The sequence below is a fragment of the Paenibacillus sp. CAU 1782 genome (genome assembly GCF_054551715.1).
The window spans coordinates 57672-115342 of sequence record NZ_JBTOLL010000016.1 but is presented as its reverse complement, the minus strand read 5'-3'; the positions used below and the strand labels follow the sequence as shown (position 1 = coordinate 115342).

Annotated in this window: 39 protein-coding genes (2 of these 39 cut by a window edge); 13 read left to right on the top strand and 26 right to left on the bottom strand. The window is 51.7% G+C overall.

Going from position 1 to position 57671, the window contains the following annotated elements; translation table 11 throughout:
• The 6 genes from ACX93W_RS22550 to ACX93W_RS22525 all read right to left on the bottom strand — a co-directional run.
• Positions 1-1747 carry the 5' portion of an ABC transporter permease gene (locus ACX93W_RS22550; RefSeq protein WP_459394630.1) on the bottom strand. Its footprint begins 1016 nt before the window's first position, so the window shows 1747 of its 2763 coding nt (coding positions 1-1747); its start codon is at positions 1745-1747; its stop codon lies off the left edge, out of view.
• Positions 1744-2430 (bottom strand): ABC transporter ATP-binding protein, encoded by a 687-nt coding sequence (locus ACX93W_RS22545; RefSeq protein WP_459394629.1) that lies wholly within the window; start codon positions 2428-2430, stop codon positions 1744-1746. Before ACX93W_RS22545 ends, ACX93W_RS22550 begins: the two co-directional genes overlap by 4 nt.
• 98 nt (positions 2431-2528) lie before the next feature.
• On the bottom strand, positions 2529-4043 hold the full coding sequence (locus ACX93W_RS22540) for a sensor histidine kinase (protein WP_459394628.1): 1515 nt from the start codon (positions 4041-4043) through the stop codon (positions 2529-2531).
• Positions 4040-4744, bottom strand: a complete 705-nt coding sequence (locus ACX93W_RS22535) for a response regulator transcription factor (protein ID WP_459394633.1) — start codon at positions 4742-4744, stop codon at positions 4040-4042. The genes ACX93W_RS22540 and ACX93W_RS22535 overlap by 4 nt, the downstream gene beginning before the upstream one ends.
• Positions 4745-4907: 163 nt before the next feature.
• A complete protein-coding gene (locus ACX93W_RS22530) occupies positions 4908-5546 on the bottom strand; it encodes a fumarylacetoacetate hydrolase family protein (protein WP_459394627.1) in 639 nt (212 codons plus the stop codon).
• An 89-nt stretch (positions 5547-5635) separates the two neighbouring features.
• Positions 5636-7639: an ABC-F family ATP-binding cassette domain-containing protein gene (locus tag ACX93W_RS22525; protein WP_459394626.1), complete on the bottom strand. Its 2004-nt coding sequence runs from the start codon at positions 7637-7639 to the stop codon at positions 5636-5638.
• A gap of 173 nt (positions 7640-7812) precedes the next feature.
• Between ACX93W_RS22525 and ACX93W_RS22520 the strand changes: the two genes are divergently transcribed.
• Positions 7813-8382 (top strand): guanylate kinase, encoded by a 570-nt coding sequence (locus ACX93W_RS22520; protein ID WP_459394625.1) that lies wholly within the window; start codon positions 7813-7815, stop codon positions 8380-8382.
• A gap of 38 nt (positions 8383-8420) precedes the next feature.
• Here ACX93W_RS22520 and ACX93W_RS22515 read toward each other — a convergent pair whose 3' ends face one another.
• From ACX93W_RS22515 to ACX93W_RS22485, 7 genes are all read right to left on the bottom strand, one after another.
• Complete coding sequence (locus ACX93W_RS22515; RefSeq protein WP_459394624.1) at positions 8421-8960, bottom strand: GNAT family N-acetyltransferase; 540 nt, start codon at positions 8958-8960, stop codon at positions 8421-8423.
• Positions 8961-9016: 56 nt separating this feature from the next.
• Positions 9017-10309, bottom strand: a complete 1293-nt coding sequence (locus ACX93W_RS22510) for an arsenic transporter (protein ID WP_459394623.1) — start codon at positions 10307-10309, stop codon at positions 9017-9019.
• Between the two features lie 97 nt (positions 10310-10406).
• Positions 10407-11453: an ABC transporter substrate-binding protein gene (locus ACX93W_RS22505; RefSeq protein WP_459394622.1), complete on the bottom strand. Its 1047-nt coding sequence runs from the start codon at positions 11451-11453 to the stop codon at positions 10407-10409.
• Positions 11454-11564: 111 nt separating this feature from the next.
• Positions 11565-13136, bottom strand: a complete 1572-nt coding sequence (locus ACX93W_RS22500; RefSeq protein ID WP_459394621.1) for a helix-turn-helix domain-containing protein — start codon at positions 13134-13136, stop codon at positions 11565-11567.
• A 103-nt stretch (positions 13137-13239) separates the two neighbouring features.
• Complete coding sequence (gene fumC, locus ACX93W_RS22495) at positions 13240-14625, bottom strand: class II fumarate hydratase (RefSeq protein ID WP_459394620.1); 1386 nt, start codon at positions 14623-14625, stop codon at positions 13240-13242.
• A gap of 209 nt (positions 14626-14834) precedes the next feature.
• A complete protein-coding gene (locus tag ACX93W_RS22490; RefSeq protein ID WP_459394619.1) occupies positions 14835-15503 on the bottom strand; it encodes a bifunctional 2-keto-4-hydroxyglutarate aldolase/2-keto-3-deoxy-6-phosphogluconate aldolase in 669 nt (222 codons plus the stop codon).
• 92 nt (positions 15504-15595) lie between these two features.
• Positions 15596-15913 (bottom strand): Dabb family protein, encoded by a 318-nt coding sequence (locus tag ACX93W_RS22485; RefSeq protein WP_459394618.1) that lies wholly within the window; start codon positions 15911-15913, stop codon positions 15596-15598.
• 160 nt (positions 15914-16073) lie between these two features.
• Between ACX93W_RS22485 and ACX93W_RS22480 the strand changes: the two genes are divergently transcribed.
• A complete protein-coding gene (locus ACX93W_RS22480) occupies positions 16074-16493 on the top strand; it encodes a DUF7832 domain-containing protein (protein WP_459394617.1) in 420 nt (139 codons plus the stop codon).
• 176 nt (positions 16494-16669) lie between these two features.
• Positions 16670-17359: a class I SAM-dependent methyltransferase gene (locus ACX93W_RS22475; RefSeq protein ID WP_459394616.1), complete on the top strand. Its 690-nt coding sequence runs from the start codon at positions 16670-16672 to the stop codon at positions 17357-17359.
• Positions 17360-17521: 162 nt separating this feature from the next.
• Here the strand turns inward: ACX93W_RS22475 and ACX93W_RS22470 are convergent, their stop codons facing one another.
• Entirely contained in the window at positions 17522-18742 is a 1221-nt protein-coding gene (locus ACX93W_RS22470) for a multidrug effflux MFS transporter (RefSeq protein WP_459394615.1), read from the bottom strand.
• Between the two features lie 201 nt (positions 18743-18943).
• On the opposite strand from ACX93W_RS22470, the gene ACX93W_RS22465 reads away from it, so the two are divergent.
• Entirely contained in the window at positions 18944-20683 is a 1740-nt protein-coding gene (locus ACX93W_RS22465) for a cellulase family glycosylhydrolase (RefSeq protein ID WP_459394614.1), read from the top strand.
• Positions 20684-20888: 205 nt separating this feature from the next.
• Here the strand turns inward: ACX93W_RS22465 and ACX93W_RS22460 are convergent, their stop codons facing one another.
• The gene (locus ACX93W_RS22460) at positions 20889-21701 is read right to left on the bottom strand and encodes an undecaprenyl-diphosphate phosphatase (RefSeq protein ID WP_459394613.1); all 813 of its coding nucleotides are present in this window, start codon (positions 21699-21701) and stop codon (positions 20889-20891) included.
• A gap of 295 nt (positions 21702-21996) precedes the next feature.
• On the opposite strand from ACX93W_RS22460, the gene ACX93W_RS22455 reads away from it, so the two are divergent.
• Positions 21997-22965 carry a 3'-5' exonuclease gene (locus ACX93W_RS22455; protein WP_459394612.1) on the top strand — a complete coding sequence of 323 codons (969 nt, stop codon included), beginning with the start codon at positions 21997-21999 and terminating at the stop codon, positions 22963-22965.
• Positions 22966-23025: 60 nt separating this feature from the next.
• On the opposite strand, the gene ACX93W_RS22450 is transcribed toward ACX93W_RS22455, so the two are convergent.
• Positions 23026-23985: a response regulator gene (locus ACX93W_RS22450; protein WP_459394611.1), complete on the bottom strand. Its 960-nt coding sequence runs from the start codon at positions 23983-23985 to the stop codon at positions 23026-23028.
• Positions 23957-27037 (bottom strand): ATP-binding protein, encoded by a 3081-nt coding sequence (locus ACX93W_RS22445; RefSeq protein WP_459394610.1) that lies wholly within the window; start codon positions 27035-27037, stop codon positions 23957-23959. Before ACX93W_RS22445 ends, ACX93W_RS22450 begins: the two co-directional genes overlap by 29 nt.
• Before the next feature lie 199 nt (positions 27038-27236).
• Between ACX93W_RS22445 and ACX93W_RS22440 the strand changes: the two genes are divergently transcribed.
• Positions 27237-33548 carry an S-layer homology domain-containing protein gene (locus ACX93W_RS22440; protein ID WP_459394609.1) on the top strand — a complete coding sequence of 2104 codons (6312 nt, stop codon included), beginning with the start codon at positions 27237-27239 and terminating at the stop codon, positions 33546-33548.
• Between the two features lie 263 nt (positions 33549-33811).
• Positions 33812-34690 carry a stalk domain-containing protein gene (locus tag ACX93W_RS22435; protein ID WP_459394608.1) on the top strand — a complete coding sequence of 293 codons (879 nt, stop codon included), beginning with the start codon at positions 33812-33814 and terminating at the stop codon, positions 34688-34690.
• A gap of 207 nt (positions 34691-34897) precedes the next feature.
• On the opposite strand, the gene ACX93W_RS22430 is transcribed toward ACX93W_RS22435, so the two are convergent.
• From ACX93W_RS22430 to ACX93W_RS22400, 7 genes are all read right to left on the bottom strand, one after another.
• On the bottom strand, positions 34898-39040 hold the full coding sequence (locus ACX93W_RS22430; protein WP_459394607.1) for a glycosyl hydrolase 53 family protein: 4143 nt from the start codon (positions 39038-39040) through the stop codon (positions 34898-34900).
• Positions 39041-39213: 173 nt separating this feature from the next.
• Positions 39214-40878 (bottom strand): extracellular solute-binding protein, encoded by a 1665-nt coding sequence (locus ACX93W_RS22425; RefSeq protein WP_459394606.1) that lies wholly within the window; start codon positions 40876-40878, stop codon positions 39214-39216.
• The gene (locus ACX93W_RS22420) at positions 40875-42494 is read right to left on the bottom strand and encodes a response regulator (protein ID WP_459394605.1); all 1620 of its coding nucleotides are present in this window, start codon (positions 42492-42494) and stop codon (positions 40875-40877) included. Before ACX93W_RS22420 ends, ACX93W_RS22425 begins: the two co-directional genes overlap by 4 nt.
• Positions 42491-44248 (bottom strand): sensor histidine kinase, encoded by a 1758-nt coding sequence (locus ACX93W_RS22415; protein ID WP_459394604.1) that lies wholly within the window; start codon positions 44246-44248, stop codon positions 42491-42493. The genes ACX93W_RS22420 and ACX93W_RS22415 overlap by 4 nt, the downstream gene beginning before the upstream one ends.
• A 262-nt stretch (positions 44249-44510) precedes the next feature.
• Positions 44511-45134, bottom strand: coding sequence for an acetylglutamate kinase (locus ACX93W_RS22410; RefSeq protein WP_459394603.1), 624 nt, complete (start codon positions 45132-45134; stop codon positions 44511-44513).
• 91 nt (positions 45135-45225) lie between these two features.
• Positions 45226-46593 carry an MATE family efflux transporter gene (locus ACX93W_RS22405; RefSeq protein ID WP_459394602.1) on the bottom strand — a complete coding sequence of 456 codons (1368 nt, stop codon included), beginning with the start codon at positions 46591-46593 and terminating at the stop codon, positions 45226-45228.
• 106 nt (positions 46594-46699) lie between these two features.
• Positions 46700-48601: an LTA synthase family protein gene (locus ACX93W_RS22400; RefSeq protein WP_459394601.1), complete on the bottom strand. Its 1902-nt coding sequence runs from the start codon at positions 48599-48601 to the stop codon at positions 46700-46702.
• Between the two features lie 515 nt (positions 48602-49116).
• Between ACX93W_RS22400 and ACX93W_RS22395 the strand changes: the two genes are divergently transcribed.
• Complete coding sequence (locus tag ACX93W_RS22395; protein ID WP_459394600.1) at positions 49117-49806, top strand: DUF4190 domain-containing protein; 690 nt, start codon at positions 49117-49119, stop codon at positions 49804-49806.
• Positions 49807-49815: 9 nt separating this feature from the next.
• Complete coding sequence (locus ACX93W_RS22390) at positions 49816-50583, top strand: exodeoxyribonuclease III (protein ID WP_459394599.1); 768 nt, start codon at positions 49816-49818, stop codon at positions 50581-50583.
• An 85-nt stretch (positions 50584-50668) separates the two neighbouring features.
• On the opposite strand, the gene ACX93W_RS22385 is transcribed toward ACX93W_RS22390, so the two are convergent.
• Together ACX93W_RS22385 and ACX93W_RS22380 are read right to left on the bottom strand one after the other, a co-directional pair.
• Positions 50669-51352, bottom strand: coding sequence for a TIGR00266 family protein (locus tag ACX93W_RS22385; protein ID WP_459394598.1), 684 nt, complete (start codon positions 51350-51352; stop codon positions 50669-50671).
• A gap of 78 nt (positions 51353-51430) precedes the next feature.
• The gene (locus ACX93W_RS22380) at positions 51431-52591 is read right to left on the bottom strand and encodes a saccharopine dehydrogenase family protein (RefSeq protein ID WP_459394597.1); all 1161 of its coding nucleotides are present in this window, start codon (positions 52589-52591) and stop codon (positions 51431-51433) included.
• A gap of 148 nt (positions 52592-52739) precedes the next feature.
• Between ACX93W_RS22380 and ACX93W_RS22375 the strand changes: the two genes are divergently transcribed.
• From ACX93W_RS22375 to ACX93W_RS22360, 4 genes are all read left to right on the top strand, one after another.
• The gene (locus tag ACX93W_RS22375) at positions 52740-53813 is read left to right on the top strand and encodes a helix-turn-helix domain-containing protein (protein ID WP_459394596.1); all 1074 of its coding nucleotides are present in this window, start codon (positions 52740-52742) and stop codon (positions 53811-53813) included.
• 316 nt (positions 53814-54129) lie between these two features.
• The gene (locus tag ACX93W_RS22370) at positions 54130-56121 is read left to right on the top strand and encodes a peptidase U32 family protein (RefSeq protein ID WP_459394595.1); all 1992 of its coding nucleotides are present in this window, start codon (positions 54130-54132) and stop codon (positions 56119-56121) included.
• Entirely contained in the window at positions 56078-57370 is a 1293-nt protein-coding gene (locus ACX93W_RS22365) for an aspartate aminotransferase family protein (protein ID WP_459394594.1), read from the top strand. Before ACX93W_RS22370 ends, ACX93W_RS22365 begins: the two co-directional genes overlap by 44 nt.
• Positions 57371-57375: 5 nt before the next feature.
• Positions 57376-57671, top strand: the 5' portion of a protein-coding gene (locus tag ACX93W_RS22360) for a UbiA-like polyprenyltransferase (RefSeq protein WP_459394593.1). It continues 574 nt past the right edge of the window; only the first 296 of its 870 coding nucleotides appear in the window; it begins with the start codon at positions 57376-57378; the stop codon falls past the right edge of the window.

Sequence of the window (57671 nt, the reverse complement as noted above, 5' to 3'; positions counted from 1 at the left end):
TGCTGGTGACATGGCCCGCAATGACGGAGTCTTGCCGGGCTGCAGTCATTATTTTATCCCGCTCCCCCGCGCTCTGATAGGCCGCATAACCTCCGCTGCCAAGAACGGTTTGCGGAATGCGGTTCACCGATTGCATGGCGGACACCAGACTCATAATGGTTACGGTCATCGTTACGATCATCATAATAAGACTGAACAAAAGCGACGTCGTATAAATGCGCCCTATCCCATTGCGAGGGTATTTGACGGCCAGCATCAGCGATAGAGACGGTATGCCGATCCTTTTCAACAGCGCGATCAGGGGACGTTCCAGCTTGCCGATGCCGTAAATAACGGATGCCAAAATCGCGCAGCAAGTCCCGAGCCAAGTAATCACAATCCAGAGCATATTCCCCTCATCGCTCAGGTCTGGAGGATAAAGGAACGTTAAGCCAAAATGGAAAATAACGGCGTAGCAGCCCAGACCAATAAGTAGCCAGCGGAGGAGCTTTGACTTTCTTTTGCGGGGACCGGAATTGCTCCCTTCGCCCCTAAGCGCTTCCACTGCGCTAAACTTTCCTGCTTTGCGGGCGGATAAAGCCGACACTACGCCAAGAAAAGCAAATACAAGCACAAATAACAGCAAAGCTCCCACCCATGAAATATGGGGCTCGATAACTATCGCCTGGCCCGCCATCCGAGCCAGCTCATCGCGATATGTGCCGTAAAACAGGGATACAAAAGCCATACCCGCGCCAATGCCTGCCGCACAGCCAACCAATGCGCTTAGGAAGGATAGCAGCATCGCCTCAATCGCAAACATGCCGGCTATCTGTCTTCCTGCCAGCCCGATCGCCTTCAGGACGCCATACATTTCGCGGCGCGAATCCGCAATCATAACCAGCACCTGCCTCATAAACAACATGCTGGATAGAATAGCTACCGCGCTAATAAACCCGATAATCAGGGTAAAATTCATTTTCCGGCCCGTGCTGCGCAAATCTACTTTCAAGTAATCGACACTATATTCCACGCCCTCCATCAGAAACATGGCGTTTTCGGAAATACCGGGATCATCCGTTCCTGACAAAACGGCGGGATAGATCCCCTCCGGCAAGCCGCTCTGCTCGCGAACCAGGCTTTCCGCAACGATGACCGTTCCTCCATAAGCTCCGCCTTCGACAAATCCGGTAAGTCCCTGCTCCAACACAACGTCCTTAACCCGGAGCAGCCTCGCAGTTTCTCCGGCCTCCAGGCTGATGACATCGCCTGGAGCGGCGCCAAGCTGCATCGCCGTTCCCTCGCCCAGAATTACTTCGCCGTCGGTGACGCCTTCTCTCCACAGGTCCGCCCTGTTTGGGTCAAATCCGGCCGCCGCTTCGCCCGGATAATTGATCGCTAACGCGGATTTTACAACGGACACCGTATCGCCTGCAGCATTTTCCATAACCAGCGTCACTTCGCTGGATACGTAAGGAAGCATTTTGTAGGTGCCCCCTGTACGCTTCCCTGCCTCGCTCAACCTATCGACCTGCTCCTGGGTGAAGCCGAGAAGGCTATTGTCCTTTGGCTTCAGCATCCAGGTTATCGGCCCCAGCTGCCGGTCCACAGTCTTCTGAATGCTGTGCTGCAGCGATTCATAGTTGACGAAGGTAACAGCAATCAGTATAGCGCCGATTGCGCCGGCTCCAATGGTGAGCAGAGTCTGCCGCCAATTTTTGAGCAGATTGCTCCACGCCATTCGCCATATGATGCCGGCCCCCATCATGATCTGTTTCCTCCGTCATGGAGAATGCGGCCGTTCCTCATGCTGATCGTTCGGGTGCTCCTCGCTGCCACTGCCGGATCATGGGTAACGATCACGATGGTTGTGCCATGATGCTTGTTCAGCATTTCCAGCAAACCGATAATCTGGTCGGCTGTATGAGTGTCCAGCGCTCCCGTAGGCTCGTCCGCCCATATCATCTCGGGTTTGCCTACGATAGCCCGGGCAATGGCAACCCGCTGATTCTGGCCGCCTGACAGCTGAGACGGATATTTGCCTGCCTTGTCTCCAAGACCAACCTCGGCCAGCGCCTCCAACGCGCGTTTCTTAGCCTTGCCGTTTGGCATGCCGGATGCGATAAGGGGAAGCGCCGCGTTTTCCCATGCCGTCAAAACGGGAATCAAATGATACGACTGAAACACAAACCCCATCTTCGCCAGACGAAGCTTGGCAATCTGCTCGTCATCCCATTCGTGCAGCGGCGCGATGCCGATCCACACTTGACCGGCATCGATTGATTCGATGCCGGCGAGCACATGCAGCAGCGTCGTTTTTCCGCAGCCTGACGGGCCGGTTATCGAAATCATCTCTCCCCTGTCAATTTCTAGGCTTACCTCTCTGAGCGCATGTGTTGCCGCTTCGCCCGCGCCGTATATCTTGGACAAACCCTCGACTCTAATTAACACTTGCATCACCCCTCGTTCTGCTTATTGACCAATGGCTTAACATTAGCAGAACTTTTTGCACTCCTAATGGATGGAATATGCAGAACTTGTGCAGAGGACTATTCTTCCATCACCGGTATTTTGACGGTAAAAACCGCGCCTTGCCCATATTGGCTTCGCACCTCCGCCTCGCCGCCATGCGCCCGCGAAAATTCGCGTACGATCGCCAAGCCGAGACCAAGCCCCGTGCTTCTCTCCTTCCGCTGCAGGGGATCCGTGGAGGGCGACCGGTAGAAACGTTCGAACACGGACTCCAGCTCCTCCTGCTCAATGCCAAGCCCGTCATCGCCAATCTCCAGCACAACGAAGCTCCCTTCCGTCAAAATACGGGCCTCAACCCTGCTTACGGAATGACGGAACGCATTTCCGGCCAAGTTGATAACGATTTGCCTGATTCTCGACTTATCCCCGTACAGCATAATGCCGCCGGCAGCCTCCAGGCTGTAGCGGATCCCCCGTTCTTCTCCCTCCACGGACAACGTCTCCAGCACTTCCTCCACGACCTCGGACAACACAAACCACGTTTTGTCCAGCGGCAAATGCCCGCTTTCCGCAAGAGACAGCTCCTGCAGCTCACGGACAAGCCTGGTCAATCGAAGCGTCTCATCATGCAGCGCGGCCGCCTTGGCGGTATCCAGACAATCCCCCGTTTGCAAGGCATGGTCAAGCGTTGTCCTCATAATGGAAATAGGCGTGCGCAGCTCGTGGGCTATATCGGCAACCATGCTTCTGCGCACCGTCTCCAATCGGTCAATCCGCAGCAAGATTTGATCCACTTCCATCAAAATGGCGGCCCATGCTTCCTCGGCATTCCCCTTCATATCTCTCCATGGAAAAACAAAATTCACTTCCCCGCTATTCCGATGAAGGCCGGCAGATGGCGTCTTTGGCGAAGCGTCAGCCCCATCCCCTGGCCAACTGGCCGGCGTTTCCGCTGTGCCAATGTTCCCGCCCCCGCTCCTTGCGTTGGAATGGGGCGATGGCGCGGACAACGGCTTGCCCCCTGTGTCGTAACTCCGCTTGCGGGATGCGCCATGAAGGTAGGCTCCAAGCTCCTTCGCTATAACAGCGCGTTCCTTTGACCTCGCCCTGTTTGCAATGACCCGCATCCATTCCCCCAGGCCATACAGCAGCAGCGCAACACCACCAGGTATGCCATATTGCACATAGTCAGCCCATGGTGACGCTGCAAGCGACGCCTGCGTGTACCCGATAATTTGGCGTTCCCTCATCACGGGAAGCTGCCGCCCCGCCGCAGATTCATCGGCTTCTCCCAGCAGAACCTCTCCTGTTCCATCCATGCCGATCCAGCGGAGCGAGAGGCCGCGATCCCAGGCATGCAAATAACCTTGGCCGGCAAGCCGCTGGGACAATCCGTCCAAGCTGCCGTTCAGGTCCATATACATCTGGACATAGCCATTCCAATACAGCTCCAGCTTCTGCCATTCGTTCTGCTGCCAATCGCCAAGCAAAGGCCGCAGCAGCAAGCCCGTTAGCAGCGCAGCCGCCAGGCATGCCGTTCCAAGCACGAGACGGTAACGGCCGCCCGTCCTTTGCGACGCGCCAGCCCTCATGCCTTATCCCGCTCCTCCGCAAAGCGGTAGCCAATGCCATAAACCGTCTCGATCACCTGATGCTCCGAGTCCCCGTCTCCAAGCTTTTTGCGAAGGTTGCGAATATGGGAATCCACTGTGCGCTCATAGCCCAAATAGTCGTCGCCTAACGCTTCGTCCATCAGATTGGCCCGGGTGAATACTCTGCCGGGATGGCAAGCCAGCTTCCAAAGCAGCAAAAACTCTGTTTTGGTCAGCTCCAGTCTCCTCCCGTCCATTTCGGCCGTAAATCGGCTATTATCCAGTGCAACAGGGCCCCTGTGCAGCACGTTTGATTCCTTTTTCACCCCATCATTCAGAAGGGCCTTGCCGGAACGCCGCAGAACCGCCTTGATTCGCGCGCTCAGCTCCCGCAGCCCAAAAGGCTTGGTCAAATAATCGTCCGCTCCAAGCTCCAGGGCCAGCACCTTGTCGAATTCATCGCCTTTAGCCGTTACCATAATGAGCGGCAGCCTCCAGCTCCGCTCGTTTCTCTTGCAAAAGTCCAGGCCGCTCTCCCCGCCGGGCAGCATCCAGTCGACCAGCAGAAGCTCCGGACGATGAGTCTCGATAAGCGACTCCGCCTCTCCGGAGTCCGCCGTTCCGTAAACCTCTATGCCCTCCTTGGCCAAATAGTGAGAGCATTCCTTCAGCAGCGCGCTTTCGTCCTCAATCCATACCACCTTCAATGATCGCCATCTCCCTTCCCTGCATTTCTCCAGAACGTTAATGGTAGCCAAAAAAGCCCGCAGGGAGCTCCTATCTCCTGCGGGCCGGTCATCCCCCGGTATGCAAAACAATATAGAGGGGGTTTGCTTTAGACAGGGGGGTTAAGCAAGGCTTAACCTAGCCAAGCTGAACCGAGCAGTGCCCCAGCCTGTCCTGTCCCCAAAATGCCTCAAGCCGGTCGCCGTCCTTCAGCGCGGCAACGCCCGCTGGCGTCCCTGTAAAAATGATATCGCCGGGACCAAGTCCATAATTGCCGTCAATGTACGATAATAGCTCCGGCACGCCAAATAACATGTCGGCCGGGCAGCCGCGCTGCGCCACCTCGTCATTTCGCAGCAGCGTAAAATGATGTCCTTGCAGCGACTCCAGCCCGGGATACGGAATCCACTGACCAAGCGGGGCGGAGCCTTTAAAGCCTTTGGCCGGAAGCCATGGATGCCCTTTGGCCTTCTGCTTGGATTGAACATCCCTCAGCGTCAGATCGAGTCCCAGCGTCATGCCGTTGATGCATTGTTCCAACGGAATGCCGCTCCCGCATGCCTCGCCCATTCGAAGCACAACTTCCAGCTCAAAATGAACCTCGCCGGATTGACCGGGAAGCTGAATGACTCCGCCATCCATCGTTGCGGCGGAATGAGTCGGCTTCGTGAATACCATCGGCTCATCCGGCACCTCGTTCCCCAATTCCAGCGCATGCAGCCTGTAATTGCGTCCTATGCAATAAATGTTGCCGATTCTCTCGTCGTTAAGCTTCATACTGTCGCTCCTCTCCCATCGCTACAGCGATAAAAACATCTGATAAACGCAGTTGCTTATCCTGCAAAGGCCTCAAAAATGCGATTTTCTTATCCCTTGCGCCTTGCCTCGATTTCTTCAGCCAGCATATTCAGTTCTGTCCAGCGCTCCATCAGCGACTCCAGCTTTTCCTCCAGCCGCTGCTGCTCTTCAGCAAGCTCCTGCAGCGCCGCGGAATCACTACCGTTTTCCTCCATCTTGCGCGCGACCGCGGCCAATTCCTCTTCGGTATTCTCAATCCATCCATCGATCGACTCAAAATCCTTTTGATCCTTGTACGACATCTTGAGCACGCGTTCCTTGCCGCCTCTGGAGCGTTCGCCATCCGGCGCAACGTCATCGCCCGAGGCTTTAGAGGCGCCGGAGGATGACGTCCCCGCAGATGCTCCGCCGGCCTTTGAAGGCTGGACCGACATCCCCGCTGCCGGGCGGCCTTCGCCGGAATCCGATGGACCGCGCTTGGCTGCCTGCTCCTGGTATTCGCTATAGTTGCCGGTATTCTGGGTAATCACGCCGCCGCTTTCAAACGCAATAATTTTATCCACCGTACGATCCAGAAAATAACGATCATGGGACACTACGAATACAACGCCCGGAAAATCGTCCAGATAATCCTCCAAAACGGTCAACGTTGCGATATCCAAGTCGTTGGTAGGCTCGTCCAGCATCAGAACATTGGGTGCATCCATCAAGACCCTCAGCAGCTGCAGGCGACGCTTCTCCCCGCCGGACAACTTGCCGATCGGCGTCCACTGCATAGAAGGCGAGAAGAGAAACCGCTCCAGCATCTGTCCAGCGGAAATGGTGGTGCCGTCACCGGTCTTCACCTGCTCCGCCCCTTCGCGGATGTATTCGATCACCCGCTGGCTTTCATCCATCTCCTCGCGCTCCTGAGAGAACCAGCCCAGCCTTACGGTTAACCCAAGTTCCACTGTCCCGCTATCCGGTTCAAGCCGCCCGGCCAGCAGCTTGAGCAGCGTGGACTTGCCCATTCCGTTTCGGCCAACAATGCCGACCCGATCCTCCGGCACGGCAATATAGCTGAAATCCTGGATCAGCTGACGACCGCCCATGCTTTTGCTTACCGCTTCGGCCTCCACAATTTTCCGGCCCAGACGCGAGGAGGCCACGGACAGCTCCAGCTTTCCGTTTGCTCCTTTGGGACCGGCTTCCTTCAGCGCCTCGAAGCGGTCGATTCTCGCTTTTTGCTTGGTCGTACGGGCTTTCGCTCCCCGTCTGATCCAGGCAAGCTCATTGCGGAGCAAATTTTGGCGTTTGGCCTCGGAGGCCGCCTCCCGCTCTTCCCGCTCCAGCTTCAGCTCCAGAAAGCGGCTATAGTTGGCCTGATAGAAATGGGCTTCTCCCCGATCAAGCTCGATGACCCGATTGCTGACGCGGTCCAAGAAATAACGATCATGCGTGATCATCAGAAGCGCGCCGCGGCGCTTCTGCAGCATGCCTTCCAGCCAGGCAACGGATTCATTGTCGATGTGGTTGGTAGGCTCGTCCAGAATCAGAACGTCGGACGGGAGCAGCAGCGCCGCAGCCATCGCAACCCGCTTGCGTTGTCCGCCGGACATCGTCTCGACCAGGTCATGATGACCATGAATGCCAAGCTTGCTTAAAGCGGTTTTGGCTTCGTTCTCAAGGCCCCACGCATCAAGCTCGTCCATCTTGACATTAGCGGAGATCAAGCTCCGCTGCAGCTCCTCGCTGCCCGGATTCAGCTCCAGCGCCTCAAGCGCCGCCGCATAAGCCTGAACCGCCTTCAGCTCCCGGGAATCTCCCCCCAGCACATGCTGAAGAGCTGTTTCCCCCGGCGCAAAAACGGGGTCCTGGGACAACATCCGGATAACGGCGCCCCCCGCGACAGAAATGTTGCCGGAGTCCGGCGGCTCCGCGCCAGCAATAACCTTCAGAAACGTCGATTTGCCGGTGCCGTTTACGCCGATGATGCCGATTTTGTCCCCTTCTTCAACGCCAAACGCGACGTCGCGGAACAATATTTTTTCGCCGTAGCTTTTTGATATATGCTCAATCGATAGTAGATGCATGCATGAAAACCCACTTTATAAATAATGTAATGTCACTGGTAATCATATCACAAAAAGGCCGCGCCAAGCACTCCTCCTCTATTTTCCCGTTACAGTGTTCCCTTTTGAACAACCTCTTTAACGGAATCGGGGCATTCGGACGATATAAATAATAAGGAAGGAGAGTGACTGGCATGACAACAAAACATCCCTATATCTTCATTTTCACCGGCACCGCAGGCTCCGGGCGCAAAACAACCGCCCACAGAGCGCTTAAGGGCAGAGACGGCATACTCCATGTTCCCTCCTGCACCGACAGGCCGCCGAGAAGCAGCGAACATCCCGACAGCGATTACCGCTACGTCAGCCCACAGCAATTCCAGCTTATGCTGATGAATGATTATCTTGCCGAACATGTCGTCATCGACCGCCATTATTACGGGATCGGAAGGCGCTATCTGGAAACCGCGCTGGACGCCGGCAATCACGTATACCTGATTTTGAACCGCGAGGGCAGCGATGCCATCGTGAAAAAATACGGGGATAGAGTCATACGGATTTTTCTGTATGTGGATAAAAAAACGGTGCAGGAGAGACTGGAGAGCAAAGGCATGTCCTATGGCGTAATCGACAGCTACCTGAGCCACTACGGCGATGAAGTCACCTACCGAAAAAGCTGCGAACATGTCATTGAAAACGTAGAAATAGAAGGCACGGTTGCGCAAATCAGACGAATTGTTGAAGGAGCTATTTCGGGAAAATAAAACTTCCTCCCCGGCAAAGAGGCCGGCGGCTTCCAGCCTTAATTGTCATCATTAGTGACGGCATAGAGGAAATGATCCTCCCATTTTCCGTTAATATGCAAATAGCGGCGGGCAAGTCCTTCTTGCCTGAAGCCGCATTTCTCCAAAACGGCGGAAGAAGCTTTGTTAACCGGCATAACCGCCGCCTGTATGCGGTGCAGCCCCAATTCCCGGAATGCAATTTCTATGCAGCGGTACACCGCTTCGGTCATTAATCCCTTCCCGCTGTGTTCATGGTTAATGAAGTAGCCCAGATATGCGTTCTGGAACGGTCCGCGGGCAATGCCGGATAATTCGATTCTGCCAATCAACGCCCCCGTCTCCGTATGCCTGATCCCCATTGGCAGACTCTGCCCCAGCCTCATCGACTCCAGACCGGCGGCAATATGCTCCATCTGGCCCTCCAGCGACAAAAACCGTTGATCCCTTACGGGTTCAAACGGTTTTAAGTACGCTTCATTTTCCAGCCTCAATTGGAGCAACGCCGAAGCATCGTCCATTTCCAGCGGCTTTAACTGTATACGTCCATGTTTCTTCATCACATTCACCTCATCCTTCAACTTTTGTAAAGCTATGGCACAATACCGGCAATCCTTTATGTTATAATCATCAGCCACACGTACAGCCCAATAAGAGTAACCAGCAAGGTAGGTACAGTCAGCAAGATGCCGATGCGGAAGTAGTAGCCCCAGCTGATCCTGACGCCTTTGCGCGACAGGACATGAAGCCACAGCAGCGTTGCCAGCGAGCCGATTGGCGTTATTTTGGGACCGAGGTCGCTGCCGATCACATTGGCGTAGATGAGCGCTTCCTTCATAACCCCTTCCGCCCCGATGCCGTCAATGGCAAGCGCGTTAATCATAACCGTAGGCAAATTGTTCATCAGAGAGGACAGCAGCGCCGCCAGAAAACCCATGCCGATTGTTGCGGCGAACAGTCCTTGCTCCGCCATTCTTCCGATCAGCGTCCCAAGCGCATCCGTCAACCCCGCATTTCTTAGACCATAAACCACAACGTACATCCCGATGGAAAAAACAACAATGGACCAGGGAGCGCCCTTCACCAGCTTCACGGTATCGACCTTCCCGCTGGAACGCGCCAGCAGCAGGAAAGCCAAAGCGATGGCGCCCGCGACCAGCGATACGGGAATATGAATAAAGCCGCTGACCAGATAAGCTGCCAGCAATACCCCAAGCACGACCCACGAAAGCTTGAACAACCTTTTGTCCTTGATGGCGTCAGCGGGGTTGCCCACCATGTTCAGCTCGTATCGGAGGGGGATTTCTTTTCGAAACAGCAGATACAGAAACAGCAGGCTCCCGCCCAAAGAAACAAAACCAACAACCAGCATTCTGCTGGCGTATTGAATAAAATTGATGCCAAAATAATCCGCCGAAACGATATTGACCAGATTGCTTACCACCAGCGGCAGCGAGGTGGAATCCGCGATAAATCCGGATGCCATAATAAACGGCAAAATCATGGCTTGAGGAAACCTCAGCGCCCTGACCATCGCCAGCACGATTGGCGTCAGAATCAACGCTCCCCCGTCATTGGTGAAAAAGGCGGAAACGGCAGCTCCCAGCACGATCATATACAGAAACATCAGCTTGCCGCTGCCTCCGGCCATTTTCGCCATGTGCAGGGCAGCCCATTCGAAAAATCCGATATCGTCCAATATGAGCGAGATCAAAACGACGGCGATAAAAACAAGCGTGGCGTTCCATACAATGCCGGTTACCGTCCAGACGTCCTGTAGGGAAACCACCTGAAACGCAAGCGCCAAAAGGCCGCCTCCGGCCGCTGTCCAGCCGATGCCGAGACCTTTGGGCTGCCAGATCACAAAAATAATGGTAATCAAAAATAAAAGGCTTGCGACGTAGATCATGATGCCCTCTCCCGGCTGCAGGTTATTATTCCATCCATCATTTTCGCAGCAGCCCGGAGTTTTGTAAATGTTTATTTTTTAGTGCAATGCATCAAGCTCAAGGAGCAAGCCAGTTCGCAAGCTCCTCTGTCTGGGCAAGCACGGCGATAGGGTCGTAATACCAGCTTCTCTCCTCCGGCCAGATATAGATTCGGTCCTGCTTAACGGCCTCAAGAGAGCCCCAAATCGGATCTTCTTTAAATTTCTGAAGGTTCCATTCGCTGGTTGAGCTAACCGTCACAACAAGGTAGTCGCCTGCATATTCCGGCAAAATCTCCATCGATAATTCCTTCCATTGCTTCTCCATGATTTCGTCGGCAACCTCTGCTTTTGGAGCGCGTCCCAATGCCTGATAGATCGGCTGGCCGCCGCGCCCAAAATTGTCCCCATATACCCAAGTCGCCTTGTCCGACCGCTCGAAGATTGTAAAGGAAGCATCGGCTGGAATTGCCGCATCTACTCTAGCTTTGGCTGCGGCAATCCGTTTATCATAATCGCTCAGCCATTCGTCGGCCTTCTCCTTCAGTCCCAGCAGCTCTCCAAAATAGGCAAGCTCCTCATGCGCATTTTTCAGCTCGCCGTATGGAATGGAAATCGTTGGAGCAATTTTGTTCATTTGTTCGAAACGGGCATCATCGCTGGTAGCCGTAATAATCAAATCGGGCTGCAAAGCGATCATTTTTTCAGATGAAGCATTGCCGTAATCGCCAGTATCCTCCACTCCCTTAAGCGCCTCTATGTAATAGGGGTTTTTGAGATGAAGGCCCGGCGTCCCAACCGGAATAGCATCCAGCGCAATAAGAGTGCCCAAATAATCGTCGGCTACGATTCGTTTTGCGGCTATTGGCACTTCAATATCGCCAAATGCGGTCGAAACGATTTTGGTGCCAGATGCCTCTGCCGCTTCTCCTTGCGCTGCCTCTTCTGTATTTCCTTTAACTTCTGCTGCTGATTGCTCCGTACCTGATGAAGCGGTTGTCTCTACTGCTGAACCCTCCGTGTCTTTATTCTGATCGGCTTTGCCGCAGGCTGCAACTAAAACGGCTACCAGCAGCAGCGCTAGCAGCAACGCCGTTATCCTCCATTTTGGTTGTTCCATTTTCATAATCCGTTTCCCCTCTCATGCCTATTGTAATGATAATCATTATCACCACATTACTTTACTGCTTAATTAGGCTCAGGGGAATGTCATTCTGTGACTAGCAGGAATGTCCATTTATGATATAAGGCAATCAAGCAAATGTTGCAGTTGAAGCTCTGTCGATCCAGGATCATACCCGTAAAATCGTTCAAAATCGTTAATGATGTACACCCTTCCCCGAAGAGCCGCCTGCAGTCGGCCCCAGGCAGGTGAACGGAACAGCTGTCTTGCATCCATGGAATCCTTCATAGCGACGATAAATAGATAATCGCAGTCGAAATCAGCCACAGCGGAAATCGGAAAGCCCAAAAAACCCTTTTTCTCTAAACCTTGTTGGATTAGCTCCGCCGGCTTTTGAAATCCCAAATCGCCATACAAAACCTGTGCGCCGCGTCCATAGCTTTCATCAAATACATAGGCAACGTCGGAATAAATTTCCCACACTGTCGCCGTCCCTCTGGCGATGCCTTGGTTGTCCAATTTATCGTTTGCTTCGGCTGCTTTCTGGTCGTAATGGTTTAGCCGCTCTTCCGCCCGCTCCCTGCAGTCCGCTATATCTGCAATGATGCGAAACTGCTCGCGCCAGGATAAAGTCAGCAATGGTATAGCCGCAACAGCTCCATAGCGGTATAGACGTTTATCCTCTGCCAACAGCTCATAGCCGAGTATGACATCAGGCTTGCATTGCTCAAGCTGCTCATAAGTACCGCGTCCCGCCGACCAATTCAGCTCCCATTCTTCATTTTCGCCTGCCGACTTCCGGTGACGCGACCACGATGCATATGCACCAAGCACTGGAGCGACACCAAGCTCCATCAGCATTTCCGTATAATTATAGTTGGAAGAAACAATACGACGAGGTTTGCGCATATAAAGTGACGGAGCCAAACCGATGATGCTTTTGAACTTTTTGCTGAAATAATAACTGTCCTTGTAGCCGACCTGGCGGGCAAGCTCATGCAGATTATGAGCTTGTCCCATCATCAGCCTCAGCTGTGCCTCCCTAATGCGGAGCAAGTTATGATAAAGCGTAAAGGTGCTGCCTGTTTCCTTCCGGAATACTCTTGAGAAATGCTCGGGGCTGACGCCGACATAGTCTGCCAAACTTTCGCGTGTCCATTCCTCGAAGCAGCGCCGATGCAATAGATCCAGCACGCGAGACAGCCAGGGCACGACATTCGGCGTGCCTCCAGCTTGGCACTCCTCATGCAGCCTGGTCAGCAGCTCCAATAACAGACGCTGTGGATTCAGAGGTTTGCCCATCCGCTCTTTCCATGCCGTCTCCAACTGCTGGCCAAGCATCATCATTTCCTGCGAACCCGCCAGCGGCAGAAACGGCATTGCCGCCGGAGAAGGCGGCCTCCCATCAAGCCTCATTGCCAGATATTCAATTGCAATAGCTCTAAACGATTTTGCCTCAAGCCAACGAAGATGCTGGTATCTGTCACAGCATAACACGCTGCTTCTGACAAGCTTCTGCTCTGTTCCACCCAACAAAATTCGGCTCCAGCCATCCGTTACGATTATGATGACCTGATTGCTGCCCCATTCGTATTCTGCCATCAATGACAGGTTGTCTCCTGTTAGTTGGTGAACCGCAACTGGCAAATAAAACGTATAGTCTGACACGGCTCTGTATCCCTCCATCAACCCGACAGCACCCCCTGTCCATAGTGACAGGGGGTGCTTTGCGTAAACTTGCCGCAATTGCGTACTTCAAATGCGGTTGCTATCTCTATTCTGCTGCTTTTTATCGTTTGCCGATCATATTTTCGGGCTTAACGTATTCGTCGAATTGCTCGGCGGTCAGGAGGCCGCTTGCAACGGCGGATTCCTTAAGCGTCAAACCTTGTTTATGGGCATTTTTGGCGATGGCTGCTGCATTTTCGTAGCCGATATGCGGATTCAAGGCCGTTACCAGCATGAGAGACTGGTCCAGATTGCGCTTGATCGCCGCTTCGTTCGGCTCAATGCCGACGGCGCAATTGTCGTTGAACGAAATCATGGCGTCCGCCATCAGCGCCAGCGATTGCAGGAAGTTGTACATAATAACCGGCTTAAATACGTTCAGCTCAAAATTGCCCTGGCTCGCCGCAATCCCGATTGCCGTGTCGTTGCCGATGACCTGACATACCGCCATGGTCAGCGCTTCGCTTTGCGTCGGATTAACCTTGCCCGGCATAATGGAGCTGCCCGGCTCGTTCTCCGGAATAACAATTTCGCCAATGCCGCAGCGCGGACCGCTCGCCAGCCAGCGAACATCGTTGGCGATTTTCATCAGATCCGCCGACAGAGCTTTGATTGCGCCATGCGTATAGACGATTTGATCATGGCTGGTCAAGGAATGGAATTTGTTAGCCGCCGTTACGAAGGTTTTGCCCGTAAGCGCCGTTACTTCCTCCGCTACCGCTACCGCATAATCGGGATGGGCGTTCAGGCCCGTGCCCACGGCTGTGCCGCCTAACGCCAGCTCGCGCATCGTATCCACGCTTTGAATCAGCATAGCGCGCGTTTTGTCCAGCATCGCGTACCAGCCGCTGATTTCCTGTCCCAGCGTAATGGGAGTGGCATCCTGCAGGTGTGTACGTCCGATTTTGACCAGGTCGTTGAATTTTTCCGCTTTTTCATGCAAGGTGCGGTTCAATACGTCCAGAGCCGGAATCAACCGGTCCTCGACGGCGATTACGCCCGCGATGTGCATGGCTGCAGGAAAGGTATCGTTGGAGCTTTGCGAGCGATTGACATCGTCATTGGGATGAATGCGCACGGCGCTGCCGCGTTCTGTAAGCAGCTGGTTGGCGCGGTTTGCCACCACTTCGTTTACGTTCATGTTGGTTTGCGTGCCGCTGCCTGTCTGCCAAACAACAAGCGGAAAATGCTCATCCCACTTGCCGCTCAAAATCTCGTCGACCGCTTCGGCAATAACAGCTGCTTTATCTCCGTCAAGCACGCCCAGCCTGCTGTTGGCAAGCGCGGAGGCCTTTTTGATAATGGCCATTCCGTAAACGACTTCGATAGGCATGCGTTCGCCGCCGATTTTGAAGTTTTGCAGGCTGCGCTGCGTTTGCGCGCCCCATAGCTTGTCCGCCGGAACCTTGATTTCACCCATCGTATCCTTCTCGATCCGATATTCCATTGCCGCAACGACTCCTTTTTTCAAATTTACGCTTTGTAAGCAACCTCTATTAGTCCAAGCCAAAAAACAACCCTTCTCCCTATCCTTTATAACGGAAAACGGATCAGGAATCAAGACTTTGCGCAACGCTTTCATCAAAGTGCAATTGGTCTTCTGCTTCAAGCAAAAGACGCCCTCCGCTTGGGGGCGCCGTTAGGATACAGACGTAATTACACGCCTTTGGCTTCTCGATATGCAGCCATGTACGCGGCCGCTTTTTTCTCAATTAGAGAGAAATCTCCAGTTTTGACTGCGTCTTTGGTCAGGTCGGAGCCAATGCCTACCGCTACCGCTCCGGCTTTGATCCAATCCTTCAAATTGTCCAGAGAAACTCCGCCCGTCGGCATAATGTTCGCTTGAGGAAGCGGACCTTTAATGGACGGAATAACGCTTGGCGAATACAGATTGCCCGGGAACAGCTTGACGATGTCTGCCCCAAGCTCCAGCGCGGTTTGAATTTCCTGAATTGTCATCGTGCCCGGCAGCACCGGAATCGCATAACGGTTGCACAGCTTGACCGTATCCGGATTCAAGGAAGGAGCAACGACATATTCCGCTCCGGCCAGAATGGCCGCGCGAGCGGTTTCAGGGTCAAGAACCGTTCCTACCCCGATAATCGCGTAGTTGTCGCTATCCGGCGAAGCATCGCTGGAATATTCCCTGGACAGCTGCTCAATCGCCTTCAAAGCAAACGGCACAGTCATTGTAATTTCGATGGCTTTAATGCCGCCCTTGATGGCTCGTCTAGCCATTTCCGCTACTTCTTCCGGCGAATCCGCCCGCAGGACCGCCACTACTCCGGCTTCGGTCATCCTTTGCAAAATCTTTAGTTTTTTCATGTGCGTCCATCTCCCCTTTTGGTGCGTTTAGGTTTGAAAATGTATGTTATTCTCTTGCCATTATAGTCGCTTTTGGGGATTCCGGCAATCACTTAGCGAAGCTGGTAATCGATTTCAAGAAACTTATCCACTTCAGTCAGCCAACGCTCGCTCACAAACTGCTCATGCAGCGGATGGGCGTTGTATGCATCATATTCGTCCTGATTGGCGAATTCCATCGAAAAGCCATAGTCGTAATCGTTTTTTGCGCTGACCTGCTTGTACACTTTAAACGCTTTCACCACCGGAATGGATGTCAGGATCGCTTCGCCGTCCGCCAGAAAACGCTGCTCCGCTTCCGATCCTTTCTCATGCTTCAAGCTGAAAATAACCGAATGAAGAATCCAATTTTCCTCGTTCACGCTGCTCATGGGTTCACTCCTCTATTGTTCTGTACTGCTTTCTTCAACATAACATAAGATGAAACGCAATGCGACCACAAAGGCATCTTTTACCATATTATTACTTCTTTTATCCAGCGACTGGAATTAAAATAAATAGGACCCTCAAAAGTTAAAAAAGGAGACATTTATGACTGTATACGATAAAGCCAAATATCATTATGACGGGGACTTCCCTCGGGAACTGGACGAATTTCAAGCCTATGTGCATACCGGATTTTTTCTAGGCTGGCTGGTAGACCGCGACATGTACAGCGAGTCCTTTGCTACAAACCTTGAAGAATCCATCGCGGAGTTCAAGGCCAGGGCGCTCACGGGGCCGCAGCTTTACAAGAAGGCAGCGGGCGTTTTGGCAGCCGACATGCTGAACGAAACCGGTATTGCTTTTGCCGATCGGCACTACGATAGTTATTTGCTGGATTATTCCTATTATGTGAATCACGAAGATGCCGAATCCCTCTATCACGTCGCCGATACCTGGGAGCATTACGAGATGATACGGGAACAATTGGACGACATCTATGAAGATTGGAAAAATGCGGACAACTAACAACGGCGCGAGAGCTTGTCTAAAGAGCTGCCCTGCTGACGTTCATTGGCGTCACGGGGAGAAGCTCTATTTTTCGATTATAGTTTATAACTATAAAATATATTGTTTTTATATATTTCAATCTAGACTCAATCTCCTCTATTCTTTAGTTAACTTAAACAAGGAGGCGGTTATGGATGTCCGACCATGGAGTAAAAACGCAATTCGATAAAGCCGCAGAAAATTATGATCGAGAACGTCGTGGGCTGATTCCCTGCTTTGACGAGTTTTACGGAGCAGCGGTTGGCTGGACGGAGATTAAAAAAGAGAAGCCGCGCATTCTGGACCTGGGAGCCGGCACAGGCCTGTTGTCCGCCATGCTGCTGAACAAATATCCCGGTGCTTCGCTGACGCTGATCGATTTCAGTCAAGAAATGCTGCAGAAAGCAAAAGCCCGCTTTCAGGATGACGACCGAATCACCTGCATCGCGGCAGACTATACGCAATACGAGTTTGCCGAGCCCTTCGATGCCGTCGTATCCGCTCTCTCCATCCATCATCTGACGCATGAGCAGAAGCAAGCGTTGTTTGCAAAAATCCGGGACTGGCTTGTTCCTGACGGCGTGTTTATCAATGCCGATCAATCGGCAGCGCCTTCGGATAACTGGGACCAAATCTTCCGACGGTCATGGATTGAGTCCGTACGCCAAAGCGGCTTGCCGGAATCAGCGCTGGAAGCATCCCTTCAGCGTCGCGCGCAAGACATAAACGCTGGTTTGAGAGATCAGCTTAGGTGGCTGGACGAAGCCGGATTCAGCGAATGCGATTGTGTGTTCAAAAGCAATGAATTTACCGTTTACGTCGCTTATGCCAACCCGGTTCAATAAAGCGGTCTAACCGGCAGCTGCTTTGGGGCTGCCGCCCCCATCACTCGTTCCACGCAAAAAGCAGGCGCCCTTCTGAGGGACCGCCTGCTTTTTTTGTATGGGCAATTGGCCGATTAAGAGCCATCTGCCTCTTCGCATATGCAGAAGTCGACTCTCAAACCGTCAGGCCGCTTTTTTGCGCTCGCCCGTCAGAACGACAAAGCTGACTACAGCCAATGCAACCATAACCAAAATAACGATCGCCAGCGGCATAGCCGTCGTTTCACCGCCCAATCCAACTAACGGAGCCGCCACCCCGCCAAAAATAAACGACAGCATGCCAAGCAATGCCGAAGCGCTTCCCGCCGACTTGCCTTGATCCTGCAGCGACAGCGATGTCGTCGTTGTGGAGATAACGCCAATACTGGAAACCACCAGGAAAAAGGCGGGAATGACAAAAACCAAACCAAGCTTCAGCCAAGCGGAAACCAACAACAGCAAAGCGCCTGCAACAGCCATCACAAGACCAAAGCCGAGCATGCGCCGGGCTTCAATTCGGCCGGCCAATCTTCCCGCTACCTGGGTCGCGATAATAAGGCCGAGGCCGTTCAGACCAAAAATCAGGCTAAACATGCGCGGCGACACGCCAAACAATTGCTGAAGAACAAACGTGGAGCCCGATATATACGCAAACATCGCCGCCATCATAAAGCCCTGCGTGAGCGCATAGCCGATAAATGTACGATTGCCCAGTAGCTTTTTGTAGCTCAATAACATATTGCCCATACCGCCCTTTGAACGGCGTTCAAGCGGCAATGTTTCCTTCAATCCCAGCAGCACCGCGGCAAGCATAAGGAGACCCGAAAAACCCAATACCGCAAATACGCCCCGCCATGAAGTCACGGTCAAAATCTCCGCGCCGATGATTGGCGCAAAAATCGGCGCTGCGCCGTTAACCAGCATCAGCAGCGCAAAAAAACGGGTTAGTTCCACGCCGGAATACAAATCCCTGACGCTAGCCCTGGCGACCACTATAGCCGCCGCGCCAGCTAGGCCCTGTGCAAGCCTGAGCAGCACAAAAGTCCAAATATTAGGGGCGATAACGCACAGAAAAGAAACCAGCGTATAAGCGACAACGCCAATAAGCAGCGGATATCGCCTGCCGCGCACATCGCTTATAGGGCCAACTATTAATTGGCCGAGCGCAATGCCGATCAGAAACGCGGTCAAGCTAAGCTGCGTCAGGCTTGCGGAGGTTTGCAGCTCCTCTGCAAGCGCAGGCAGCGCAGGCAAATACATATCGATGCTCAGCGGTCCAATCGCCGCAAGCGAGCCCAGTACAGCGGCCAGAAACAGCCGGCGCGAGCGCGATGGCGCTAATTGGGAAACAGATGCCGAATTCATGATGATAACTCCCTTTCTAGTAGTTGCTTACAAAATATAAGCTTAATTGTAAACCCGTTTTCTGATTTCGGCAAATTGTTTCATAACTAAACTATTTAGAATGATTCAAATTGGGATAGCTCGTCTTGTCATTTTATGGTATTATTGGTTTGTACAGCGCTTTCATTATTTTTACACCTATTCCATAAGGAGGTTAAAGTGATGAAGCTGAAAGGAAAACGAATGTATGTTGTTGTACTCATGCTGATTGGAGCGCTCTTGGCATCCGGTTGGAGCTCCGCCGCCCCTCTGGGGAACAATGGAATTGCCGTTCAGACAGCAAGCAGCAGTCTGCAGGCGTATGTGGACGATATGCAGCCCGGCTGGAATTTGGGCAACAGCTTTGATTCCGTTGGCCTGGGAGGCACGTCCAATCCTTCCGCCGAAAACGAAACGGCATGGGGCAACCCCATTGTCACCAAACAGCAAATTGAACAAATTGCGGCTCAAGGCTTTAAAAGCATCCGCATCCCTGTCACCTGGGAGCACAAGCTTGGCGCAGGGCCAAGTCACACCATTACCCCAGCATATCTGAACCGCATCCAGGAAGTTGTCGATTGGGCTCTCGACGAAGATCTGTATGTCATGCTCAACATTCACCACGACTCCTGGAGATGGACAAACAACATGGGGTATCAGAGAACACAAGTGCTGGAGCGTTTCAACGCCATTTGGGAACAGCTGGCCGACCGCTTCAAGAACCACTCCAATAAGCTGATGTTCGAAAGTCTGAACGAACCGCAGTTCAGCAGTCCCGGCATAGCGGGCGAACAGGAAATGCTGAATACGCTCAACGAATCCTTCTACGATATTGTCCGTGCATCCGGCGGAAACAATGCAACAAGACCGCTTGTCCTGCCCACCATGCACACCTCTTCCGAGCAGCATCATCTTGATGCGCTATACACATCCATCATCGGGCTTAACGACCCCAATCTGATTGCAACCATACACTATTACGGCTTTTGGCCGTTCAGCGTCAATATTGCCGGATTTACCACATTTGACGCAACAACCCGCAATGATATCGTCTCTTCCTTCGACCGTATTCACAATACGTTTACCGCTCGGGGCATTCCCGTCGTGATCGGGGAATTCGGACTGCTGGGCTTTGACCAGCACACCGGGACGATACAGCAAGGCGAAAAACTAAAGTTTTTTGAATACATGATCTATTACGCCCAGCTCAAGGGGCTTACCCACATGCTCTGGGATAACGGTCAGCATTTTAACCGGACGACTTACCAGTGGAAGGACCAGCAGCTGTTTGACATGATGGAAGCCAGCTGGAGCGGGCGTTCGGCAACAGCCGCCACCGATCTGGTTTTTGTCAAGCAGGGGCAGCCCGTCACGGACAGACATATCGCTCTGGAGCTCAATGAACCGGGCAATGCTCTGCTGAATCTCTCCATTGGAGGCGTCAATCTCAATGCAGGCACCGACTACACCTTCAGTTCCGGAACGCTGACGCTTAAAGCCGGATTGCTGAGCAGCTTGACCTCCACCGCCGCGCTTGGGGGCAAAACGGCAATTAAAGCCAGCTTCAGCAAAGGGGCGGACTGGACCTTTAACGTCATTTTGTACAATACGCCGTCCTTGTCCTCCGCTTGGGGCAGCACGGGCAGTTTTGCCATACCAACAACCTTTAATGGCGACCAGCTGGCTACTATGGAGGCCAACTACTCCTACGGAGGCAATGCCGGGCCGCAAAACTGGACAGCCTATAAGGAATTTGCAAGAACGTTTGAGCCGGTTTACAGCAGCAATCAAATCCTTCTGAAGCAGGACTTTTTTAATGAGGTGCATGACGGCACCGTCATTTTGAAATTCCATTTCTGGAGCGGAGAAGTGCTGCAATATACGTTGAACAAAAGCGGGGGAAGCGTAAGCGGCACTCCTTGACACGCCATTCCGCCATCCAAGACATGAGAGGAAGTTGCGCCACTTGAGTTAAGTATTGATGAAAGCGCTGTTCTTATGCTATTTGAAGTGCTGTACGATAAATTATGCGCTGTACGCCAAAACCCCTCCACACTCTTAAAAGACAAGAGTTTGGAGGGGTTTATCTCTTTAATATGTTGCAGAAAAGGGCCAGGCCGCTCGCCGCTTACAACAGCACCAGCAGCAAAATCCCTGCGGCAAAGCAATAATAAGCGAAATAACCCAAATTCCCTTTTGCCATAATGTTCATCAGCCATTTCATGGACAAATAGGTCAAAATCAGCGTTGCGATAAACGCAATTGCATAGGGCAGCCACAACGCGGTCATTTCGGGATCGGAGGCTATATCAGGAACGCCAACCAGCAGCCCGCCAAGGCTGATCGGAATGTACAGCATAAAGGAGAAGCGCAAAGCCGTCTCCTGCTTCATGCCTACCGCTATCGAAGCAATTACGGTTGCGCCGGAACGGCTGATGCCCGGGATAAGCGCCACTGCCTGGGCAAGTCCAACCAGTACGGCATCCTTCAGCTTCAAGTCCCCTTCCCTCTTCACCCCTCTGAGGTTGCGAATCAACCAGAGAGCCGCGCCGGTAATCAAGAGCGTAAGCCCGACCATTTTGGCCGATGAAAAGACGTCTTCAATCTGGTCTTTGAACAATACGCCGATGACGCCCGCCGGAATCGTACCAATGATTATGTAGACAATGAACATAAAGTCCGACTTGTATTCACTTTTGCGCGTTGCGATAAACTTCCAGCCGTTAACTGCAAGCTTCAGCAGCATTTCCCTGTAAATGAACAAAATCGCTAGGAGCGAGGCCGTATTCAAAAACACCTCAAACGCCAATCCCCTATGCTCCATTCCCATCAGTTGCTGCGCAATAATCAAATGGCCGCTTGACGAAACAGGAATCGGTTCCGTGACGCCTTGAATAATACCCAATAGCAAATACTTTAAAATCAATATAAACTGTTCCATTTTTCCACTCCTGTAATTGTTGGGGTTGCAGGTACTCTATGATAGCCGTACTCCTTAGCTTCTCTCGCCGTGTTTTTTAATTTCAGTTTAAGGACGAAGGAGAGTTTGACGCCATCGATTTCCCTTGCGGCTACCTTACAAATTTGCAAGGTGTCAAAAGAATAAAACATCTCATTCCTAACAAAGCCGGAAAGCACTGCCTCATCTAGTATAGCGATTTTGAGGAGAATGAGCAAAGCGGGTCGACATCTGATAGAATAAATAAATGGAGTTTACGAAATCGGAGGTTGCTCACTTGGATTATATTATATTGGATATTGAATTTAACGGCCGCAAGTTCGCCAGCGAGCTTCCGATGGAGGTTATCGAAATCGGCGCGGTCCGATTGAACAAGGATTTGGAGCCCGTGGACGAATTTACGGAATTCGTCAAACCGGTTTATTTTGCCAAACTGAACAGCTTTATTCAAAAAAAGACCGGAATCCCCCAGGAATCCATTGATACCGCTCATCGTTTCCCAAAAGTAATCGGCCGTTTTCTGGAATGGCTTGGACAGAGCGAGCAGCTGATGCTTGTAGCATGGGGCGGCGAGGACCTGAAGAGGATTGTGCTGGATACACGTATGCACAAGCTGGACGACAGCTTCTGGCTGGGCAACGATTATTATGATTTGCTTAAAGGGTTTCTGCGCTGCAAGGGCTTGACCAATGATGTCAGCGTCGAAGCCGCTTTAACCGATCTTGGACTCAGCAGCGAAGGTTCTGCTCACCGCGCATTGGATGACGCCCGAATGACAGCCGATATTTTCCGAGCCGTCTATCAGCAGCTGGACTTTTCTTATGTAACGCGATATAAGGACACCTATTCCAATTCCAAGGAACGCCGGCTTATCAAAAACAATATCCGGTTTTTCCGCTCGCAGAAGGTTCCGCAAACTTGGGATTCATTCGTTGAACACGTTCTGAAGGACAAAATCAAAGGACTCGACAATCCCAAAAAAGCCGCTGAGCTGAAGGCTTGTTTCGAAACCGAAATGGCCAAAAAGCCCGTTCCCAAGGAGAAACGTCCTCCCCAGACAACGAGCGATCCGCAGCCAGGCGCTGTCGAGCAACATCCCGGCAATTTGGAAGTTGCCGAACCAAAGCAAACAGACGCAGAGCCGGCAAACACGACTTCAGTGGAAGAAATCGCGGATGATTCGGCTAACAACAGCGATAATTCAGTCAAACCCGGGAACAATCCCGATCTGGGCTACCCGCTTTAATTTCAATTAAACATGCAGGCGAAAAGGCTCTTGAGCCTAAAAGCCTGCATGCAAGCTCGCTTAAATGTGCTCCATCTGCAGCAGCTTGTTCCTTAGAATAGCCTTGCTGTCTTCCCCGGCTTCTGACAGCTTTTTCTCCAGATAACGTATAAATTTAGAGCGAAGCTCCTGCCTTTTGGCATTGGCCCATTGGTAAAACTCCATCTCCAGCAAATCTCCCCTGTACAGCGACAACAGTTCATCCGTATAATCTTCGGCGGTCCCTTCGCCGTTGTCCAGCAGCTCCTCCAATCGGCCAAAATCGCTGCCGATCCAATCCGTGCTCATCCAGTACCGTTCATCCCCGAATTCCACCTTGCCAACCAAACCTTCCGCCTTCAGTATATTCCGTAAGCTGTACAAGGTCGTATGGAACAATGCCTGCGCTTTTTCGCTGTCGATATTGGGCCATAGCTCGTCCATCAGATGGTAGCGATGAACAGGCTTTCCGCCATGCAGCCATAAATACGCAAACAGCTCCTTTGTTTTTTTCGTGCGCCAGCTCATCAGCTTTCCGTTTTTATCGTACAGTTCCAAGCTGCCCAATACCTTTAATTGAAGCCTGCTTTTCCCCTCCGGGGATTTCTGAAGAATAGCCCCTTCAAGCTCGCTCCGCCTTAATCTCAAGCGGGCATAACGCTGCAGCGTTTCCTCCAATCTCTCCTTGGCAACAGGCTTTAACAGGTAATCAATCGCGCGGGCATCAAAGGCCTGTACCGCATATTGATGATACGCGGTTACGAAAACAATTTCCGCATCCGGACATAAGCCGGATAACTGCTTGCCCGCATCAAGCCCGTTCATGCCCGGCATTTCGATATCCAGAAAAATAATATCCGGCTGCAGTCTGCCAGCAGACGCCAAAGCCTCCGATACAAGCTGACATTTGCTTATTACTTGAACGCCGCCAATTTCATTCAACAAAATCTCCAGAACATCCAATGCAATTTTTTCATCGTCGATCAGCATTGCTTTCAGCATCGTTTACCTCCGGTACGAGAAGCATAACACGGGTGCCTTTCCCTTGTACGCTGTTGATTTCAAGCTTCAAGTTGTACAGCATCTGTAAACGCCGGTTCACGTTGCGGTAACCGATGCCCGAAGCCCGGCCTTGCTCCAACGTATCCAGCTGCTGCATGTTCATCCCTACCCCATCGTCCTCCACGACAATTCGAATCGCTCCTTCATGCCGGCGGGCGGTGATTACCAAGGTTCCGCCTTCCGGTTTTGGCCCGATCCCGTGACGAACGGCGTTTTCCACAATAGGCTGCAGCGTCAGCGGAGGAATCAAACATTCAATATTGTCATCGAGATTGTAGCGGATTTGCAGCCTTTCCCCAAAACGCAGGCTTTCGATCGCTACATAAGCCTGAACCAGTTCGAGCTCCCGGTCAAAGGCGATTAACTCGCTATGAAAAACAAATGTAAATTTGGAGCGAAGATAAGTGGTTAAATGATAGATCGTTTCTCTCAGCTTCGCCGTATCGCTATAGCTGAGCCCCACAAGACTGTTCAAGCTATTGTACAGGAAATGGGGAGTAATCTGCGCCTGCAAAAAGTCCATTTCCTTGCGGACAGCCTGCTCCGAGGAATCCTTCATCTTAAGCAAGGACTGCATCCTGGCCTTTAATTCCGCGAGTTCAAAGGGCTTTTGCAAGATATCGTTGGCGCCCGCTTCAAACGAAGCTACCATATCGCCGGTTCTTCCAGAGGCCGTAAGCATCAGCACGGGAAGCTCCGCCATCCCCTGCATCAGCCTGATCCGGCGGCATACCTCCAGCCCCGATATGCCCGTCAGCATTAAGTCCAGCAAAACCAAATCCGGCGTAGGGCCGCCAAGCAGCACGTCCAGCGCTTCTTCGCCTGACCCCACAGCTTCATAGGAATATCCCATTGCAGACACAACATCCATCAATACCTTCATATTGGAAAGTTCATCGTCCACAATCAAAATATGAAACGGCCCGCCCGGGGCGGATTGCAGCATGCCGGATATTCTTTCCCTATGCTCCGCCAGTGCATCCTCTCCTTCCGCTTCAGCTTTTGTCGCCGCAATCTCCGATTGAGCAGCCAGCGGAAGCGTAAACGTGAACCTCGATCCGCGTCCCACGTCGGATACAACCTCCAGCAGTCCTCCTTGCATTTCGATCAGCTGCTTGGAAATGCTGAGGCCTAGCCCAAGACCCTCCGAAGCGGCGTCCCGCTCGCCTTCCCCATATTGACCGAAGGGCTGAAGAATATAATCCAGTTCGGCCGCCGGTATGCCCGGCCCCGTATCCGTGACGGATATGGCAAGCTCTCCGTCTCTGCATTCCGCAGATACGCTCACCGTTCCCCGTTTTGTAAATTTCAGACCGTTTTCGATCAGATTGTGCAGGATCTGCTTCAGTCGGTTTTCGTCGGCATAAACAAGCGGGAGCTCCGACGGCAGCTCGTTAATTAGCCGCACCTCCCGGTTAACCGGGGCAATCGACAAGGTTTCCATCACAAAATGGAGCGATGTTCCCACATTCACCAAGGAGGGATGAATGACGAACTGTCCGTGTCTGATCCGGTTCATGTCCAGGATGTCGTTGACAAGGCCGGATAATCTGCGTCCCATTAGATGAAGCAGACGTATGTTTTCGCGATGCTTCTCCTGCAGCGGCTGCTCCCGGTTGTCCAGGAGCGACTGCGACAAATTGACGATGCCGTGCAGCGGCGTGCGCAGCTCATGCGATGTTTTTGCCAAAAACTCATCCTTCTGGCGATCGTATTGCAGCAGCTTTTCGGAAAGCTGTTCGCTGCGAAGGAAGTTGTCCTGCAACCTGTCGGAAATGAGCATGGCCTGCGACAGCAGAAGCAGCAGCGGCGTAATAATCATGAAATACGGATTGTCCAGCGCATACAGATATCGCAATTGCCCGAATGCCCACCATACAACCAGAAAGAAATAGCCAAGCAGCAAATGCTGGCTGCCGTGTATGCCTTTTTGGCGTCCCCGGAAAATGCCTCTCAGGATTAGGGTAAAAATAAAAAGCTGCATCATAAGGACAACCGGAAATATCGAAGGCAAAAAAGCATTGGGCAAAAATATCAGCACGGCCAAAAACAGCGGCATTCCAAATTGCAGCTTCCTGAAAAGGAAGTCCTTTGATTCATCCATATAGGTATGGATATATGCGGCAAATAAATAAAAGCAAAGGAACGGCAGCAAAAATAACAACCGCTGCAGATATGGAAACGGCAATTGCGGAAAAAGAGTCAATGCCACAATTTCGTTGTCCAGGCTGACAAACAAACCCGTCGACAAACAAAAGAGGCAAAAATGAATTAAATATCGTTCCTTGCTCCACTGCCTGAACATGCCGGCATAATAAAGGCCAAACGTAATCAGCATGGCTACAATCGCCACATCGGCCAATCTTGCACTGTCAATGCGCTTGCTCAGTTCCGCTGCCAACCCGAATTCCGGAGCTTGTACAAGCCCTCCGCCCAATAGATCGTAATTCGCCGTATGCACAATAATTTCAGTAATACCTTTTTCCAGCTGAAAGGTTTGGTAATACGGCTCGTTGCTCGGCAAAAACCCCTCAGCGGATAGCGCCGGCCTTCCGCTCCCGCCCATATCGACTCCGTTGACAAAAAAATGGCTGGCTATTCGAACTTTTTTGGCGCGTAGGCCATACTCGCCGCGTTCCGGGACATTAATCAGCAGGCGAAAGGTAGCCGCGCCTTCCTTTTTCGGATTAGCCGAAGCAATGCTTTTTTTCAAATCAGTGGGCACGCTTTTGATCGAACGTCCCTCTATGTAATTTCCGTCTCGCGCCTTAAAATCTTCGGGAGTCAACAACTCGTTGTCGTAATACTCCCATTCCCCTCGCAGCGGCAAATAGCCGTTTTCCCGGAAATCCCACTCTCCTGCGTCAAACATGCCGTCCCGAGCCTCTACCCAATTGCTGGCAGGCGTCATCCATTGATAAACGCTAATGACCGTAATGAGAACAAAGATCCCGATCATGATCAGCAAGGCGATTTCTTTTTTTGCTCTCATTCGAATTGATCCCCGTTGTTTTAATTTCCGCAATTCTTTCGACAAAAATATTCATTCGACAAAAATGACGAACTTCCTGTATTTTCAATGTATTATTTTGTTGAAATCACGATACGGCCCTATCTCTGGAATGTTTGGAATTTGTTCAGTGGCAAATTGGTAGAATGAGGGAACTAACACCCACGAAAAGAGGGATCTAATGAAGCGCTCATTCAAAAAAATGACAACGCTATTACTTGCTTTTACGATGATGCTGCAATTGCTCCAAAGTCTTGCTCCTTCCTCCGCGACTGCCGCGGACGAGGGGTATATCTGGATACCTTACGGCACCTATCCAACTGCCGCGGGGGGAACCCAGGAATTCCATTATTACGACAACTACTATTACCTGCACGGTGCCTTTAATACCTATCGTTCGACAGATCTGATGACTTGGGAGCTCTTTGATAGCGGCAGCATCAGCGATATCGATTTTATCGGAAACTATATCTACGTGACCCGGAGAACGGGAACAGTACCGACCTTGAAGCGTCTAAACCCTGACGGAACCTGGTACACGTACAGCAATACCATCACCAAAAACAATATCGCATTATCCTCTATTGCTTATAATGGCACCAACCGTTACGTAATGAGCGGCGGCAATACGTATGCCCTCTATACGCAAACCTCCTCCACCGGCGTACCGGAGGATAAGCTGTGGACCGTTTTTGAGGATGAAGGCGCATACCGCTTTGATCAAGTCGTTTATTATCCGCGCGGGAATCGCTTTATCGCCACCGATTGGAAGGGACGTCTGGCCTATTCAAGCAACGGCTCCTCGTGGACATATGTAACGATCCAGGCTCCTTCTAGCAACAGCAGCATCTTTGGAAGTTTGGTTGTTGAAGCTAACCGCGTACTCGTGCCAACAACAGTTGGCTTATGGGAAGCTTTCAAAGACGGCAGCAACACGGTGACCAGGCTGCGCACCGGCAATACGAGAGCGCTGGTGCATAATGGCAGCCAATACATAGCGGCAGGCCCCGCTAATTCGATGCTTTCATCATCGGATATGACTTCCTGGACATCGGAATCGATTCCGGGCACCGCTTATACCCTGACACATGGACATCTGGGTACGATAACTTCCATTGGAACTCAATTGTACCTCCGCATTCCGTATCCAAGCATCGCCCAACAGCCGCAGAACCAGAGCGTAGCAGCCGGAGGCGCAGCTTCCTTTGACGTTTCGTTATCTTCGCCGGGCGCAGTTTATCAGTGGCAGAGGGCAACTCCCGGTTCATCCAGCTTTTCCAATATGAACGGTCAAACCTCGCCCACTTATCAAATCAGTAATGCGGTGACTGGATTAAACGGCTACAGGTTTCGGGTTGTCGTCACCTACGGAAGCGTCGTATTAACCTCCGATCCCGCAACGCTGACGATTGTGGAACCGACCCAAATAACCTCCCAGCCCGCTAAAGCATCAGGGGTGACGGGAGGAAGCGTTACCTTTAAAGTTGCCGCAACAGGATCAAATCTTCAGTACCAATGGAAGAGCAGCGTCGATGGCATCCAATATACGGACATTGCGGGCGCTACGGGAAGCCAATTGGAGCTGTCAAATCTGGATGCGGCAGTTAACGGCACATCCTACATAGTCGAGATAACCGGAAACGGCGTACCTGCAGTGGAATCTAGTCCCGCCAGACTCGCAGTGTACCCCAAAGAAGATTTCACGCCTAATGAAGAGATCGTTGTTTTAGCCGGCGAAGACGCCGTCATCGCCACTCTCCCCAATACGCCCGACGTACAGTACCAATGGCAGGTGAACAAGGGGCAAGGATTCCTTAATTTGCCTGATGCCACTTCCCCGTCATTAACGTTGGAAAACGCAGCTGCGGATATGGATGGTTACAGCTATCGGCTTGTAACAACCGGGGAATTGCAATACATTTCCGATGAGGCCAAATTAACCGTCAATACCCCAACCACGGTGGAGAATCAGCCTGCCGAAGCAGTTGCTTACGCCGGTCAACGGGCGTATTTCCAGGTTGCGGCAAGCGGAAAACAATTGTCCTATCAATGGTTTGTTGATGCTTCCGGCACGGGCAGCGGAACTTTTGCCGAGCTACCGGGAGAAACCTCCGCTACGCTCAGCTTGCCGAATGTCGGCTACTCCATGAACGGCTATGTCTATAAAGCCGTCATTTCGGGACGTGGCGTGCCGGATATCGAGACGGTGCCAGCCGCCCTTCATGTTCTGGACTCGCCTGGAATGCAGCCTCTTCCCGTCACAACGGTTGAAGGGGAATCGGCCGTCTTCAACGGTCCGGTGCCAGAACCTGGCATGACGCTGCACTACCAATGGCAGGTCGATTTCGGAAATGGCTTTGCGGATATACCGGACGCCACTGCCGAATCGCTTTCTTTGAATCAAGTGACAACTGATATGAACGGATATCAATACCGTCTGATCGTCAGCGGCGATTTGCAAACCGAATATATCTCGGAGCCCGCCCAGTTGACTGTCTATCCATCGGCGCATTTTACGTTGAATGAGGTTGCGACTGTGACGGGACGAGATGCCGAATTGCAAATCGAGGCTTCAGGACCGGGGCTTATCTACATCTGGTATGTGGATACGACGGGAACAGGTGACCATTTCGAGCAGATCGACGGAGCTGGCGGAAGAACGTTAACGCTTGAGGACGTCAATGCCGACATGAACGGCTATCTTTATAAAGTGGTGGTTGACGGTGAACTCCATACTCCTTATTCCTCCAACTCCATGGCGATAAAGGTGTATTCCGCCGATGCGTTTAACGCCTCGCCGCGGACGGCGATTGAAGAACAGGACGTTCAGTTCTATTTCTCCGGTTCAGGCGAAGGCTTGACCTATCAATGGCAAGTCGATACGGGCTCGGGGCTTTACGAAAATATAAACGGTGCTACCGGAGCGACTTTAAGTCTTACTCATGTAACAACAGGGATGGACGGCCACCAATACCGGGTAATCGTCGGAGGGGCGCTGCAGCCAGCGCTTGAGACTGTCCCCGCCGTTTTGTCCGTCTCCAGCAAGTCGGACTTTGTTCCGGAATCGGTCTACATGTTTGCGGGCGGCCCCGCCAGATTTGCAATTACGTCTAGCAATTCGGTCTTGACCTATCAATGGCAGGTTGATCCATCGGGCACCGGCAGCAGATTTGAGGATATTCCCGGCGCCACCGGAACGGAGCTTGAATTAACCGATGTGTCAGCGGATCTAAACGGCTACTTGTACCGCGTAGTCGTTGGCGGCGAGCTGCAGACGGCTTTTGTTTCCCCTTCCGCCAAGCTGAATGTGTTTACGACCGAGTCCTTGCAGCCAGCAGCCGTTACAACCGTCGAAGGTATGGATGCAACGTTTGACCTGCCGGACGGCGGCAATGGCTTGGCCTATCAATGGCAGGTCGATACCACTGGAACCGGCGGCAATTATGCCGATATCCCCGGAGCTGCGGGATCGCAATTGAAGCTGGAAAATGTAACGGCTGACATGAACGGTTATCTGTATCGCGTTTCAGTAGGCGGCATAACGCAAAACCCGTTTCACTCCGATGGCGTGCCGCTAAAGGTGATTGGAGCCAGCGGGCTGCAGCCGGATTCGGCAACGGGCGTAACGGGCATGGATATTGAATTGGCGCTGCCTGGCGGCGCCCAAGAAGGTTTGACTTATCAATGGCAGGTAGACTCAACGGGCACGGGAAATGCGTTCGCCAATATTCCCGGCGCAATCGGCAGCACCCTGGATTTGTTGGCTGTTGCAGACAATATGGACGGCCATTTGTATCGGGTTGTCGTAAGCGGAACGCTGCAAAACCCGTTTACGTCGGAAGCCGTCTCGCTTCACGTATACGAAACTGAGCAGCTGCAGCCTTCTGCCATTGCGCTGTTATCCGGAGAAGATGCTGAGTTGTCCGTGCCGCAGCCCGGGAATGGTCTTGCCTACCAATGGCAAGTAGACACAACAGGTTCCGGCCGCAGCTTTGAAAATATTGCCGGCGCAACCGGCGCAACGCTGGAGCTTCGTGAAGTGAACGCCGAAACGAAGACTCATTTGTACCGCGTCGTCATCTCCGGCGTGCTGCAAAAACCTTTTACGGCCGAAGCTGTCAACATAAACGTGCTCACCGACGAGGAGCTGCAGCAATCGCCTGTAGCCGTTGTTGAAGGCCAGAAGGCTCGCTTTGAAATAGAAGCCGAGGCGGCTGGATTGCACTATCAATGGCAGGTCGATTCAACAGGCACCGGCAATAGCTTTGCGGATATTGCGGGAGAAACGAGCCGACAATTGGAGCTCGCCCATCCTGCCACGGATATGAACGGTTATTTGTACCGGGTTATCGTAGGAGGACTTCAATCGCCATTCCAATCTACTCCTACGGCTTTGACCGTATATAGCAGCGAACAATTCCAACCTGGGTCTGCCACGGCAGTTGCGGGAAGCAGCGTGGAGTTCGCCATTTCTGGAAGCGATGGGCTAACCTACCAATGGCAGGTCGACACCACGGGCACGGGAGACAGCTTCACCACCATTGACGGTGCGACCGATGCCTCGCTGGAATTAGATAATCTTACTGGCGAAATGAACGGCTACCTGTATCGCCTGATCGTCAGCGGCGAATTGCAAACACCTTTTATTGCGGAAAATGCCAAGCTAAACGTATTTACATCCTCGGACCTTCAGCCGTTGTCTGTTGCGGCATTAGCGGGAGAAAATACGACATTGTCAGTGGCGGCGGCAGGCGAAGGTTTGACTTATCAATGGCAAGTCGCAACCGAAAGCGGCGGTGCGTTCATTAATATCGATGGAGCGACAGGCCAAGAGTTAAACCTTCAAAACGTCGCGCGCGACATGGACGGATATCGTTATCGCGTCGTGATCGGCGGAGTGCTTCAGCCTGCCTTTACCTCTGAGCCGGCTACGCTTTCCGTTCATACGCCGCCTGGCGCTCCAACCGGCATTTCAGTTACGCCGGGCAGCGGCAGCGTACGTGTCAGCTTCACTCCGCCACTGGATACCGGCGGGCTGGACATTATTGAATATCAGGTAATATCACATCCTGACGGTATCGCGGCGACCGGAGCGACAAGCCCGATTACCGTATCCGGACTTACAAACGGCAAGGCTTACACATTTACGGTGACAGCCGTTACGGCAGCAGGGGCGGGACAGGTTTCCGAGTTTTCCAAAGAAGTCACGCCTTATCAACCGTCGTCGACGGTCACAGCAGCTCCGTATTCCTCAGTCGAGGTATGGGTTAACGGAAAAGCTGAACATGCGGGCAAAGCAACAACCGGCATGAGAGACGGCCAGCAAACAACCACAATTGAAGTTGACGAATTCAAGCTGTCGGAAAGACTGGCTGCCGAAGGCTCGAGGCCCGTCATTACCATTCCGGTTAACGGCCAATCGGACGTAATTATAAGTCAATTGAACGGACGTATGGTAAAAGGCATTGAACAGCGTCAAGGCACCATCGAAATCCGTACAAGCAGCGCTATCTATACACTGCCGGCGGGTCAGATCAATATGGATGCCGTATCGGAGCAAATCGGCCGCGATATTCCGCTTCAAGACATCAAAATCGCCATTGAAATCGGCAAGCCGTCAGAACAGGAATTGATCGCTGCCAATATAGCGGCTCTTAACGGCACCTTGACGCTTGTTGCTCCCCCGCTGCAATTTACGATAACAGCTGCGCATGGCGACAAACGAGTACAGGTTTCCCGGTTTGATACGTATGTCGAGCGCAAGCTGCTGCTGCCGGACGGAATTGATCATCAAAAGGTAACAACGGGCGTAGTTATTGAGCCCGACGGCTCATTCCGCCATGTTCCTACCAAAGTCGAGGTGTTGGACGGCAAATTCTACACCCAAATCAATAGCTTGACCAACAGCCTCTACTCCGTCGTCTGGAATCCGCTTGCCTTCTCCGACATGGAGCTGCACTGGGGCAAGGAAGCCGTAAACGACATGGGCTCCCGCCTCGTTGTCAGCGGTTCGGGCAATGGGCTGTTCCAGCCGGACAAGGCCATTACAAGAGCGGAATTTGCGGCTATCGTAGTTCGGGCGCTGGGATTGAAAGCAGAGCAAGGTCCCGTACCGTTTGAGGATGTTCAACCTTCGCAGTGGTACGCTGGAGCCGTAGCTACGGCAAGCGCCTACGGCCTCATCAACGGATACGAGGACGGAACCTTCCACCCATCGGAAACCATTACGAGAGAGCAAGCGATGGCCATCCTGTACAGCGCAATGCATGTAACGGGACTTGGCACGGACCGCACACCGAATGAAGAATTGCTGGCGGCATATCAGGATGAAAATGAAGTTTCCGGCTGGGCGCGCAATGCCGTTTCCGCTGTATTGACGGAAGAACTTGTTTTCGGCCGCGGCCCGGAGCTGCTGGCGCCTAAGGCTACTGTAACAAGAGCCGAAGTCGCTCTGCTTGTGCAGCGATTGCTTAAGCAGTCCGGCTTGATCTAACCTATAACTGCATCACGCATTAATCCAGTTTATAACAAGACAAGGAAGACCCCGCGCATTGGTTTGGCCAGGGTCTTCCTTTTTATTGCGGCAGCTACTAGCAGTTTTTCATTTATGAACAAATTTAAAATTTTAAATCCTAATTTAGAAAAACAAGGAATATGATAGATTGTGTCGAATGTAGTTGTAAAATCAGGAATCCATAATATTGAAACTATTGGCGAGTCCTGTATTCAACTACATCCTTTGGAGGGAACAGTTTCATGCAAATCAAAAAATCGGTTTTTGTATCGTCGCTTCTAGCCTGCAGCCTTGTTTTCGGCTCTGTAGGCGTAGTTGCATCAACGGGGGTAGAGAAGATTTCAGCATCCCTGAACCACAGCATCAAATTTCTGCTGAACGGAAAATCGTGGACACCTACCGACGTAAACGGTAACGAGCTTTCTGCGCTGGTTTACAAGGGCTCCACCTATGTTCCGCTCAGAGCGGTAAGCAATGCATTGGGAGCAAACGTCGACTATGATCCCAATACACTGGTCATTACGATCGATGGCTCCGACAGTGGAGTTCCATACTTGGACAACTCCTCTGGAGGAAGCACAGGCGGAAGTACAAGCGGAAATACCAGTGGAGGCAGCTCCACTAGCAATTCCGGCTCCACCACAACGACAGCGACAAGCTCCAAAGGCGTAATGATTTACCCTAACAACTTTGACGCCAAAAAAATAGCGGAAAGCGATCTGAGACAAGAAGCGGTTAAGCTGATAAAAATCTATGGCGAATCGCTCGCAAGCAAAAATACGAGCAAATTCGATGCCTATATCAAGGAAAAGGCAGCCGCAAAAACAAAATACAATATTGTTATGGGTCATGACTATGCCATCGAGTCCTATGCTGAATTAATCGAGGATACAATCGAGGCCAACGATGCAAAAACCATAACGGCTTATGCCAATACGATGAAGTCGGTGACTGCTGCAGACCTCGAATTAAGCGATGCCTACAAAGGCGAATATTCCGCCTCCATCAGCTTCAGCTTTTATCCCGAGGATTGGGACGCCTTCAGCTCCGTGTATATCTACTTCAAATTCTCCGTTCAAGATGACGGGAAATACGTACTGGATTACATTTATTTGAGCTAATATCGGCTGCTACATCCTTAAAGCTCCCGCTTTCAATTGCATGTAGGCGGGACTGATTCCAGACCGAAATCGAAAAAGCCGAAATCTCTGCTTTATTTTCGCAGTGATTTCGGCTTTTTCTTCGTCTCCGCAGACTTTTATTTGGCCTTTATTTGGACCAGCTTTTGTTAGTACCGTCTTTTTACAAGCACAGCTACAGCATCTTGATTAAAGTCCCAGAAGCAGCGCAAGCAACTTTGCGCTTTCGGCGCGAGTCGCAGGAGCCTGCGGCGCAAAGACTCCATCGCCGCGTCCTTGCAGGAATCCAAGCTCAACCGCAGCTCCAACAGCGTTATCCGCCCAGGCTGCAATGTAATCCTGATCCTGGAAAGCCGCTGTGCTTCCCGCTTTTGCTGCTTGGCCTTCGCGAAGCTCGTAAGCGCGAATCAGCATTACCGCCAATTCCTGACGGCTGATGATTTCCTCCGGAGCAAAGCGCTCTGCGCTGCGCCCAGTGATCAATCCCGCTTCCGATGCTGCTGCTACGGCAGGAGCATACCAGACAGAGTTATCCACGTCTGCAAAAGGCGTTCCTGAGCTGTTTGCAGTCAGTCCGAGACTGCGAACCAGCAAGGCCGCAAATTCGGCACGGGTAATGTGGTCTCCTGGCGCAAATTCATTTTGGGTTTTTCCTGTAATGATCAGTTTTGCAGCCAAAGCCTTAATATAGCGGAACGCCCAATGCTGCTCGCCGACATCCAGGAATGACTTGTTGTACTCCAGCAACGCATATGCGCTGAAATGAGATACCTGAGCTGTCATTACGCCAGCGGACAATGTGCCGCCCACATATTGAAGGGCCCCATCCTCGCCAATGTAATAGACGCCTAGGAAATCAGAATTGGCATCCGCGGGCACTGTCCATTTCAGCTCAACAGGCTGGCTGAACGTGCTTAGCTTTGTTTCTTTGCCGTCACGGTCGATAACCGACAGCGTCAGATTTATAACAGGTCCGGCTTGCTTAAGCTCAGCCCCGGACTTGTCGCCTGCTAGGGCTAGAAGCCTGCTCTCATCATTTTGCTCAAGCGGAGCAGCTTCCAGAGCAATATAAGCTCCGGCAACGTTGCTTTGTAGCGACTGCTTCAATGCTTCTACTACTTTGCCTGGAATCTCAATCGTCAAATCCTTGGTTTTGACGATAAGCTTCCGGCTTCCGTCAAGCTCCGTCAATCCAGCAGGCAGAAGCACCTTGTTTTCACCGCTTTCCAACCCTACCTCGGCATTTCCTTCAGCGTCCCGTTGCGGGTTATTAACCACTTTGCCAGACGGAACGGACGGAACATTAGGCAACGTAACGATTGGATTTTGTGTCGAAGGCGCTTGCGGAGTTGCGTTTACGGCTCCTGACAATGCCGATTCCACTCCGTTTTCGCCTAGCGCTGATACCTGGAAGCTGTAAGCCGTTCCGTTGCTCAAGCCGCTTGCGCGATAAACGCTTTCGGTGACCGTTGCTTCGCGTTCCACTGCCGGGTTCTGTTTCACGCCATTTACATAAACGTTGTAACCGGCAAGGCCTTCGTCGTTAACGGCATTCCATTTCAAGTCGACATAGCCGTTGCCAGCCGTAGCTGCCACTCCTGTTGGCACGGCAGGAGCTTCCGGATTGCCTGGACCCTCTCCTGGTTCACCCGGTCCTTCTCCCGGTTCGCCAGGGTTGCCGCTGCCCGGCAGATCGCCGGTACGGATCAGCTCCCAATCGTCGAAATCCCCGCCTGCTTCAATCGCGTCGGTAACAACGGCACCGATCTCCAAAGTGCCGTTTGAAACTTCAATACCTGCAATTTCATTGCGGTTCCAATCGTTCCAGCCGGAAACGGTCAAAGCGGTTTTCAGAATCTCGCCATCAACTTCGGCATACATATAGCTTTCACCGATTGGACCGGCGTTAGCTCCGATTCTGGACATCATGGACAAGGTGTATACGCCGTCAGGCAAGCCTTCAACGGTTTGTTTCGCCGTGATCAAGCTGCGGTTCCAGAAATGAAGGGCGTAGGAACCGGAATAAGGAGCTTCGCCGGTCCGGCTGCTATTATTCAGCACCCAGGCGCTCATATTGCTGCTTTCAAATCCGGGATTCACCACGTAGTTTTTCGGGCGAACGGTAATGGAAGCCTCAATCTGGCCGCCCCCTTCCAACGTTCCTATCGCGCTGTAGGTTCCTGCCTTTTCATAATTGTAAGCTGTCGGCGTCCAGGACAATACAGTGATTTCACGGTATGCTCCGTCCTCATAAAGCCCTTTTGATTTGTCCGGCAGAGGAACATTAATGCCTTCGCTGGTTACGACAGATACGTTCTCGACCTCTACCAAAGCGGGTGCCGTATAACCGCTGCCATCTCCGCGAACAAGGTTGAATACTTCAATGGACGGAATTGCCTCTCCGAAGAAGTTGAACATAGCCTGGTTGGACCAGCCGCTACCGCCGTCTTCCGGAATTTCTTCACCCTGATAGGTTGCGGCATATTTGGTGCCCCAGCCCGTATCTACGCCCGGCAGCCAAGCCGGCTCCCAATAGAATACGCCGATGCCGCGTTCGTTCGGAACCTCGGCTACTGCCGCGATTACATCGCGGATAGCAGATGCCTGACCGGATACGGTGGATTTGTAGCCGCCGATTTTCTCCGAAGTTTCGTTGAAGACATGGCCCGTAGGACCGTTGTTAGGCACGTCTTCCAGTGTAAATGCGTATGACGTTTCTGCAATGACAACATCCTTGTCGAAGGTGGCGGACAATTCGTTCATCACATTGCGGATATTGGCAAAGGTGCCATGCCAGAACGGATAATAAGACAACCCGATCACGTCATAATCGAGATCCTTGTAGTTATTGTAAAAAGCTTTTAGCGTTGCGGGTCCGTGGTCAGGATTGGCGCGATGCAGCAGCACCCGGATTCTGTCCCCGCCTTTGTCAGTTTCGGCCTGGCGTACCGCCTGAATGCCTTTTTCAATATATTTGGCTGCCGCCGCAGGGGATTTGCCCAGCGGCCACATCATGCCGTCGTTAATTTCATTCCCGACTTGAACCATGTCGGGGTAAGCTCCCGCATCCGCCAGAGACGAAACTACGTCCAGTGTATAATCGTAGACGGCTTGCTGGAGCTGCGTTTCATTGAAGGAAGCCCATGCCTTCGGTGTTTTTTGCCGGGCAGGATCGGCCCAGAAGTCGCTGTAGTGAAAATCAACCAGCACCTTCAGTCCCGCTGCCTTTGCCTGCTGGGCCATTTCAATAACCGCAGCTTTGTTTACATTGCCCGCGCCATACCAGTTTCCGTTTTCGTCTTTGGGATCATTCCATAAGCGAAGACGGATCCAGTTCACGCCGTTTTCCTTCAAAATATCCATTAGCGGCTTCTCTGCGCCATTCAAATCATAGTAACGGCGTCCCGACTGCTGAATCGCCAGAATAGTGGAAATATCCGCGCCCATGATAAAGTCGCTGCGTTTGCCATCCTGAAGCTCGGCAACCGGCTGTACAAACAGCTTGCTGTCTCCCAGCTGCTGCAGACTGCCAGATACAAAAACGGACGTTTTTCCGCTGACCGGATTTCCGTCAATGGTGCCGGATACGGTAATAACCGCTTCTCCGTCGCCTGCTGCAGTGACAACCCCGCTTGCGGCAACCGTTGCGACAGACTCGTCGCTGCTGCTGTAAACGGCATCCGTCAAGACTATAGCCTGCGCGTTATTCGCGCTTGATGTCCGGATAGCCAGCTCCTGCGTTGCTCCCGGACGCAGGTTGATCCCGTTAGGGCTGATGAGGATCGCTCCAGCCGTTGGCCCCTGTTCAGCCGCAAAAACAACATCCTTGAAATAACCATAGTGCTCGGCCGACGCTTTTACGGTAAAACCGATAACGGCTTCTCCGTTTTCGCCAACCTCGATACCATCCAGGCTCAAATCGCGCGGAGACGTCCATCCGCTGCCTGTATAGGTAACCGGTGTATTGTAGTTACCGCTTTCCGTTTGAGCAAACATCACGGAACCGGCTGCAGGCTCGCCTTTGTCACCATAGGTTTTTGCTGTCAGCTTGTATGTGCCCGGAGCCAGTCCGGTCAGCTTGTGCGTTAATGTAAAGTCCATGAACGAGCCATCCCAATAACCCAATGCGCCTGCCCCGGCATCATCGGAAAGGTTGGCCGGCCATTCACCGTTCAACAGCCACTGAGCGGCATTTCCATTTACCTTGAGATTGTTTGTAGGCACAATTTCGTCGGTTGCGGCATGCACCTTCAACTCTCCCCATGGAAACAGGGATACGATCATAACCGCTGCGAGCAAACCCGCCATATTTCTAAACCATTTGCGCTGCATATGTTACCTCCTCACAAAATGTCTCTTTCTATCATGAAAGTCTTATTTATTGTACTTTGGCGGCAATGAGACAGGTATGGCACATAAGCAAGGTATCTGCACTTTTTGAAACCAAAACGGCAGCTTCCTTCATGGAAGCTGCCGCAAGACGTTGCCAATTTACAGAACAAGGATTATTTAATGGATTCGTACCAGTCGTTGACTTCCCGGCTTATGCTGTCGCCGCCGCTGGTCTTCCAAGCGTCAACAAAGTCATCGAAAGCTTCAAGAGGCTGCATGCCATAAATGATTTCGCTTATGACCTGCAGCTCAAGCTTGTTCAGAAAATCCTGTCTGGCGTTCATCGTTTCGGTTGGAGGACCGGTAAAGAGGTTTTTGAAGGAGATGTTCTCCTGCTCAAGCAATACCTTTGCTGCCGCAGGCGTCTCCAGGCCGTACGCCGACTTAACCTCCTTCTCCAGCCTTGTCTCGGCCGGCTTGCCATCCGACAAGTTAAGCAGCGCTTTGATCTGGGCATCGGGAATGCGCGCCCCATCGCGGACAAGCAAATAACGTCCCGAATTGACGTATCCGCCAGGAATGTCATCCCAGCGCAGGAGCGAGCCGTCGGCGGCGATATCATAGTCATAGTTTTTGAATAGGCCATTATCAAAAACGGTTCCCGGCTTGGGATCGGCATAATGGTCGAACATATAATTCTGGTAAGCAAAAAGCGCCTCGGGATGCTTCATATCTTTGCTGATCAGCGTAACGCCATTGGTGAACAGCGAGCCGTGTCTCATGGCTTCGCCCTCGGGGCCTGTCGGGATGGGATACGGCTTCCAGACGGCATCCGGGGCATTTTTAACCGTGTCCGCGAGCGGCCAGCCGCTCATCCAGTAAGGTCCGGGGATAATGCCGGCTGTTCCGGCAACAGCGGGTTCGGACGTTTTGGTCTCGTCCCATAATGCGGCCTCTTGAGGTATATAGCCTTGGGCCAGCCATTCCTTAAGCGTCCGCAGTCCCCGTTTCATCGCGGGCTGCACCGAACCGTATTCCAGTCTGCCATCCTCTCCCTCGTTCCATTGCTCCGGCAGCGTGCCGTAAGCGCCAAAAATCCAGGAGGGGTCGCCCATCCACGTGCTTAGCGTATTTTTGAAGCCGATGCTGAGCGGAATTACCTGCTCCGGCGCCAGCCCGTCCGGGTTATTTTGCTTAAAGGCATCCATAACGATCTCCAACTGGGCTAGAGTTGTTGGCGCAGTGAGGTTCAGCTTTTCCAGCCAGTCCTGCCTGATCCAGAGCAAATAATCATGGTTGTACGCATAATCCAGCAAGGGCAAGCCCATTTTTTGGCCGTCGCGCATATAGGGATTCCACACGCTTTCATCGATCGCCATCGCTCTTTTCCACGTTTCGCCGGCATATTGCTCGAACAGCGAACCTACCTCGCGGAATAGCCCGGAATCGATGAGATCCTGCGCCAGCTGCGCGTCGCCAATGGTCACAACATCGGGCAGCTGGCCTCCGGAGGTCAACGCCAGCCGCATTTTGGTAGCAAACGCGTTGTTGGAATCTCTTACGGACCATAAGGTTTTTATATCGATGCCAAGCGTCTCTTTTGCCCAGACGGTCGCCACATTATTTTCGATGCTTTCGCCGTTTTTGAATTTTAGCTCGGGGTCGATGCCCCAGACCGTCGTGATAGTAATGGGCGGATCAAACTTGCCATTGGCTGTTTCGGTCCCCTCCGCCCTCTTCTCCTCTTGTTCTCCCTTGCATGCAGCAAGCAACAAAACAAGGATGAGCAGCAGAAGAACCGGCGCAAGCCGCTTGGGTCGCTGCAATGGAATCTTCATGACATTTTCTCCCGGTATTCCTGAGGCGTCATGCCAAAATGCTTTTTGAATATTTTGCTAAAATATTGCGGGTTCTGATACCCCAGTTCCGTTGTAATTTCGTACATTTTTTTATTGCTCGACTTCAGCATATGGACGGCCCGCTCCATTCTCATGCGTATAATATAATCGCCGAGGCTTTCTCCGGTTTCATTTTTGTACATTTTCGACAAATAGACGGGATGAAGAAATACTTTGTCCGCTATGCTTTTGACCGAGGTTTCCTCGCCCAGATTCCCCGTCACCAGCTCCTGCACCTGCTTGACGATATGACGCTTATTGTTGGTGTCGCTCTCAGCCAGCTGCGTCTCCAGCCTGTCCAGCATCTCGTCGCACCATGACTTCAGTTTGTCCGCGGAACCGATCAGGCTGCGGTCCAGCAGCATATTGAAGCCTTCGGGATCAACATCCTGCATGGCCATGCCCTCCCTATGAAGAAGGTACAAAAAGGCGTTCGAGATGGATAAAAAAGCTTCATGCAGCTCCTCGCGAGTTAAAGCATCCTCCCCTTCCTCGCGTTGCAGAGCCAGCGCGATTTTGCCACGAGCGGCTTCCCATTGGCCGGATTCAAGGGAATGAATCAGCGTTGGCGGCTTGTACAGCTCCTCGATCCCTTTTCCGCCGGATACGCCCCGCTGGGGCAAATCCTCCACAAACACCAGCGCTCCTCCACGATCCAGACGGTACAATGCGGCTAGCGAAGTCCGATAAATACGGCCTAACTGCTCCGGCATCGTGAACCATTCCGATACGATAATTGCGATATCGCCTTTTAAATAGGAGCTCACCATCTCCTGAAAATCGAGACAACGCCTGGCAACGTATTCCTTGCGAAACAAGGAGTAGTTCTCGCCCTGTGGTACTGATGCCACAATTGCCAGGCAATCATGCGGCGCTTTGCTGTGCCAGATCCGGTACGACGGTCCAAACACCTCTTCCGCGATATTGCCCACCGCATATTCCATCAGCGCGATTGAGCGGCTGTCCATCCCTGTAAAGCTTCGGCCAAGCTGAATGAGCATAAGAAGCGCGGAATCCCCGGGCTCTACCTTGATTTCGTAATGCTGCAGCTTTTCGCGCAGGGCCGATTGCGACATTTGCCGGCCAAGCAGCAGCTCCTGCATCAAGTTTTGACGCAGGACGGAGTGATCCGATTTGATTGCATACATCAGACGATGATACTGATCCGCCTTCTCCCATTCTTCCTTCAAATCCTCGATATTGCTTGCCAGGCACCCAATAAACGCCTCGTCGTTTACAGGCTTCAGCAAATAATCGACCGCCTTGAGCTGAATCGCTTTTTTGGCGTATTCAAAATCGGAATACCCTGTCAGCAGAAGAGAGCGTACATGGGGCCAGCGCTCTTTGACAAGACCGATCAGCTCCAGCCCGTTCATTTCCGGCATGCGGATATCCGTTACCAGAATATCTATGGACTGTTCTTCAAGAATGGCCAGCGCCTCGCCCGGCGAAGCCGCCTGGTGCACATGGGAAATCCCAAGCTCCCGCCAAGGAATCGTTGCATTCAAACTTTCCGTCACATAGCTTTCGTCATCCACCAGCAATACTTCGATCAACGCTCTCCCTCCTTAGGCTTCACGGATTCCGGGGACCAGGTCAGCACCACCCGAAGCCCGCCTAGCGGGGACCGGGTGAAAGCAAGGCCCGCCTCCGTACCATATCTCAACTGCAGCCGCTGCTGCACATTCCACAATCCGTATCCCGAATCCCCCTCCATAGGGAAACGCAGCTTTTTCCTCAGTACATGCAATGCCTCCTCGGACATCCCTTTGCCGTCATCGTCAACGGTAACGGATAGCAAACCCTCTCCTGCCTCTTCCACCGTGATCGTAATACGGCCGGACTCCGAGCAAGGCTCAATGCCATGCTGAAGCGCATTTTCCACCAGCGGCTGAATAACAAGCGGCGGTATGGGCTGTTTTTTGAGCCAAGGGGGCACAGCAATATCGTATTGAAGCCTCTTCATCCTCATTTTCCCGATATCCAGGTAATTGACGATCAGGTTCAATTCTTCCTCCAGCGTAACAAACTCCCGCTCCTGACGAGTTGCATAACGGTAATAGTCAGACAGGTTTTGCGACATTGCGATGATCGCGCTGTAATTTTGCAGCTTGGCCATGCTGGAAATAAAGGAAAAGCAATTATAGATAAAATGGGGATTGATCTGCGATTGAAGCTGCTTTAGGCGAGCTTCCTTCACATGAAGCTTTTCCAGGTAGACCCGCCCGAACAAATCCTGGATTTGCGAAACCATCGAATTAAAGCGCGTAAACAAAAAGCTGAATTCACTGCTGCCCTTAGGCTTCAGCCGGACAGAATAATCTTCATTTTTCAGCTTCTGAAAGCTGGTGACAAGCTCCCGAATCGGCACTTGCACCTGAGCATAAAGCAAATAGGCTACAATACCGCTCATCAGCAGCAATGCTGCGGCGGAGATGTAGAAGAGCATGCTGGATTTTCTGATAGGCAGCATCACATCGGACAACGGAACGTAATCGACCAGCATCCAGCCTGTTGTATCCGATAACTCAGCATTGACCAAATAGGACTGTCCATCGATTTTAGCTACTGCATTTTGGGGCGGCTCATCCGCCCCCCGCAGCAGCCCCTCCGCCAGCTTGCCGACCAATTCGGAGTTGGAGGAGCCATTTTCGATGATCCCTTCCGATTCCTTGTAATAAAACGGGTCGCGCTGCCCATCTCCCCGAAAGGTATCCAGCAGCCGGACAATATTGCTGCTGTCGAATTCCACCTCGATAATCAAATTGGCTTTTTCCGGGCGATGAAACGAAGATAAAGGCGATACAGTAATAAGCGAAAAATAATGACTGCGCTCCCCGTTTTCCTCAGCCGTGCGAACCTGCCACCCCTGTTGAAGCCTCTGCTTCAGATCACTGTGGTCATAGCTGTATACGTCGCTGGCCGTTATGGCTCTCCCCAGCGCCGGGGAGTAGATGATGAGACGGCTTATCCAGTTCAGTGAGCTTTGCTGGGCGCTCAGCTTTTGCTGGATTCGCTTGACAAGCACTATCGTATCCAGATCCAAATAGGGGCTTGTCTGCTGAAAATAATCTTTAAGCTGCGAAATATCGGGATCATGCAACAGCAAATTGGGCCAGAGACTGATGGATTGAATCGTCGTATCCACCTGATGCTGAAAAAACTGAAGCTGGCTTCGGCTGGATTCATGAAGCTCAGCGCGCAGCACCTTCGTTCCGGTCTGATTGGAATAGAGGTATAGACCCATTATGGGGATTAGCATCAAAAGAATAACAGCCATCATCTTGCGAAATAAATTGAATTTTAGCATATTGCCGATCACCCTGTTCCATAATGTAAAGCCGAAGCATCGCAAAACTAACACGGTCGGCTGCTTCCGCGTGAACAATTACATTATAACGGGTATTTTTAGCTTGTCGAAAATTTTACGAAATAAAAGACGGAAGCATTGTGCTGGACTATATTTACTTCAGCTAATAAAACTTTGCACAGACAAGAAAGCGGGCCGGATGGCAGTCAAAACACTGCCAATCCGGCCCTTCCGTTTTACCAACCTCTCTGCTTTACCGGCTTTAGCTGGTAAAGCTGCCCGGTAACTGGCGGATGATGCCGTTTGTCATGTTGTCCGCCATCATGAGCGCCTGCTGCTGGATTTCGTCGCTGATTTCGACATTTTTGGCATAGTCGCGATTTAACCGGTACGCAACCTCTTGGCTTAATAAATCCAGATGTTCATGCATCATGCGCCGCCATTCCGCCTCGGACCAAAACGGATTGATCGAAGCCAAAAATACTGCAATTGCATCGGCATTTTCATACCAGCGTTTTTTGGCGTCTTCCGCCGTTTGTGTTTGATTGTCTCTCAAAACGGTAACCAGCTCGGCGGCAATCGCCAGATGCTCGGTAAGCAGCTCCTCAAACCTTGAAGCGGCAGCCGAACCGTATACCGGCTCCAGAACGGCAGCAAAATCTTTGGGATTGCGCAGCAGTCTCGCTGTTGTCGCCTCGGCATCGGGCATTTTGTCCACAATGCTGTTGACCGTCAATCTTGTCCAGAAAACATGCTGCTCCCAGAGCGAGCGCAAGGTACGGTTTAACTCCACTTTGGACGGGGTCCACAGACATTGCCAATCCTGGCGAGGAGCATAGTGGCCGTATGACGGATAACAACCATAAACCGGATAATAGCTGTACATAGAGAGATCACCTCTTTTTCACCAGCATATGGGCGAAAATCCCAAGAGGTGATCCTTTAGCCAAAAGTATCGCCGCGCATTCTCAGAAGGCTTAGTTTACTCCTGCCGGTGACAATCCAGCACGACGCTGAACGCTTCGGAGCCGCAGCATAAAACCAGCGGCCGCGCATGTCAAACCAATGATGATTCCGACCCAGTAGCTGAACGGTCCCATTTCGGTCGTAACCGACAGCGTATAGCCGCTTGGCATGCCGATCAGCCAGTAGGAAACAAAAGCGATGAGGAAAGTTGCCCTTACATCCTTATATCCGCGCAACACGCCTTGCAGAGAAGCCTGAGCAGCATCCGACAGCTGATATATAATCGCAAACATCAGGAATTGCACAGCCAAAACGGCTACCTCGGCATCATTCGTATAGATGCCAACGATGCCTTCGCGATTGAAATACATAAAGATTGCGCAAAGCCCCATAAAACCGATGCCTCCCATCGCACCTAACAAAGCGTAACGCTTTGCATTGTCGATGCGCCCGCCTCCAACCGAAAAACCAACCACGATGGTTAATGCCATGGAAATGCTGAGCGGAATCATAAAAACAAGAGATGAAAAGTTCAGAGCGATTTGATGCGCCGCCACTATTGTTTTGTCATACAGTCCGCCCACAATTAAAGTGACGACAGAGAATAGGCTGACTTCAAAGAAAATAGATAACCCGATAGGAATCCCGATCGAAAAAAGCTCCTTCCAAGCCTTGAAGGAAGGTTTGGGCCAGCTTTGGAACAGGCGATATCTTGCCAATGCGGGAAGCTTTACGCACAATATGACATTGATGATCAAAATAAGCCAATAGGTAATGGCCGTTGCATATCCCGCCCCGATTCCGCCAAGGCGAGGCATACCCAGATTTCCGAAGATCAGGCCGTAGTTCAGCAATACATTAAACGGAACCGCAAACAATGTCACGAGCATTGAGACAAAGGTATAACCCTGCGCATCAATAAAGTTGCGCAGCACTGTAAACGCGAACAACGGTACAATGCCGGTAAGCAGCCCAAGCATGTAGTGATAGGCGATATGCTCGACACCGGCTTCAAGTCCCATCACCCCCAAAATCGGCGGAAAAACCACCAGCAGCAAAACGCCAATCAGTAAGGAAATCAGAATAGAGGCGTACAGGCTTTGCATTATTTTTTGCGGAATTTCGTGCTGCCTTCCACTCCCCGTTAACTGGGAAACAATCGGCATAATCGCCACCAAAATGCCGGTAAATCCGGTAATAACCGGCATCCATAGACCGGAACCGATTGCCACGCCGGCCAAATCGTCCGTTCCGGCTCTTCCCGACATAATCGTGTCCGCCAGATTCATGGCGCATAACCCGACCTGAGTAACCAGGATCGGCCAAAATACTTTGCAAAACTGCAGCAATCTGCCGCCCCAGCTGTCTTCGTGCCTCATGCCTACACCCCTTCATATACATGCAAGAACGCCTCCCTGTCACCGCAGCACGATGAAGGAGGCGTTCCCGCCGCTCTTATCTATTCCACATACACGTATGCCGAATTTATTGGCCTTCCGTTCCGGAACGTGAAGGCAGAAGCTTGACGTAAGCATCCGACAGCTTCATTAGCTCCAGCACATAATCGTAGTCGGCCCGGTATTGGCTGAAATCCTCGACAGGTTCGTAGGTCTTCAAGTCGATTGCCGTACCATCCTCAAAGCCTTTGCCCGGGATAAACATAATGTCATCGTTAAAGAACGATCCCGTCGGCATATAGTAGCGCATGCCTATGACATTGCGTTTTGTATTAAGCAAGTCTTTGCCGAATACCGTATGATTTTCTTCCTTAAGCGAGATGCCAAGAAGGTTGGCGAGAGTAGGCATCATGTCCACTTGTCCGCCCACGCCCTCCATCGTTTGGCCGTCTACGCCGGGAACCCGAACGATAAACGGGATGTTGAAGCGGCTGATCCGTTCCTCATAATTGACGCCAAGCACTTCTTTAACCCACTCCGGATCATTTTCTTTGGTTTGCAAGCCAAAATGATCGCCGTACATGACCAGCACCGTATTGTCCCACATCCCGTTTGCTTTTAAGTCTTCAATCAAACCGCCGATTGCTTTGTCGGTGTAATTGATGGCTGCCACATAGTGGCCCAACTGTTTGCCGCTCAGCGAATCAGGCACTTTGATATTCAGGAACTTGGATGGCACCCAGAACGGATGGTGGCTGGATGTCGTTACGAATTGCGCGTAAAACGGCTTCTTTTCGTTTTTAAGCTCTACGAGCTTTTCCATGCCGACACGGTACATTTCTTCGTCGGATGCGCCAAAACCGTTAAACTCATCGTTATGAAACGAGGGACGATCATAATATTTCGTAAAACCAAGGGCAGGATAGAGATTATTGCGGTCCCAGAAGGTTACGTCGTTAACATGGAACGTGTTGGAAACGTAATTTCTTTCTCCCAACAACCGCGGCATGCTTGGGATAGCGCGGTCTCCGTAACCTTTTGACATCGCGATAGCGCCGGTTGGATAAATCCCTGTATTAGATATAAATTCAGCATCGGAGGTGTTTCCTTGACCGATTTGCTGAAAGACTTTCGGGAAATAAAACGCTTCGGTATTGATGAGGTCATTCAGCACAGGCGTCACTTCCTGGCCGTCAACCTCAAGCCCGATCATCATATTCTGAAAAGATTCCATCTGAATAACAATAACGTTCATGCCTTTGGCAACGCCAAAATAATTCGGCGTCCCGGCCTCGACAGGTTCTTCCGCTCCCGGCAAACCCTGTTCAAGCTCCTCCAGCGTCGCTTGCGTTTCTTCGGCGCTGGCTCCCTTAATAGCGCTGTTGACTCTGTTTTCATTAATCGCCGTAGCTACCTGGTAATTCAACACGCCCAACCGCTCGGCTTGAACCAGCTCGTTGGAAATATCCAGATCGCTGCGGATATAAAGCACGGAGGCAACAAGCGAGACAGCCAGACCGATTCCAACATACAGAGGTTTCGCCGCTCTTCGATATTCGACCTTTGGCGATTTCGCCAGAAACAAAGAAACAACGTACACGAAGGCTAACACCGCAAGGTCGGCAAACATGATGTAATATTTGAGCTGAATGGCGGAATTAACGCTATCTTTAACTTGTCCGACTTGATCTAATCCGTACAAAGCCGTATAAGTCGGTATACTCCCGAAAAAGGAAAAATAAACGCAGCATGCAAAAAGTAAAAAGGAGATAAGAGCGTTAAAAAAGGTAAACGCTACGCCTTTCCAAATTTTGGCCGTCACCAGCTCCAGCACACACAAGAGAGTCAGGATCGCGGCAGCATCGGCCAGCAGCCTGCTAAAATCGATGCCCCCAAATGTAAATTGGCGAAACAAGCTGACTTTAATCATTAACAATACAAAAACTGCCCAAAACGGAGCTCTGCGGTATCCGTTCATTATCGCATTCAATGTTATCACTCTCCCTTAAGCTAAACCAACTGCCCTTTTTTATACGACGTAAAAACCTTTTATGAGAAAACGACTATCGCAGCGCTTCAGAGATGCACGTTTGCGGTCAAAGGTCAAAAAATATCCGTCTTTTATCGACGGTTTATGTCGTCTTAATGTTTCACCTGCCAAATCCATAAGTTTCATCTTAACTCAAACAAAGAAATAAATAAATAGGGAACTATAGACATTTGGGCATTATAATGCCTCTCTGAAAAAACGCTGATTCCCTATCTTCATTCATGTCGTCCCTTGGCTTCATATCTCTTGAAGCGACCGCATACACTTGAAGCGGTAGGGGGGATTTTCATTAGCTCAATCACTGTAAACTCGGTGGAAGAACGACTCAATGATACATGGTTTATGTTGTAAGCTATGAGCATCTCTGTTATTATTTTTACAGAATTATAGGAACGGTTTTTGACAGAATCCGTCTAAATATTTCTAGAACCGACACATCGAAGGAGGACATGAACGTGGAGGATAATTCCAATCAAAACCCTAAATCAAATCCTAATTCCAATAATGATCCCGGCAATAATGAAAGCTTGAACGGCCGGCAAAATGCGGACGGTCAAGACCCTTTCGCTCCCCAACAGGATCGATTTGGCGGACAGGACCGTTTCGGGTCAGAGCAACAAGGCCAATACGGCGGACAGGATCAGTTTGGATCCCAGCAGCAAGGCCAATATGGCGGACAAGATCAATTCAGCTCCCAGCACCAGCAGCATGGGCAATACGGCGGGCAGCAACAATACGGAAATCAATATCAGCAGCAAGGACAATATGGTAATCAACCATATCAGCAATCCGGATATGGAAATTCGTATCCGCCCGGCTACAACGGCCAAGGTTACTATAATCCCTACGGAGAACCGCCAAAAACAAACGGCAAATCCATCGCTTCTCTCGTTCTCGGCATCTGCTCTATTGTTTTGCCTTATATTGGCGTCTTGATCGGAATTGTCGGCATTATTATTTCCAGCATGTCTCTTAAAGAAATCAAGGCTAGCGGAGAGCAAGGCAGAGGAATGTCGCTTGCAGGTTTGATTTGTTCCATTATCGGCACTTTGCTGTGGGGCGCCATCGTGCTTTTTGTCATCATTATTATTATTTTTGCCGTAAGCTCCGATTATTCCAATTATAACAATAACTTCTATTATTAAGGGATCACAATGACGAAACTGATTTCATGGAATGTCAACGGGCTTCGCGCCTGCGTCGGGAAAGGTTTTTTGGACTACTTCCGCCAAGCCGACGTTGACATCTTTTGCTTGCAGGAGACAAAGCTTCAGGAAGGCCAGATCAAGCTGGAGCTTGGCGAGGATTATTATCAATATTGGAACTACGCGGAGAAAAAAGGGTATTCCGGTACGGCGGTATTCACCAGGCATCTTCCTCTCTCCGTCCGTTATGGGCTGGAGGAAAACAGCGAGCCTGAAGGCCGTGTCATTACGCTGGAGTTCGGCAATTATTACCTGGTCAACGTTTATACGCCCAATGCCAGACGTGACTTGTCCAGACTGCCCCTCCGCTTGGCGTGGGAAGACCGTTTTCTGGATTACCTGAATAAATTGAAGCTTAACAAGCCGGTTGTCGTTTGCGGCGATTTGAATGTCGCCCATATGGAAATCGATATTAAAAACGCCAAGTCCAATCATGGCAATTCCGGTTTTACGAAAGAGGAACGGGACTGCATGGCCCGGCTTCTGGACAACGGCTTTGCCGATTCCTTCCGTTATCTTCACCCTGATACGACCGGAGCGTACACCTGGTGGTCGTTTATGCCTAAGGTAAGGGAGCGGAACATCGGATGGCGAATCGACTACTTTCTGGTGTCAGATGGCTTGCAGAGCGAGATCGCATCGGCCGGAATCGAAGCTTCCGTTTTGGGCAGCGACCATTGCCCGATTACGCTGGAGCTGCATAAAGCTCCCCACTAACAGCTATACGTAAAGGGCTCTACCTGATGGCGAAGAATCTGTTCGCCCGGTACAGCCCTTATTGTTTTCCCTAAAATGTCAGCGATCAGTTGGATGATGACGGAAGGAATCGCCGCAGCCAGTTGCCGAATCCGCCAGGATTATGGCTTTGAATGAGAACCGTGCCCGGCCCCCTGAACCGGCAAACCAGAAGCTCGCCGCTTTTGAAGCTGGACACCCAGCCGCGCGATGATTTTTCAATTTGATAAGCCATATGCGACGGCCATGCCACCAAATGGCCATTGTCTATAATAACCTCTTCGCCATGCCCCAGCGAAATTTCGTGGACGGAACCAAAGGAGGATAAAAACACTGTTCCTCTTCCTCTAATTTCGACAACAAAAAAGCCTTCTCCCGAAAAAATTCCCCGGCTTAAGTTCTGCATTTTGGTGCTGACTTCGATACCGTCAGTCGCCGCCAAAAAACCGTCCTTTTGAACAAGCAGCGAATAACTTCCGTCCAGATGGACGGCACGAACATCGCCGATCGTTTTGGAAGCCAGCATCAGCTCTCCATTGCCGCGAGCGGCAGTCACTTCCTGAAAGAAAAAGCTTTCGCCGCTTAACATCCGGCCAAGTCCTCTCATAATGCCGCCATCCGTTGTCCCCTTAAGCTCAAGCGTCGGCGACATCGAAACCATTGCTCCGGATTCCGCCTTAACCCGGTCTCCCGGCTCCAACTGAAGCTTTAACAATGCAAATTGGCCTTGACTCAAAATCTCGTGCCTCATATTCAGTTCCCCTCCCGAAATGAATCCATACACTATGTCTCTAGTATAACTCAAGGAGTAACCGGAACCTAACAGAATTTACAAGGTCAGGGGCGAGTCCTTCAAGGCCGGCCTAATATCAAAAATGAGGTCCCGAGCCTCAATCCGGGCTTGTGCAGGCTTCAGTGACCGGGTCACAGGCTGATTCGACTTATGCGGACGGCTCTCAAGCCATAACTCGCGGCCCGATGCTACAAGCGTAAATAGCTCCTCCGAATGAAAGATGCCGGTCGGAGCAGCGCCTTCATAGACCAGTTTGGCGGTTGCCGCAGCTGCCGCAGCCGTAATATCAGATTCGTTGCGTCCGTTTAGCAGCGCTCTTCCCCGCACCTGATCCCCGTCAAAGCTTTCAACGGATAAGGCATACACATCGCTGCCAAATTTCATTCCCCCCATGGAACTGGCAAAAAGCTTGCTAATAACCTTCCATTTGAGCAGCCGCCTTAATCCAAGCGGGGCAAGAAACGCCAACAATCCAGTGACAAGACGCGAATCAAAGCATAAACGGGTGGAAACCGAGGATGCACCCAAACTGCGGGGCAACGCGGCCTGATCCGAAAAGGGGAATCGATAGCCCTTATGGCGGCCGAGCTTGTGACCATAATATGCCGTTCTTCCCTCGGAGAAGGATTGCTTGATTACCTTTTCCCCTTGCTCCATCACCTCAAAAGGCTCCGTCAAACCTTTTACCGTCCAATCAATGGCCGCTTTGCCATGACTGTCGCCCAGACCAAGCATAATGCCGATTTCGATCGACAGCTCCTTTTGACTGCCTTCGGCAACGGTCCTTGCAAGCAAATTGGTCAGCCCGGGAGCAAGCCCAACGCTCAAAATGGCTGAAGACCCTCCAGCCTTGGCGGAATCGGCCAGCCCTTCCACCTTTTCAAACCAGTCGCCGCTAGCTGCAACATCGATATAATGAACGCCATTTCTCAGGCATGACTCCGCAAAATGAGTTTCTTGCTGATCAAGGCACATCACCACAACGGCAACCTCTCTGAACCAGTCAGCCTCCGGCAGCGTTCTGCTATCCAGCTTCATCGGCTTCACGCGGCCTTGTGTGGTTCGGCTGTAGGCCTCGCTTTTGTCCAGACTTCTTCCCGCCGCATAAACCTTGCCCGGATAGAGCGCTCCAAGACGTTCGCAAATCCCGCCCCCTACATGTCCATATCCGCCCACAACTACAATCTTTTCCTTCATGTCCTGCCAACCCCTTCTGTTCGGACTGCTCATCCGGTACAATGAAAAAAACTATTGATTTTCATTATATAGAGTTGGCGAAAGAAGACTATCCCACATTCAAGGGATAAGCCGATCCTTTGCCCTCGAATCGAGAAAGGAATCAGCCATGCAGCTTTCAACCCTTCAGACACGACTTGGCAAACTGCTGAAGCAGTCGGTTTCGGCACATGCCTATCGACATGAAGTCATAGCGCTGCTGCGCAGCGTACTGTCCTTTGATGCAGCCTGCTGCACCTCCGTGGATCCGCTCACCCTGTTATCCACGGGCGCCATGACCGAGGAAGGACTGGAGAGCATCCATGCCAGGCTGCTTCAGTCTGAATTCGGCAGCGAGGATATTAACGCCTATCATCGTCTGGCAGCCTCTCCTCTTTCTGTTGCCTCGCTTTATGCGGCTACAGAAGGAAAACCGGAAAAGAGCCCGCGCTATCGCGAGGTGCTCCACCCGGCTGGTTTTTCCGACGAACTGCGAGCCGCCTTATTATGCGACAGCGCCTGCTGGGGTTATTTGACGTTATTCCGCAGCTCCCGTCAGGAGCCGTTTACGGAAGACGAACTAGCCCTAATCGCCGCATTGTCTCCAGCAATAGCGCACGGACTCCGTTCTTTTACATTGACGCTGCCCGCAACTTCGGGAGCCGTCGGCAGCAACAATGAACCCGGCATCCTCATGCTGTCGGAGCAAGCCGAGCTCCTAACCTGGAATAAACCCGCCGAAGATTGGCTGCGCCTGCTTAGAGAATGGGAAAATATTACGGAGGAAACACTGCCGCGTCCAGTGCTGGCGATCAGCGCGAAAGTCGGCGGCAGCAGCTATGGCAACGATGGCGACGGAAAATCCGCCCGCGTGACGATTCGGGTGCCTGACGGCACTTATCTTTCTATTCGCGGCAGCCGGCTGAGGGACACGAAGGGCGGCAATGGCGCAGCCATTATCGTAGAGCCTGCCAAACCGGCAGACATGCTCCCGCTTTTGTCCAAAGCCTATGGCTTGTCGCCACGGGAAAGCGATATCGCGGAGCTTGTGTTTCGGGGCGCTTCTACGAAAGAAATTGCGGACATTCTGTTTATTTCCTCGTATACAGTCCAAGACCATCTCAAGTCCATTTTTCTAAAAACGAATGTACACAGCCGCAGAGAGCTTATCTGGCAGCTGTTTACGCGATTTGCGGCGGAGTAGGACAAAACCCTGCTCCTCTCAGAAATATAAGTACAACCTTTAATAACCAACCTCGACAGAGGCGATTACAACATAGGCAAGATCGTTGTCATCGTCTTTGCAAACTTTGCGAGCCTTTAGCAAGATGAGCCACCGTATGATGCCTTTATCGTACCACATTCATCATGTGCTCTTCATGTGACGAATTCCACTTTTCGCCAGCTGCACATCATTTTATGTGATTATTTTCACAATAATTGTTTAGCTCCTCCTTTAAAATAGAGCTTACAGTAGTTCGCACAGGAAAATCCACTATCCGACAGAGGAGACATCAATCATGGGGAAAAGAAAACTAAACGGAAAAAGCATCGAGCTTCTTGCTCCGGCGGGGACGCTTCCTATCTTCAAGGAAGTGATTGCAACCCCCTGCGATGCTGTCTACATCGGCGGCTCCATGTTCAACATGCGCATGATTCGCAAGGGCTACAACTTCTCCAGGGAGCATTTGAAGGAAGCCGTCGACTTGGCGCACGGTTTGGGCAAGCAGGTTTACGTGACCGTAAACAATTTGATCAGCCCGCAGGAGCTGGAGCCGCTTGAAGACTATTTGACCTACCTGGCCGCGATCGGAACCGATGCCATCATTGTTCAGGATTTTGCAGTTGTTTCCATCATCAAGAAGCTGGGACTGCGCCTTCCCGTACATTCCTCCGTCATGATGAATATTCATAACGTGGATATGGTAGAGGCGATGAAGGAGCTTGGCATTACTAGAACAGTCGTATCGCGGGAAATGGATCTGAAAACGGCTCAGCTCCTCCACGCCAATACAGGCATGGTGCTGGAGTATTTTGTGCATGGAGATATGTGCTCGGTACACGGCGCCAACTGCTTGTCCAGCTCCTTCCTGTTCGGGATGAGCAGCAACCGCGGACGATGCATGAAGCCTTGCCGCTGGGATTACCGCATCAAAAAGGACGGCAAGCTCTATCCTACCGAATATCCATTAGCCGCAAAGGATATGTACATGTACGAGCATATTCCCGAGATGATCGAGGCTAACATTACCTCCTTCAAACTGGAAGGCCGCATGCGCGATCTGGCATTTATCCAGATGATCGTAGCCGCTTACGGCGATGCCATCGACCGCTACCTTGACGATCCTATAGGCTTTAATCGAACCAAAGACGCCGACCTCCTTTACGAAAACCGCAAACGCGATTTTTCCACCGCCTACGCTTTTGGCAAACCTGGTCTGGACAATATTAACCGGCGTTATGAAGGAACCGGCAAATTTTACAGCACAGGCAAAGTATTCAGCACGCCAACGGAAGAAAAAGAACTGACGGAGGCCAAGGTAAAGGAAGTTTCGGAGCTGCTGCAGGCGGTTAATCGTCCCTCCAAAGTCCCTTCCCGGCTGACAGTCAGGGTCAATAATATGGAGCAGGCGCTAATGGCTATCGCTGAAGGCGTCGATACGCTCTACCTATCCGGCGATGTTTATTTCCCGGATCTTCCATTCTCCAAAGAAGACATTTCCAAACTGCTGGCTGCAAAAGGCTCTACCAAAATCGTGCTGGGCATGCCGCGTATGATGACCGACCTTCATATGGAGCAATATGCGCATTTGCTGGCAACAGGAAATCTGGAGCTGGACGGCATTCTTATTACACATATCGGAGCTGCCCACAAGTTCGCCCCGCTCGACTACCGGATGATCGGCGATTTTAACCTCAATATTTACAATCAGGAAGCCGAAGGGCTTTATGCCGATTTTGGCCTGGAGAGAATGACGACTTCGATGGAGCTGCACCGTGACAAATTGGCTGCTCTGCTGTCTCATACAAAGCTTACGACAGAAATGACGGTACACGGCACGCCGGCCATCATGTATCTGGAACATGATCTTTACGAAAACACTCGCGTGCTGGAGCCTATCGCCGATGCCGACAATCAATATGTCGATAACTCCGTGCTTGTGCTAATGACCGACAAAGGCGAAAATCCGGTTTATCGCGACCATCATGGCCGCAACCATCTGATGTTGTCCAAGGAGCTCTGTTACCTTCCGCTCGTTCCCGCGCTGCAAAAGGCCGGTGTTACCCATTTTCGGATTGAAGGGTGCACCTATACCGCCGAGCAGCTTAGAACGATCATCCGCGCTTATCGCGATTGTTTAGAGCGGCCGGAACGCGCCGAAGCGATTATGTCAGCTATGAAACCTCTGTATGGAGGCTATACGCTGGGCACGCTGGAATTTGCCGTTGAAGGAGGTGCAAAAGGCAATGAAGAGCAGCCAAAGCTTGAAGGGGCCGGAACAGGCGCTTGAGCTTAGAAAGTCGTATTTTTATCCCTGCACCCAGCATTTTTATAAGGAACCGCCTCTTTTGATCAAAGGAAACGGACAATATCTTTTTGATCACACCGGCAAGAGATATATTGATTTTTTTGCCGGCGTATCGGTGATGTCTTGCGGGCATAGCAACGAAGAGATTACGGCAAAAACAATCGCCCAGCTGCAGGAGCTTCAGCACACGTGCACCATCTATTTGACCGAAGCCAACGTCAGGCTGGCAGAGCGGCTTGCCGAAGTGCTTCCCGGGAATCTGAATCGCGCTTTTTTCTGCAACAGCGGATCGGAAGCTAATGAGGGAGCAATGCTTCTGGCGAGGCTTCACACCGGAAGACGGGGCTTTATTTCGCTGGAGCAGTCGCTGCACGGACGGACTTATTTGACAATGAGCGTAACGGGCCTTGCGATGTGGAGAGCGGATAACTATTTGCAGGAGGAGCCGGTTTATTTTGTACCCCGGCCGTTTGACGACAAAAAGCTGGATCACGAGGAAGCCGCGCGCCGATCCATTGGAGCGCTGAGCGAGCTGCTGGAGAAAAAGGGGCATGAAATCGCCGCCATGATCATCGAGCCTGTCCAGGGCAATGGAGGCATCATCGCACCTCCTCTCTGGTATTTCAAAGAGGCTAAAGCGCTGTTGGAGAAATACGGCGTATTGCTGATCTGCGATGAGATCCAGAGCGGATTTGGACGGACCGGCGCGATGTTTGCGATCCAGCATTTTGGCGTTATTCCGGATATTCTGACAATGGCTAAGGCGCTTGGCAACGGCACGCCCATCTCCGCTTTTGCCGCCGCCGACCATGTCGCGGCTTCACTGAACCGCCCTTCCGCTTCCACTTTTGGCGGAAACCCCGTTTCGGCTGCTACTGCGCTTGCGGTGTTGGATTACATTCAAGATAACAGATTAACGGAACGGGCTGAAAAACTGGGCGGCTTGCTTCAATCAACACTTAACGAATTAAAGGATATTTTCCCCTTTATTGAAGATGTGCGGGGGTTAGGATTAATGGTTGGAATGGAATTGGACTTTGGCGAGCCGGCAGTCAACTCGGCAAAATGCGACATTCTGCTGGAAATGATGAAAAATCGGGGCTTTTTGTTAGGCAAAAACGGAGTTGGCCGCAACGTGGTTGCGTTCCAGCCGCCGCTCATCATTACGGAGCAAAATATAACCGACATGGCGGAAGCCATGAAGGATTGCCTGCTGGCGATTGGGGGTTGATGTCTATGTCGGTTGCCGCTGCGGTTTGGCGTAAAACCAGACATTTCGGCGAGCTGGTCATGTTTTCGCATACGTTGTTTTCGCTGCCGTTTGCCCTGATTTCATTAATATGGGCGGCTGAAGGCCTGCCCTCTTTATCGGTCTGGATATGGTGTCTGGTCGCAATCGTGGCGGCCCGGAACGGAGCCAACGCATTTAACCGGCTGGCCGATGCGGAGTTCGACGGGCGCAATCCCCGAACCAGCCATCGCCATCTGCCGCAAAACAGGCTGATGCGGAGAGAAGTAGTCTGGTTTGTCCT

Excerpts from the sequence above, each read along its gene's own strand:
- ACX93W_RS22505 (WP_459394622.1), bottom strand. The coding sequence starts at position 11,453 with ATGAAAATGGAACAACCAAAATGGAGGATAACGGCGTTGCTGCTAGCG.
- ACX93W_RS22385 (WP_459394598.1), bottom strand. The coding sequence starts at position 51,352 with ATGAGGCACGAGATTTTGAGTCAAGGCCAATTTGCATTGTTAAAGCTT.
- ACX93W_RS22485 (WP_459394618.1), bottom strand. The coding sequence starts at position 15,913 with ATGAGCAGCGTGAACGAGGAAAATTGGATTCTTCATTCGGTTATTTTC.
- ACX93W_RS22380 (WP_459394597.1), bottom strand. The coding sequence starts at position 52,591 with ATGAAGGAAAAGATTGTAGTTGTGGGCGGATATGGACATGTAGGGGGC.
- ACX93W_RS22365 (WP_459394594.1), top strand. The coding sequence starts at position 56,078 with ATGAAGAGCAGCCAAAGCTTGAAGGGGCCGGAACAGGCGCTTGAGCTT.
- ACX93W_RS22430 (WP_459394607.1), bottom strand. The coding sequence starts at position 39,040 with ATGCAGCGCAAATGGTTTAGAAATATGGCGGGTTTGCTCGCAGCGGTT.
- ACX93W_RS22445 (WP_459394610.1), bottom strand. The coding sequence starts at position 27,037 with ATGAGAGCAAAAAAAGAAATCGCCTTGCTGATCATGATCGGGATCTTT.
- ACX93W_RS22530 (WP_459394627.1), bottom strand. The coding sequence starts at position 5,546 with ATGAAGCTTAACGACGAGAGAATCGGCAACATTTATTGCATAGGACGC.
- ACX93W_RS22390 (WP_459394599.1), top strand. The coding sequence starts at position 49,816 with ATGACGAAACTGATTTCATGGAATGTCAACGGGCTTCGCGCCTGCGTC.
- ACX93W_RS22425 (WP_459394606.1), bottom strand. The coding sequence starts at position 40,878 with ATGAAGATTCCATTGCAGCGACCCAAGCGGCTTGCGCCGGTTCTTCTG.
- ACX93W_RS22510 (WP_459394623.1), bottom strand. The coding sequence starts at position 10,309 with ATGATCTACGTCGCAAGCCTTTTATTTTTGATTACCATTATTTTTGTG.
- ACX93W_RS22475 (WP_459394616.1), top strand. The coding sequence starts at position 16,670 with ATGTCCGACCATGGAGTAAAAACGCAATTCGATAAAGCCGCAGAAAAT.
- ACX93W_RS22500 (WP_459394621.1), bottom strand. The coding sequence starts at position 13,136 with ATGGAGGGATACAGAGCCGTGTCAGACTATACGTTTTATTTGCCAGTT.
- ACX93W_RS22440 (WP_459394609.1), top strand. The coding sequence starts at position 27,237 with ATGAAGCGCTCATTCAAAAAAATGACAACGCTATTACTTGCTTTTACG.
- fumC (WP_459394620.1), bottom strand. The coding sequence starts at position 14,625 with ATGGAATATCGGATCGAGAAGGATACGATGGGTGAAATCAAGGTTCCG.
- ACX93W_RS22405 (WP_459394602.1), bottom strand. The coding sequence starts at position 46,593 with ATGAGGCACGAAGACAGCTGGGGCGGCAGATTGCTGCAGTTTTGCAAA.
- ACX93W_RS22415 (WP_459394604.1), bottom strand. The coding sequence starts at position 44,248 with ATGCTAAAATTCAATTTATTTCGCAAGATGATGGCTGTTATTCTTTTG.
- ACX93W_RS22410 (WP_459394603.1), bottom strand. The coding sequence starts at position 45,134 with ATGTACAGCTATTATCCGGTTTATGGTTGTTATCCGTCATACGGCCAC.
- ACX93W_RS22470 (WP_459394615.1), bottom strand. The coding sequence starts at position 18,742 with ATGAATTCGGCATCTGTTTCCCAATTAGCGCCATCGCGCTCGCGCCGG.
- ACX93W_RS22435 (WP_459394608.1), top strand. The coding sequence starts at position 33,812 with ATGCAAATCAAAAAATCGGTTTTTGTATCGTCGCTTCTAGCCTGCAGC.
- ACX93W_RS22525 (WP_459394626.1), bottom strand. The coding sequence starts at position 7,639 with ATGCATCTACTATCGATTGAGCATATATCAAAAAGCTACGGCGAAAAA.
- ACX93W_RS22540 (WP_459394628.1), bottom strand. The coding sequence starts at position 4,043 with ATGAGGGCTGGCGCGTCGCAAAGGACGGGCGGCCGTTACCGTCTCGTG.
- ACX93W_RS22480 (WP_459394617.1), top strand. The coding sequence starts at position 16,074 with ATGACTGTATACGATAAAGCCAAATATCATTATGACGGGGACTTCCCT.
- ACX93W_RS22465 (WP_459394614.1), top strand. The coding sequence starts at position 18,944 with ATGAAGCTGAAAGGAAAACGAATGTATGTTGTTGTACTCATGCTGATT.
- ACX93W_RS22520 (WP_459394625.1), top strand. The coding sequence starts at position 7,813 with ATGACAACAAAACATCCCTATATCTTCATTTTCACCGGCACCGCAGGC.
- ACX93W_RS22490 (WP_459394619.1), bottom strand. The coding sequence starts at position 15,503 with ATGAAAAAACTAAAGATTTTGCAAAGGATGACCGAAGCCGGAGTAGTG.
- ACX93W_RS22460 (WP_459394613.1), bottom strand. The coding sequence starts at position 21,701 with ATGGAACAGTTTATATTGATTTTAAAGTATTTGCTATTGGGTATTATT.
- ACX93W_RS22450 (WP_459394611.1), bottom strand. The coding sequence starts at position 23,985 with ATGCTGAAAGCAATGCTGATCGACGATGAAAAAATTGCATTGGATGTT.
- ACX93W_RS22370 (WP_459394595.1), top strand. The coding sequence starts at position 54,130 with ATGGGGAAAAGAAAACTAAACGGAAAAAGCATCGAGCTTCTTGCTCCG.
- ACX93W_RS22375 (WP_459394596.1), top strand. The coding sequence starts at position 52,740 with ATGCAGCTTTCAACCCTTCAGACACGACTTGGCAAACTGCTGAAGCAG.
- ACX93W_RS22515 (WP_459394624.1), bottom strand. The coding sequence starts at position 8,960 with ATGAAGAAACATGGACGTATACAGTTAAAGCCGCTGGAAATGGACGAT.